This window comes from Psychrobacter sp. CX90, assembly GCF_057396305.2.
Genome location: NZ_CM182008.1, coordinates 2998916 through 3056586 on the forward strand (window position 1 = coordinate 2998916; position 57671 = coordinate 3056586).

The 57671-nt window shown below is 39.5% G+C and carries 49 protein-coding genes and 1 pseudogene (2 of these 50 running past the window's edge); 23 read left to right on the forward strand and 27 right to left on the reverse strand.

Annotated elements, in window-relative coordinates:
• Positions 1-3228, forward strand: partial view of a TonB-dependent hemoglobin/transferrin/lactoferrin family receptor gene (locus tag AC2SLN_RS11975; RefSeq protein ID WP_486549901.1) — the 3' portion only. 96 nt of this gene lie to the left of the window's left edge; 3228 of the gene's 3324 nt are visible here — the last part of the coding sequence; the start codon falls outside the window, past its left edge; the stop codon is at positions 3226-3228.
• Between the two features lie 310 nt (positions 3229-3538).
• Positions 3539-4151 (forward strand): annotated as a pseudogene (locus AC2SLN_RS11980) (transposase).
• A 125-nt stretch (positions 4152-4276) separates the two neighbouring features.
• Here the strand turns inward: AC2SLN_RS11980 and AC2SLN_RS11985 are convergent.
• From AC2SLN_RS11985 to AC2SLN_RS12025, 9 genes are all read right to left on the reverse strand, one after another.
• Positions 4277-5392, reverse strand: a complete 1116-nt coding sequence (locus tag AC2SLN_RS11985) for a TRAP transporter substrate-binding protein (RefSeq protein WP_486549899.1) — start codon at positions 5390-5392, stop codon at positions 4277-4279.
• Positions 5393-5921: 529 nt separating this feature from the next.
• A complete protein-coding gene (pcaF, locus tag AC2SLN_RS11990; RefSeq protein WP_486549897.1) occupies positions 5922-7115 on the reverse strand; it encodes a 3-oxoadipyl-CoA thiolase in 1194 nt (397 codons plus the stop codon).
• A 173-nt stretch (positions 7116-7288) separates the two neighbouring features.
• Positions 7289-8356: a 2Fe-2S iron-sulfur cluster-binding protein gene (locus AC2SLN_RS11995; RefSeq protein WP_486549895.1), complete on the reverse strand. Its 1068-nt coding sequence runs from the start codon at positions 8354-8356 to the stop codon at positions 7289-7291.
• 144 nt (positions 8357-8500) lie between these two features.
• Entirely contained in the window at positions 8501-8992 is a 492-nt protein-coding gene (gene paaD / locus AC2SLN_RS12000) for a 1,2-phenylacetyl-CoA epoxidase subunit PaaD (protein WP_486530602.1), read from the reverse strand.
• 15 nt (positions 8993-9007) lie between these two features.
• The gene (gene paaC, locus AC2SLN_RS12005; RefSeq protein ID WP_486549893.1) at positions 9008-9766 is read right to left on the reverse strand and encodes a 1,2-phenylacetyl-CoA epoxidase subunit PaaC; all 759 of its coding nucleotides are present in this window, start codon (positions 9764-9766) and stop codon (positions 9008-9010) included.
• 29 nt (positions 9767-9795) lie between these two features.
• Complete coding sequence (paaB, locus tag AC2SLN_RS12010) at positions 9796-10077, reverse strand: 1,2-phenylacetyl-CoA epoxidase subunit PaaB (protein WP_486530600.1); 282 nt, start codon at positions 10075-10077, stop codon at positions 9796-9798.
• 297 nt (positions 10078-10374) lie between these two features.
• Positions 10375-11313 carry a 1,2-phenylacetyl-CoA epoxidase subunit PaaA gene (gene paaA, locus AC2SLN_RS12015; protein ID WP_486549892.1) on the reverse strand — a complete coding sequence of 313 codons (939 nt, stop codon included), beginning with the start codon at positions 11311-11313 and terminating at the stop codon, positions 10375-10377.
• Between the two features lie 211 nt (positions 11314-11524).
• Complete coding sequence (locus AC2SLN_RS12020; RefSeq protein ID WP_486530598.1) at positions 11525-11998, reverse strand: PaaI family thioesterase; 474 nt, start codon at positions 11996-11998, stop codon at positions 11525-11527.
• Positions 11998-12798, reverse strand: coding sequence for an enoyl-CoA hydratase-related protein (locus AC2SLN_RS12025; RefSeq protein WP_486530597.1), 801 nt, complete (start codon positions 12796-12798; stop codon positions 11998-12000). Before AC2SLN_RS12025 ends, AC2SLN_RS12020 begins: the two co-directional genes overlap by 1 nt.
• Positions 12799-13428: 630 nt before the next feature.
• On the opposite strand from AC2SLN_RS12025, the gene paaN reads away from it, so the two are divergent.
• The 5 genes from paaN (at position 13429) to AC2SLN_RS12050 (ending at position 19828) form a co-directional block, all read left to right on the forward strand.
• On the forward strand, positions 13429-15114 hold the full coding sequence (gene paaN / locus AC2SLN_RS12030; RefSeq protein ID WP_486530596.1) for a phenylacetic acid degradation protein PaaN: 1686 nt from the start codon (positions 13429-13431) through the stop codon (positions 15112-15114).
• A gap of 316 nt (positions 15115-15430) precedes the next feature.
• Positions 15431-16975 carry a 3-hydroxyacyl-CoA dehydrogenase NAD-binding domain-containing protein gene (locus AC2SLN_RS12035; protein WP_486549891.1) on the forward strand — a complete coding sequence of 515 codons (1545 nt, stop codon included), beginning with the start codon at positions 15431-15433 and terminating at the stop codon, positions 16973-16975.
• Positions 16965-17492 carry a hotdog fold thioesterase gene (locus tag AC2SLN_RS12040; protein WP_486549890.1) on the forward strand — a complete coding sequence of 176 codons (528 nt, stop codon included), beginning with the start codon at positions 16965-16967 and terminating at the stop codon, positions 17490-17492. Before AC2SLN_RS12035 ends, AC2SLN_RS12040 begins: the two co-directional genes overlap by 11 nt.
• Positions 17493-17531: 39 nt before the next feature.
• Positions 17532-18818 (forward strand): phenylacetate--CoA ligase family protein, encoded by a 1287-nt coding sequence (locus tag AC2SLN_RS12045; protein WP_486549888.1) that lies wholly within the window; start codon positions 17532-17534, stop codon positions 18816-18818.
• A gap of 233 nt (positions 18819-19051) precedes the next feature.
• Positions 19052-19828, forward strand: a complete 777-nt coding sequence (locus AC2SLN_RS12050) for an enoyl-CoA hydratase/isomerase family protein (protein ID WP_486549887.1) — start codon at positions 19052-19054, stop codon at positions 19826-19828.
• Positions 19829-20053: 225 nt separating this feature from the next.
• Here AC2SLN_RS12050 and AC2SLN_RS12055 read toward each other — a convergent pair whose 3' ends face one another.
• Positions 20054-20314 carry a DUF1289 domain-containing protein gene (locus AC2SLN_RS12055; RefSeq protein WP_486549885.1) on the reverse strand — a complete coding sequence of 87 codons (261 nt, stop codon included), beginning with the start codon at positions 20312-20314 and terminating at the stop codon, positions 20054-20056.
• A gap of 345 nt (positions 20315-20659) precedes the next feature.
• On the opposite strand from AC2SLN_RS12055, the gene AC2SLN_RS12060 reads away from it, so the two are divergent.
• From AC2SLN_RS12060 to AC2SLN_RS12070, 3 genes are all read left to right on the forward strand, one after another.
• The gene (locus AC2SLN_RS12060) at positions 20660-21358 is read left to right on the forward strand and encodes a YqiA/YcfP family alpha/beta fold hydrolase (protein WP_486549884.1); all 699 of its coding nucleotides are present in this window, start codon (positions 20660-20662) and stop codon (positions 21356-21358) included.
• Positions 21359-21590: 232 nt separating this feature from the next.
• Positions 21591-23480 (forward strand): DNA topoisomerase IV subunit B, encoded by a 1890-nt coding sequence (gene parE, locus AC2SLN_RS12065; protein ID WP_486549883.1) that lies wholly within the window; start codon positions 21591-21593, stop codon positions 23478-23480.
• A gap of 66 nt (positions 23481-23546) precedes the next feature.
• Positions 23547-24206 carry a lysophospholipid acyltransferase family protein gene (locus AC2SLN_RS12070; protein WP_486549881.1) on the forward strand — a complete coding sequence of 220 codons (660 nt, stop codon included), beginning with the start codon at positions 23547-23549 and terminating at the stop codon, positions 24204-24206.
• A 120-nt stretch (positions 24207-24326) separates the two neighbouring features.
• On the opposite strand, the gene AC2SLN_RS12075 is transcribed toward AC2SLN_RS12070, so the two are convergent.
• Together AC2SLN_RS12075 and AC2SLN_RS12080 are read right to left on the reverse strand one after the other, a co-directional pair.
• A complete protein-coding gene (locus AC2SLN_RS12075; RefSeq protein ID WP_486549879.1) occupies positions 24327-25028 on the reverse strand; it encodes an SDR family NAD(P)-dependent oxidoreductase in 702 nt (233 codons plus the stop codon).
• 305 nt (positions 25029-25333) lie between these two features.
• Positions 25334-26884, reverse strand: a complete 1551-nt coding sequence (locus tag AC2SLN_RS12080; protein ID WP_486549877.1) for a mechanosensitive ion channel — start codon at positions 26882-26884, stop codon at positions 25334-25336.
• A gap of 800 nt (positions 26885-27684) precedes the next feature.
• On the opposite strand from AC2SLN_RS12080, the gene bamJ reads away from it, so the two are divergent.
• On the forward strand, positions 27685-28434 hold the full coding sequence (gene bamJ, locus AC2SLN_RS12085; RefSeq protein WP_486549875.1) for a BamJ family beta-barrel-assembly machinery protein: 750 nt from the start codon (positions 27685-27687) through the stop codon (positions 28432-28434).
• A gap of 267 nt (positions 28435-28701) precedes the next feature.
• On the opposite strand, the gene argA is transcribed toward bamJ, so the two are convergent.
• Positions 28702-30030 (reverse strand): amino-acid N-acetyltransferase, encoded by a 1329-nt coding sequence (gene argA / locus AC2SLN_RS12090; protein ID WP_486549873.1) that lies wholly within the window; start codon positions 30028-30030, stop codon positions 28702-28704.
• Positions 30031-30346: 316 nt separating this feature from the next.
• On the opposite strand from argA, the gene AC2SLN_RS12095 reads away from it, so the two are divergent.
• On the forward strand, positions 30347-30928 hold the full coding sequence (locus AC2SLN_RS12095; protein WP_486549871.1) for a hypothetical protein: 582 nt from the start codon (positions 30347-30349) through the stop codon (positions 30926-30928).
• Between the two features lie 393 nt (positions 30929-31321).
• Positions 31322-33058: a choice-of-anchor I family protein gene (locus tag AC2SLN_RS12100; protein ID WP_486549869.1), complete on the forward strand. Its 1737-nt coding sequence runs from the start codon at positions 31322-31324 to the stop codon at positions 33056-33058.
• Between the two features lie 373 nt (positions 33059-33431).
• Here the strand turns inward: AC2SLN_RS12100 and AC2SLN_RS12105 are convergent, their stop codons facing one another.
• Positions 33432-34325, reverse strand: a complete 894-nt coding sequence (locus tag AC2SLN_RS12105; RefSeq protein ID WP_486549868.1) for a CBS domain-containing protein — start codon at positions 34323-34325, stop codon at positions 33432-33434.
• 263 nt (positions 34326-34588) lie between these two features.
• Between AC2SLN_RS12105 and AC2SLN_RS12110 the strand changes: the two genes are divergently transcribed.
• Entirely contained in the window at positions 34589-35941 is a 1353-nt protein-coding gene (locus tag AC2SLN_RS12110; RefSeq protein ID WP_486549866.1) for an Lnb N-terminal periplasmic domain-containing protein, read from the forward strand.
• Positions 35942-35972: 31 nt separating this feature from the next.
• On the opposite strand, the gene AC2SLN_RS12115 is transcribed toward AC2SLN_RS12110, so the two are convergent.
• The 3 genes from AC2SLN_RS12115 to AC2SLN_RS12125 form a co-directional block, all read right to left on the reverse strand.
• Positions 35973-36680 carry a metal-dependent hydrolase gene (locus AC2SLN_RS12115; protein ID WP_486549864.1) on the reverse strand — a complete coding sequence of 236 codons (708 nt, stop codon included), beginning with the start codon at positions 36678-36680 and terminating at the stop codon, positions 35973-35975.
• A 295-nt stretch (positions 36681-36975) separates the two neighbouring features.
• A complete protein-coding gene (locus AC2SLN_RS12120) occupies positions 36976-37269 on the reverse strand; it encodes a 4a-hydroxytetrahydrobiopterin dehydratase (protein ID WP_486530578.1) in 294 nt (97 codons plus the stop codon).
• A 272-nt stretch (positions 37270-37541) separates the two neighbouring features.
• Positions 37542-37826 carry a GNAT family N-acetyltransferase gene (locus tag AC2SLN_RS12125; protein ID WP_486549862.1) on the reverse strand — a complete coding sequence of 95 codons (285 nt, stop codon included), beginning with the start codon at positions 37824-37826 and terminating at the stop codon, positions 37542-37544.
• 481 nt (positions 37827-38307) lie between these two features.
• Between AC2SLN_RS12125 and ettA the strand changes: the two genes are divergently transcribed.
• Positions 38308-39969 carry an energy-dependent translational throttle protein EttA gene (gene ettA / locus AC2SLN_RS12130; RefSeq protein ID WP_486549861.1) on the forward strand — a complete coding sequence of 554 codons (1662 nt, stop codon included), beginning with the start codon at positions 38308-38310 and terminating at the stop codon, positions 39967-39969.
• Positions 39970-40125: 156 nt separating this feature from the next.
• Here the strand turns inward: ettA and plsB are convergent, their stop codons facing one another.
• Complete coding sequence (gene plsB / locus AC2SLN_RS12135; RefSeq protein ID WP_486549859.1) at positions 40126-43005, reverse strand: glycerol-3-phosphate 1-O-acyltransferase PlsB; 2880 nt, start codon at positions 43003-43005, stop codon at positions 40126-40128.
• Positions 43006-43365: 360 nt separating this feature from the next.
• Between plsB and AC2SLN_RS12140 the strand changes: the two genes are divergently transcribed.
• Positions 43366-44259: an acyl-CoA thioesterase gene (locus tag AC2SLN_RS12140; protein WP_486530574.1), complete on the forward strand. Its 894-nt coding sequence runs from the start codon at positions 43366-43368 to the stop codon at positions 44257-44259.
• A 63-nt stretch (positions 44260-44322) separates the two neighbouring features.
• Here the strand turns inward: AC2SLN_RS12140 and AC2SLN_RS12145 are convergent, their stop codons facing one another.
• Together AC2SLN_RS12145 and AC2SLN_RS12150 are read right to left on the reverse strand one after the other, a co-directional pair.
• Entirely contained in the window at positions 44323-45063 is a 741-nt protein-coding gene (locus AC2SLN_RS12145; protein WP_486549857.1) for an SIMPL domain-containing protein, read from the reverse strand.
• Between the two features lie 240 nt (positions 45064-45303).
• Positions 45304-46584, reverse strand: coding sequence for a lytic murein transglycosylase (locus AC2SLN_RS12150; RefSeq protein ID WP_486549855.1), 1281 nt, complete (start codon positions 46582-46584; stop codon positions 45304-45306).
• A gap of 174 nt (positions 46585-46758) precedes the next feature.
• Here AC2SLN_RS12150 and AC2SLN_RS12155 point away from each other — a divergent pair, with 174 nt between their 5' ends.
• Together AC2SLN_RS12155 and AC2SLN_RS12160 are read left to right on the forward strand one after the other, a co-directional pair.
• Positions 46759-46968: a histidine phosphatase family protein gene (locus AC2SLN_RS12155; protein ID WP_486549854.1), complete on the forward strand. Its 210-nt coding sequence runs from the start codon at positions 46759-46761 to the stop codon at positions 46966-46968.
• Between the two features lie 16 nt (positions 46969-46984).
• Positions 46985-47620, forward strand: a complete 636-nt coding sequence (locus AC2SLN_RS12160) for a DUF3885 domain-containing protein (RefSeq protein ID WP_486549852.1) — start codon at positions 46985-46987, stop codon at positions 47618-47620.
• Here the strand turns inward: AC2SLN_RS12160 and AC2SLN_RS12165 are convergent.
• The 4 genes from AC2SLN_RS12165 to mutY form a co-directional block, all read right to left on the reverse strand.
• Positions 47611-47832, reverse strand: coding sequence for a hypothetical protein (locus AC2SLN_RS12165; RefSeq protein ID WP_495057338.1), 222 nt, complete (start codon positions 47830-47832; stop codon positions 47611-47613). The two genes, AC2SLN_RS12160 and AC2SLN_RS12165, sit on opposite strands and share 10 nt — an antisense overlap.
• 93 nt (positions 47833-47925) lie before the next feature.
• Entirely contained in the window at positions 47926-48078 is a 153-nt protein-coding gene (locus AC2SLN_RS12170; RefSeq protein WP_486549848.1) for a hypothetical protein, read from the reverse strand.
• 43 nt (positions 48079-48121) lie between these two features.
• The gene (locus AC2SLN_RS12175; protein WP_486549846.1) at positions 48122-48403 is read right to left on the reverse strand and encodes a DUF503 domain-containing protein; all 282 of its coding nucleotides are present in this window, start codon (positions 48401-48403) and stop codon (positions 48122-48124) included.
• 57 nt (positions 48404-48460) lie between these two features.
• Complete coding sequence (gene mutY, locus AC2SLN_RS12180) at positions 48461-49717, reverse strand: A/G-specific adenine glycosylase (protein WP_486549845.1); 1257 nt, start codon at positions 49715-49717, stop codon at positions 48461-48463.
• 180 nt (positions 49718-49897) lie between these two features.
• Here mutY and AC2SLN_RS12185 point away from each other — a divergent pair, with 180 nt between their 5' ends.
• On the forward strand, positions 49898-50446 hold the full coding sequence (locus AC2SLN_RS12185) for a DUF8453 domain-containing protein (protein WP_486549843.1): 549 nt from the start codon (positions 49898-49900) through the stop codon (positions 50444-50446).
• A 339-nt stretch (positions 50447-50785) separates the two neighbouring features.
• Here AC2SLN_RS12185 and ylqF read toward each other — a convergent pair whose 3' ends face one another.
• Entirely contained in the window at positions 50786-51772 is a 987-nt protein-coding gene (gene ylqF / locus AC2SLN_RS12190) for a ribosome biogenesis GTPase YlqF (RefSeq protein ID WP_486549842.1), read from the reverse strand.
• 316 nt (positions 51773-52088) lie between these two features.
• Between ylqF and AC2SLN_RS12195 the strand changes: the two genes are divergently transcribed.
• The 3 genes from AC2SLN_RS12195 (at position 52089) to AC2SLN_RS12205 (ending at position 54951) form a co-directional block, all read left to right on the forward strand.
• Entirely contained in the window at positions 52089-52742 is a 654-nt protein-coding gene (locus tag AC2SLN_RS12195) for a TetR family transcriptional regulator (RefSeq protein WP_495057339.1), read from the forward strand.
• 87 nt (positions 52743-52829) lie between these two features.
• Positions 52830-52955: a hypothetical protein gene (locus AC2SLN_RS12200; RefSeq protein ID WP_486549839.1), complete on the forward strand. Its 126-nt coding sequence runs from the start codon at positions 52830-52832 to the stop codon at positions 52953-52955.
• 4 nt (positions 52956-52959) lie between these two features.
• Positions 52960-54951: an oleate hydratase gene (locus AC2SLN_RS12205; protein WP_486549837.1), complete on the forward strand. Its 1992-nt coding sequence runs from the start codon at positions 52960-52962 to the stop codon at positions 54949-54951.
• A gap of 126 nt (positions 54952-55077) precedes the next feature.
• On the opposite strand, the gene AC2SLN_RS12210 is transcribed toward AC2SLN_RS12205, so the two are convergent.
• Entirely contained in the window at positions 55078-55818 is a 741-nt protein-coding gene (locus AC2SLN_RS12210; protein ID WP_486549835.1) for a dienelactone hydrolase family protein, read from the reverse strand.
• Positions 55819-56264: 446 nt separating this feature from the next.
• Here AC2SLN_RS12210 and AC2SLN_RS12215 point away from each other — a divergent pair, with 446 nt between their 5' ends.
• Positions 56265-56768, forward strand: coding sequence for a YcgN family cysteine cluster protein (locus AC2SLN_RS12215; RefSeq protein WP_486549833.1), 504 nt, complete (start codon positions 56265-56267; stop codon positions 56766-56768).
• Positions 56769-56972: 204 nt separating this feature from the next.
• Here the strand turns inward: AC2SLN_RS12215 and amtB are convergent, their stop codons facing one another.
• On the reverse strand, positions 56973-57671 hold the 3' portion of the coding sequence (gene amtB, locus AC2SLN_RS12220; protein WP_486530564.1) for an ammonium transporter AmtB. It continues 564 nt past the right edge of the window; only the last 699 of its 1263 coding nucleotides appear in the window; its start codon lies off the right edge, out of view; its stop codon occupies positions 56973-56975.

The window sequence follows — 57671 nt, forward strand, 5'->3', positions numbered from 1 at the left end:
CAAGGTAATAAGAAATTACATAAAAAATCTACAGAGCTTACCGGTCTTGGTAAAGAAGTTAAAAGCTCTAAAGATCTAGATAAAGAAATGGTAATGGGTATTCGTGATTTGACTCGTTATGACCCAGGTATTGATGTTGTTGAACAAGGACGGGGCGCTAGTAGTGGTTACTCTATAAGGGGCATGGATAAAAACCGGGTAGGTATATCCGTTGATGGCATACCTCAATTATCACATTACACAGTTGAGCGTTTTGGAAAATCTGCCGCTAATGATATCTTCAGTGGTGCAATCAACGAAATAGAATATGAAAACATCAAAAATATCGAAATTAGCAAAGGTGCAAGTTCTTCTGATTTTGGCAGTGGCTCTCTTGGTGGTAGTATCAGAATGCAGACCAAAGATGCACAAGATATTGTTAAATCAGGAAAAAACTGGGGGTTAGATGTCAAATCTGCTTATAGCAGTAAAAATAGCAATTTATTAAATTCTATTGCTTTTGCTGGTCGTCATAAAAATGCTGATTTTCTGCTAATTCATACCCAAAAAGATGGTAAAGAGACTAAAGTACATGAGGATGTTTTGGATGAATCATTCGATGTTGCACATTCTCAATATTACTTTGTTGGTCCCGCATATGATGAGGAAGGGAATGAAACAGGCAAGGATAATACAAAATATTTTACCATTCAAGATGAAAACGGTAATCAATCTGAAAAATTTATTGATGCACAATTTTTTCCTTCAAATTTTACTAGAAAAAAGATTAAGCTTGATCAACCAGAGCATTTAAAAACAGATGGATACTTAAAATGGTATCATGTCTGTGACCCACAATCTAAAGATTGTATAGGAGACAAATTAAAAAATAAAGTTCATGCTTATGAAGCTACTCCACAGCAATTAGGATGGCCATATTTGATTTATGAAAAAGAAGATAGTACTCCCTATACATATGAAAAAATTTTTGATAAAGACTTAACAACACGCGAAACTATTAGTGCTGAAAATTATACTGGCAAAGATAGTCCTACTCCTGATAAGTTGAATTATAATTCTAACTCTACATTAGCAAAATTTGGATATCAGTTTGATGATAATAAACGCATAGGTATTGTTTATGAAAACACAAAACAAAAATACAATATCAGAGATATGCACAAACCTGCTTATTGGAAACCAGATGAAGAATTTAAAAAACTCATTGGTCGTCGTGGCAAAGGTAATTATATAGCTCATTCTACTAATCCAGCTCATAACCTCATACTGCCACTGAGCGATCCAATATCATTGGCACGTGCTGAAGCAGATCCGAATGTACGCGTTAATGATCCAACCAATCCTATTATTAAAGTGTATGATTCAAACAAAAAGGACTATATAGATCATTTTTTATATGTAAATAAAAATACTTTGAAAGATGGTAAACGTATACCGTACTACAAAACCGAAGTAGTTGATGGCGTAGAAAAACTTGTTGCTGTTGATTATTATTGGAACGAAAAACTTATTGATATAGTACCAGGAAAACCAATTATTCTTGAAGAAGGATTTAAACCTAAAGAAGTAGGTCTCATTTCAAGTGACGTACATGGTACAAACTATCGTTATACTCGTTTAAGGCATATCGATGAAGTGCATAATAAAGAAAGGGCAGGCTTAACATGGCAACAAAAAGATTTAAAATTTTTTGATGATGTCAATTTCACTTATGACCTTCAGCGTATCAACACTAAAACAACAGAGCATATCCGTAACTGTTCTGAGTATCCGACTATAGATAAAAATTGCCGTGCAACAATGGATAAGCCATACTCATATTATGAAACACAAACTCATAACTATGATGAGCAACATCATATCTTTAAAGCTGATGCAAATACCACATTTAATACAGGGTCATGGAAACATAGGCTGAATATATTAGCAGGTCATGATCTTGCAGATGCTAAGGTACAACGGACAAACTATTATGCTGAAAATGCTGTTGTGAGAATGGAGAAAATAGGAGGTAAGGGCACAAAAGACAATCCTTATGTTTATGTAGTCGATAAAGCATCCACAGGCTTATATACCACCAACAACTGCAGCAATGATACAAGTGCATCAGTAGGCTGTAATTCATATGACTTAACCTCAAAAAATACCTTTATTGGATTTAATGATAAGATTAAAATCAATCCTTATTTAGACTTAGGCTTGGGTTTACGTCATGACCATCATAAAGTTGAGACCGATAGTGGATCAATCAATGCTGATTATAATAATCTTTCTTACAATGTTGGAGCAGTCATCAAACCAACAAAAAATATCTTTTTATCTTATCGCATGTCTAATGGTTTTCGTGTACCCACCTTTCATGAACAATTTGGCTATGAGGAAATAAGAAAGTTCCCTTATGCCAGCAGAAAGCTGTCTCCTGAAACAGTAATTAATCAAGAATATGGGCTTGGTGTGAAAGGCAATTATGGCTTACTTGAAATGAATTATTTTAACAATAAATATAAAGATCTTATTGTTGTGGGAAGATATGCAGGTTTTGATTCGGAAGATGAAGAGGCTAAGATCAATTATCGCAATTTGGAAAATGCCACTTTAGATGGTATCAATATTTATGGGCACTTAGATCTTAATAGTGTTTATAACAAGGTTCCAGATGGCTTATACTCTACCTTCCACTATAATAAACTAAAGGTAAAAGATCGTTATTTAAATACTCACGATAAAAAAGTAGAGATAGACGGTAAAATTTATGATGCTCAATTAGAGATATTGGGGTCTTCTTTTGAAGCTATTCAGCCTGCTAAGTTTACCTTTGGCTTAGGTTATGATAGTCCTGATGACAAATGGGGCTTGCAGGCAATGATGGTACATTCAAAAGCGAAAAAATACAGTGAGATACTCTCTAGTCGCAATACAAGTCGAGATTGTGTCGGTGAGTCCAAAAACGGCCTTTGTCTATCAGGAGAGTTCACAGAACCAGAAATACCCGTTGTTTATAATATACCCAAGGCATGGACAACCTATGATTTAATTGGTTACTACAAGCCAACAGATTATATGACAATTCGTGCAGGTGTATTTAATGTCTTTAATAAAAGATATACAACTTGGTCTGCTTTACGCCAAGTTTCCGAAAACTCTATTCATAAACCAGAAGGAAACAATTATAATTATTTAACTGCCCCAGGTCGCAACTTTTCACTTGCAGCAGAATTTAAGTTTTAATTAAAAGTTTTAATAAACAAAAAAGTCTATTAAAGCAGTGGCATAATAGTCATTTTTTTAAACCCTGAGTTTCATCATATCACCTAGATAAAATGACGATAAATATTAAAACGCGTTACTCATTATTATCAATGGGTTGCGCGTTTTTTTGTGAATGGAATAAAGTGTAGTGGTCAAGTATTTTTAGACAGTATTTAAGAGGTTTTGATTAAAACAACCTGAATTCGGGATAAGAAAAGAGTATAAAAAAAGAAGTCCAAAATTGCTAAAGTAGTTTACCAAGACAAACCTTGTAACAAGGACTTCTTACATGGACAACCTAATTAAACTTACTGCCATATTGACGATTTTTACCAAGCATTCAAACCTGAGTTTGAACGGCATCTTATCGAAAACGGCACAAAGCGATTAAGACCATGCAAGATAAGTGTACCAGAGATGATGATGACCATATTGGTACTGTTTCATCAATTGCGTTATCGGCAGTTTAAAGGTTTTTATTATCATCATATGCTAGGCATGATGAGACGCGAGTTTCCTAACCTGCCAAGCTATTCACGGTTTATTGAACTAGTACCAATAACGATTATGCCACTTTGTGTCTACCTTAAAGGATTGATGGGTACATGCACAGGACTGAGCTTCGTTGATGCCACCAATTTATCGGTGTGCCATAACAAACGAATCTATCGTCATAAAGTATTTGACGGCATTGCTGAGCGAGGCAAAACAAGTATGGGGTGGTTCTACGGGTTTAAGGTTTAAGCTTCATGCCATTATTAATCATAAGGGAGAGTTAAAGGTATCGTAGTTTGACAGGCTTTGCGACTAACTTATTAGCAGGATTAATTGCTTATGGTTGGTTTCCCTATAAGCCGACACTAAAGAATGTGTCAGCTTATGGACAGGTCGCTAAACTCTAAGGTGGCTTGAGGGTTTATCCCGAATTCAGGTTAACTAGAAGCGATAGGCACCTCTAGTTAGGCTGTTATTTATGATAGCGATTTAACACTCTTTAAAGTTTCAGTTTAAGAAAACCCCATTCTTTCTAACTTTTACAAGCGATACTGGCTTCTTTAGCCTTTTGATAAGTACCATCAGCATCTAGGCCTAGAGATCTAACATTGTCCAAGTATTTCTGTGTGCCGGCTTCTAATGGGACCTTCCAAGCTGGATCGTTCAAAGGATCTGGAATGTTTATGATGGTATCACCTTTAGCAATCGCTTCATCTAAATACTTCTTATCTTCTCTATCAAAAACTTGACCAGCTAGATCAGCCATGACCTTACCTGAGTTGTGATCAATAACCTTTTTAAGGTCATCAGATAGATTGTTATATGAGTCTTTATTCATAGTCACAAGTAACGCAGAGCTATAAAAAGGCATGTTCGTATGATTGTTGACAAGTTCAGTCAATCTGAAAGATCCTGTAGGACTCCAAGGAAGGCTCATACCGTCAATAACACCACGCTCTAATGAAGTATATAAATCTGGTGCAGGTAAGCCAACAGGTGATCCGCCCGCTGCTTCGATGATATCCCCAGCAATGGCAGAGGGACGACGAATACGTAGTCCTTTCATATCAGCTGGAGTACGAATAGGTTTGTCAATAGAGTGAATAACCCCTGGTCCAGCACCCATCATAAACAGTAAATGAGTATCTTCGTATTCACTTGAAACCAAGCCCTCATCATATAATTTTTGTAGCATACAGCTCATTTGACCTGCTGTGTTTGATAGACCAGGCAGTTCTGCAATTTGCGTTAATGGAAAGCGGCCAGCGGTGTAACCTTGAGCTTGAACACCGATATCTACAGTACCTTTTGTTGCGGCATCATAGGTAACGGCAGGTTTACTAAGGGTGGCTGAAGGGTATATTTCAACTTTAATCCTACCTTTAGATTCCTGTTCGACTTTTTTTGCCCATACATCAAATACATCCGTATGCATTGCTGCAGTAGCTGGCCAAAAATGTGAGAATCTTAGAGTTGTTACCTCTTTTGGATCAACATTTGAGGCCGTATCAGATTCAGATGTAGTATTAGTGCTCGTTGTATCAGTAGTAGTTGATGGCGTATTTTCTGGTTTGTCAGAGCATGCAGTGATACTCATTGCAGAAGCTATTAGTAGTGATATTAAACTTGTTTTGAAATTTAAAAACATTTTATTTCATCCTTGATGATAAATAATTCTAATCCCTAGAGTTTTTCTAACTGTCACAAATAGGCTAAAGCGCGGCATTAGCGTTATCCTAGAGATATTCCTTTATGGTACTTTTATATATCGTATTTCTATGACATTTATTAAGGCTAGCCTTATTTAAGTAAACTTAAATTTTTAGGCAAGAAGAGGGTAATATTTGCCTTACTTTTTATAAACTTATATTCTTATTTAAACTTATATCGAGCAACAGAAAATGTATTTCACTCTTGACCTTATAACTGAGTTTTGGCCACCTCGTTATAGAAATTAACAACTTCATAATTTGGTATAATCAAATGAATTTAAGCCAGTGACAGTAGCATCCAATTATCCACTTTTGTGGTACAACGCTACTTTCTTAGTTCCTTAGTTCCTTAGTTCCTTAGTTCCTTAGTTCCTTAGTTCATTTTGTTATACCTATTTTTCCTCCTTCCTCTTCTCTGTATTTAAAAATAATGAGTTCAAGATATGATTTTCTAAAAATTTAGCGCTATACGGCCTCGATTGCCATAGCAATACCTTGCCCAACTCCGATACACATAGTGATTAAAGCTTTACTACCCGCTTTTCCAGCAATATCAGTGACCGCACTACCCGCTATTCTAGCACCTGAAGCACCTAACGGGTGACCTAAGGCAATAGCCCCACCATTAGGATTAACCCTTGGATCATCTGGCTTGAGGCCGAAGTGATTAAGCACTGCTAAGCTTTGACTGGCAAAAGCTTCGTTTAGCTCTATGATGTCGAAATCATCCATCGTCAAACCTGTTCTCTTAAACAGTGTTTCCACGGCAGCGATAGGACCAATACCCATGACTCGAGGCTCAACACCACGAGAGGCTGTTGCAATAACTCTTACTTTTGGCTGTAAATTGTTTTTGTGACACGCATCTTCAGAGGCGAGTAGTAGAGCAACGGCACCATCATTAACGCCTGAGGCATTACCTGCTGTTACTGTACCACCCTCAAAAATAGGTTTTAGTTTTGCCAGCTTTTCAATAGTGGTATCGGGGCGTGGGTGTTCATCCTTATCTACAACAATCTCGCCTTTTTTGCGATCATGATAAACCACTGGTACTATTTCTAGGGCTAAACGTTCTGTGGCATTCGCTGCCTTCATTTGTGAGTGATAGGCAAACTCATCTTGTGCTTCACGAGAAATGTTATAGTCTTTAGCGACATTTTCAGCAGTTTGTGGCATGGAATCACTACCATATTGTGCTGCTAATTTTTTGTTTGTGAACCGCCAGCCAATAGTCGTGTCATATATTTCAGCATTACGATCGAAGGCTTTGGTGGGTTTGCTCATTACGAAAGGTGCTCTAGACATTGATTCAACGCCACCCGCTAATACGATATCGGCTTCATCAGCTTTAATAGTTCGTGCTGCTAAACCAATGCAATCAAGTCCAGAACCACATAATCTATTTAGAGTGGTACCAGGCACTTCCACAGGATAACCTGCTAATAAAAGCGCCATACGTGCAACATTTCTATTGTCTTCACCTGCTTGATTGGCTGCACCGAATAAGCAGTCATCAATCAATTTTGGGTCGAAGTCATTATTTTCACGAATCTGCTTCAATACTATGGCAGCAAGATCGTCGGGTCTAACAGACGACAAAGCTCCTCCATAACGACCAAATGGAGTGCGGCAATAATCTACAATATATACATTTTTCATGGTATCACTCGATATCTTATATTGATGGTATGTGATTGTTTCATGGCGCTGATTATAGAGGATAATACGACCACAATGACGGCAGATACAGTTGCATAATAACTATTTTAGAGCCATAAGTTCTTGATAATAAACAATCAGAAGTCAAGCTAGCAACGGCTTTAAAGCTTTAACTAGACATCAAAGTCTACAATGGCAGTTTCAGATTGAATATGAGCCTGACATGTTAATATATATCCATTATCAATTTCATCGTCTTCTAGACCATAACTAACATCCATAGTCGCAGAACCACTAACAAGCTTAGCCTTACAAGTTGCACAAACCCCGCCTTTACAAGCAAAAGGCACGCTAGCACCAGCTTCAATGGCAGCATCTAATACATTCAGTCCTTCAGGCACATCTACAAGCTGCTCGCGCCCACCAGAGATAACGGTTATTTGTTTCTCATTACCGTCTCTCACGACTGGACGTCGAACCGTTTGACTTGTTGGTGTACCAAATAATTCAAGGTGAATGGTTTTTTTATCAACCCCTTTATCAATTAGTGCAGATCTAAAACCCTCAATTATGGGCATAGGTCCACATAGATACGTGTGATCAAGCTCTTTAAGATTAACAAATGACGTGAGTAACTTATCAAAACGATCACCCTCTGGTCGAGAAGATAATAGCTCTAAGTCACGAGGTTCACGAGTCAAAACATTGACGACTGAGAGTCTATCCATATATTTATTTTTTAACGCTTCAATTTGTTCAAAAAACATAATGGTTTTTCGTTTGGCATTAATATATATGAAATCTATTTTTGTGTGTTCCGTATTCTCCAATAAGTAGGTCATCATAGATAGAATAGGAGTAACGCCACTACCAGCAGCGACAAAAAGATACTGATGGGCTTCTTGCATTATGGCGTCATCATCTAAAGGCAAACAAAAGTCGCCTTGAGGTGCCATAATTTCTATTGTGTCACCAACTTGGATGTTTTTGTTGACATGTTCAGAAAACACCCCCTCAGGCACATGTTTGATACCAACGCGAACAAAGCCATCACCTATCTGGCAAATAGAGTAGAATCTCTCTTCATCTTTATCTGCAATGCGTGTTTTTAGCTTTAGATGTTGACCAGGTTTAGCTTTAAACTGATTGGATAATTCTTGGGGGATATCAAATCTTAAGGTAACTGCGTCTTCAGTTTCAGGAAGCCTTTCATTTACTTTAAGAGGATAGTAAATTGACATAATTATTCCTTTAATATGAGTCAATAGCGTTATGTGTAGATGAACTTGATTTTAAAAACTTGATTTTAAAAAAAAGAGAGGCGTAAGGGCCAGATCGTTCATCACTAACAATAAGCTGTCTATATAAAATGAGATTAATTAATCCTAATGGCATTTAAAATATTCAAATGGTTCCAGACATTCCAAGCAACGATAAAGCGATTTACAAGCAGTAGACCCAAAAGCGCTAACTACCTTAAATTGATTACTCCCACAATTGGGGCAGCGCTTAGGTTCATTATTATGGTCTGAAGTTGGAGGAGCAATCCCATAAGCTTCTAACTTTTCCAGAGCTTCAGGACTGATCCATTCAGTAGTCCAAGCTGGTATCAATTGTTCTTTTAGATTTGGTTTTGGGTAGCCCGCTTCTATTAAAGCGTTACTGACCATTTTTTTAATAGCTTCGGTTGCTGGACACCCAATATAAGTTGGTGTTAGGGTAATGGTAATAGAGCCCTCTGCTTCATCTATACTGACATCTCTAATAATGCCCAATTCATCCAACGTTAATACGGGCACCTCTGGATCGGGTACAGCTGCCAGTATCTTTTTAATTTCATCAATATCTAGCATAGGGGTCAGCTGAATTTTTGACATAGTAGGATTTACCATTTACCATTTAGCATTTGGGAATTCACGGCGTAATGCCTGCATTTCTGCGAGCAATATACCCAGCTTTTCGGTATGTAGACCCTCAATTCCGCCACGGTGGTGATATATTTCTTGTGGTAAAGTAAGATTTGCTTCATTAAGAAGCTCAGTCACATCAGCACGCCACTGTTTTTTAATCTCATCCATAGCGCCAATAATACCCAATTTTTGAGCAGATTTAATAATATCATCTTCTTCAAATAGCTCATTGGTATAAGCCCAGCAGTCATCAAGTGCTGCTTGTATTCTGCGATGGCTTTCATCAGTCCCATTACCTAAGCGCACTAGCCATGAGCGTTGGTGAGTATAGTGATACCTTACTTCTTTTAATGATTTGATAGAAATATCTCTAAAACTGTCGACTTCGCTCTTTTGCATAGAATGGTAGAGATACTTAAAATAAGTACTCACAAAAAAACCACGTAAGCAAGTGTAGCCAAAGTCGCCATTTTCGAGTTCAGCTAATAAGTAATTGCTATACTCGCGTTCATTACGGAAATAGGCTAACTGATCCTCATCTCTTTTCTGTTCATCATTTTGACTGGCAACACTTAGCCAAGCCATAGCTTGACCCAAGGTATCTAAGCCGATATTAGCCAATGCTAATTCTTCTTCAAGTGTTGGTGCTTTACCTACCCATTCACAATATCGCTGTGCCAATACAAGGGTTGTATCGCCTAGTCTTAGTGAATAATCAAAGTACGTTTTTTCAGGGTTCATAATGGTATCCATTGTTAAGTTTTCGTCAATTACATGTGGCCTACTTCGTCTGGTATTTTATAAAAGGTAGGATGACGATAAATCTTATCAACAGAAGGTTCAATAAATTTTTCTTGGTCTGCATAGTCTAAAGAAGTGATATCTTTTGATTTCACAACCCATATCGAGGTACCTTCATTACGACGAGTATATAAGTCACGGGCGTTTTGTAATGCCATTTCATCGTCTGTGGCATGTAGTGAACCAACGTGTTGATGAGATAACCCAGCTTTAGCTCTTATAAATACTTCATATAACTCGGACTGGCTCATTGCTAACTCCTTTAGCTATTATGTAGGGAGGGGATTTGTAGGGTTCTTAATCACATTAGGCTAAAGTCAAATTAAAATTCTGATGTGATCAATAGGCCTTTACTTTAATGAATATAATTAGTCAGTAATATTAAAAAATGATGCTATAGGATAAGATCCATAGCATCCACAAAGCCTTGGGCGTCAAAGCTAAGTGGTGTATTAGGCTCAGAACCTATAAGTAAATATTAACGACGCTTAATTCATCAGCATCAAATAATTAATACGACTTAGAAGATAGAAGGTTTAAGCAAAGGGCTAAGCAGCTTTTTTAGCATTTTGCTTTTCTTCATAAGCTAGGGCAGCGTCAACAGCCCATTGACCATCTTCTTGAGCTTTACGGCGTGCGTCCATTCTTGCTTTATTACAAGGGCCAAAGCCGCTAACAACTTGCTTAAACTCTTTCCAATCAATCTCGCCATGTTCATAATGACCTGTTTGTTTATTATATTTCAAGTCAGGATCGGGTATAGTCAGGCCTAAATAATCGGCTTGAGGTACAGTTATATCTATGAATTTCTGACGTAGCTCGTCATTCCCAAACCTTTTGATTTTCCACTGCATTGATTGTTCACCATTTGCAGAGTCACTATCATGAGGTCCAAACATCATCAATGCAGGCCACCAGAAACGATTCATGGAATCTTGAACCATCGCTTTTTGTTCAGGATCGCCGCTTTGTACCATTTCAGTGAGTAACTCATAGCCTTGACGTTGATGAAAAGACTCCTCTTTACAAATACGAACCATGGCACGTGCATAAGGGCCATATGAGGTTCGCTGTAAAGCAACTTGGTTAACAATAGCGGCGCCATCTACTAGCCAGCCAATCATGCCCATATCAGCCCAGCTTAAGGTCGGGTAGTTAAAGATAGATGAATATTTCATTTTTCCTTCAAGCATGGCATCAATTGTCGCCTGTCTATCTGCTCCCAAAGTTTCAGCAGCACAATAAAGGTACAGACCGTGACCCGCTTCATCCTGAATCTTAGCCATTAAGATAGATTTACGGCGTAATGAAGGAGCGCGAGTCAACCAGTTTGCTTCAGGTAACATACCGACAATTTCAGAATGAGCATGCTGTGAGATTTGGCGGATAAGGTTTTTCCGGTAAGCTTCTGGCATCCAATCTCTTGGCTCAATTTTTACTTCACGTTCAATTTTGTCTTCGAACTTACTCATTTCAGCTGTTGTCATGACGTACTCCTATTTGACTGATTACCTATCTAATTCAATAACTAGACGGTAATTACGAGTTAATTCATAAGCTAAAATAATGAATTTGAAACATTATGCTGCTTATGTATTAAATTCTTGATTCTAAATAATACTTTTGATTCTAAATAATCTTTAATGACATACTAATTTAAATTCTATAAATAAAATTCAATTAATTTAATAAGGTGGTCTAAGTATAGATGTAGCAAATGGTAGTTAAGGCACTTAATTTGCTTTCACTATCATATATTTCTACCTGCCCCCTAATGACTTTACTGCCCGCTCGTATAACTTTCGCTTCTATCGTAACTTTTTTGCTATCTTTACCATTATTTTCTATTCTAATAGGTCTTAAAAATTCAGTAGTTGAATTTAATGTGACAAACTCTTTTTCTTGGCCGACTTGAGCAATGACTGGAAAGATTAATAAGGTATCTGCTAATGCCATAATCGCTTGACCAGATAGCAATTTTATTGAATCGGGCCCTGGAATTTTCCGATATAAGTTTGGATTATGAGCCAGTTCGAAACGTGCTTTTTCTTCATTAAGCTCAACGACCTCTAAAGAGAAGTTATCTAATACCCATTGGGGTAAAACGTCATCTACTTGTTTTTCAAAAATATGACCATACTTGGCAAAAATCTCAGAATTAGCAGTAATCATTACTCTACATCACCCTTAAAGAACTTAGCAGGTCTCTTTTCTAAAAATGCTGTAACGCCCTCTTTATAATCATCGCTAAAGCCTGCTTCTCTTTGATATGTCGCTTCAAGTTTGAGTTGCTCATCAAGAGTATTGCTTGTCGCTTGATTCAAAGCATCAATAGTTAATTTGATGCCAAGTGCAGGTCCATAAACTAATGATCTGGCAAGCTTGAGGGCTTCTTCGCTTAAGCTCTCAGCATCATAAACCTTCCAGACCAGTCCGTAATTTAACGCCTCTTCAGCAGTTAAAGTTGCATTGGTTAGCACCAATGCTTTAGCACGACCGAGACCAAGTAAATTAACTAACTGCCACGTTAAGCCCGAGTCTGGAACCAAGCCAATCTTACCAAATGCCATGGCAAATTTACTTTTATCCGAACATAAAACGATGTCACACGCTAAAGCTATACCGATTCCTGCCCCTGCAGCCACACCATTCACCGATGCAATAATTGGCTTGCCTAGATTTTTCAGACGGTTGATTAAGGGGTTATAAAACTCAGTGATAGTTTGACCTAAATCATAAGTTTGAACACGAGGGTCTCTGTTACCTAAGTCTTGCCCAGCACAAAAAGCTTTACCCGCACCGGTAATAATGACAGCCCGGACATTGTCATTCGAGGCCACCTGATCGAGGGCGGAGGCAAGGGCAAGATGCATCTCTTCATTAAAAGAATTGAATTGTTTAGGACGGTTTAAAGTGATTGTCGCAATGCCGTCACAATAGGAGAGTTGAATAGTTTCTGATTCAATATTCATTATATTTTCAATCCTTTGAGTGTGGTGGGTAATACACGATTTTTAAATCCTGTTAAATAATCCATTACTTATATACTAGTATACTAGTTAAATTAATGAGAATTAACAAGGGGGAAAAAATCAAGCCACTAATAAAACTTTAGATATTTATAATATTTTATGGACATAGAATGACACGTTTATATTTTGTTAAGTATTGAGTTTTTAAGTGAATTTTATATTAGATTTGAGGTTTCAAAATCAATAAAAATTTTAATACAAACGGCATATCTGGAGTATAAGAAAAACTGTATTAATTAAGTAAATAAACACTTTATTCACATACTGTTTAATTAAACTAAATAATATTAATGTAAATTATCAATAAAATTATGGTCCTATATAAAATAAAGTCAGTGAGTTATTACAAGCCTTTCATATTTTAGGCACTTATCTTTAAACCTTATAGCGCATAATTTTACTATGAGTAGACAGCTCATTCATTGCAACATAATAAATTATGTAGTATGTTTTTTGAGCCAAGAATAACCTACGCTTAGGAAGCGCTTAGCACGTGTTGGTTATAGAAGTGATAAATAATGAGACTAACAACTAATATAAATAATGGATATTCACAAGGAGCAATAACAAATGTCAGAGCTATACAGTAAGCACAAGGAAACACTATTAAAAGCCCAAGAGGTCATAAAAACTCGCGAAGAATGGGCGGCTTTTCCAGAAATGCCCAGTGAAAAGTATCATGGTGAAGGTGCAAAACAAAAAGGCGAAGATGACTTTAATGCCTTACTAGGTAGCAAATACGAGTTTAAAGTGCCTATGCAGGATGCAAAGTATGTTGAGTGCCGCTCAACGTCTCCCTACGGCATTGATATGACTCTTGAATACCCTAAGCTTGAAAAAGAGATTTTATTATCGCGTTCTGCTGATGCCCAAAAAGAATGGCGAAAACTAGACTATCAAACGCGTCTTGGTATTTGTATGGAGATGCTAGACCGGTTGTTTCAAAAATCTTTATTAATGGTGCATAGTATCATGCATACGACAGGTCAACCTTATATGATGTCTTTTCAAGCAGGTAGCCCGCATGCTTTAGAGCGTGGTCTTGAAACTCTTGCTTATACTGCAACAGCTATTGAATCGACTTCTCCTACAACCAAGTGGGATAAAGTAACGGGCAAAGATAAAGAGGGTAACTTAATTTCCGTTAAGATGGATAAATCTTTTAAACCACGTGGTAAAGGTATTGGGGTGGTAATCGGTTGTGCGACATTCCCAACTTGGAATGGTTATCCCGGTCTTTTTGCAACTTTAGCGACTGGCAACAGTGCTATTGTTAAACCTTCAGATAGCGCCATTTTACCATTAGCAATCACTGTAGACGTGATGCGTGAAGTGCTACAAGAACAAAATGTCAATCCAGATGTTGTTCAACTTGCTATCTCTAATGGAGATAGAGCTTATACACAAGAAATTATTAAAGATAAGCGCATTAAGATGGTGGATTTCACTGGTGGAACGGCATTTGGTAATTGGCTTCAAGAGAACACTAATGGGGTTCAGTTGTACCTAGAGCAAGCTGGGCTTAACAACATTTTAATTGAGTCGACGGATAACTTTAGAGCGATGACCAGTAATATTGCTTTCTCATTATCGTTGTATTCTGGACAAATGTGTACAGCACCACAAAACATCTATATTCCTAAAGATGGTATTGAAACTGCAGATGGACATAAGAGCTTTGATGACGTTGCTAGTGGTATCGCTACTGGCATTGAGAAGCTATTGGGCGATGATAGACGTGCCTTTGCTTTAATGGGCGCATTGAATAGCGATGATGTCAATAAACGGGTTAATGAAAGTGCTCAAAGTGGTAAAACCTTTGTTCTCGGTATGGAAAAAGCAAACTTTGAGGCCTTCCCAAATGCTAAAACGGCCAAGCCACAACTTATTAAAGTGGGTCAAGATGATGCTGTCATTTATGAAGAGCAGTTTGGACCAATTGCCTATGTTATTGCCATTGATGATGCTCAAAGTGGTCTAGAGTTAGTGTGCGACAGTATTGAAGAACACGGGGCTATGACGACTGCTCTGTACAGTGTTCATGATGAATTCAAAAATAAGGCTATGGATGATATTGCGGATGCTGGCTCGCCGTTGTCTGTTAATCTAACTGGGGGTGTTTATGTTAACCAGTCGAGTGCATATTCAGACTTCCATGGTTCAGGTGTTAACCCTGCTGCCAATGTTTGCTTAACCGATTTAGGCTTTGTGGCACCGCGCTTTGGTTGGGTCACGGTACGTGAACAAACAAACTAATCTAACTCATGAATATTGACAGCCATTTCTAAACAATTATCAGTAAAAACCATGAGTAAAAGAGAACATTGAAATAGAAATTAAAGATAACTTAGGAGTTTTTAGATAGTCCTGATTATTTTCATCTGAGATAGTATGAACATAATTAGGACGAAATCTATAATTAATACGGACTTTAGCCCTAAATTTTATTTAGAAAAAGTGTCTCTTGCCTCCTAGTTTTATGGTTATTTTTATAGCGTATATACCGTAAATTACTAATAATTTATGCCAATAAATCTTCAAAATTTTCTCTTATACTTAACAAGGATGTTATATGAGTGATAAAGCACTTACCGTCGGTGTTATCGGCGCAGGTACAATGGGTCAGGGTATAGCTCAGCTAGCTCTCCAAGCAGGTCATAGCGTTATTCTAGTTGACCAGTCAAAGTCACAATTAGACAGTGCCAAAGCGTCACTTGATGCCTTATTTGCTAAATTTGTTTCTAAATCAAAAATCTCTCAGCAAGATAAAGACAGCTGGCTTAGCTCATTAACCCTAAGTAACAAAAATGATGCCTTGGCTAATGCTAAATTGGTTATTGAAGCTATTGTTGAAAAAATAGAAATCAAACAAGCCGTGTTTATGGAGCTTGAGTCAATTGTCAGTGACGATACTGTTTTAGCAACGAACACCTCTTCATTATCAGTAACAGAAATCGCTTCCTGTTTGGAAAAACCGCAACGATTTATTGGTTTACACTTCTTTAACCCACCTGGCATCATGCCGTTAGTCGAAGTGATTGAGGCACTACAAACCAGTCCTCAAACCACTCAATCTTGTATCGACTTAATGCAAGGTTGGGGCAAGACCCCCGTACGTTGTAAAAACACCCCTGGCTTTATCGTCAACCGAGTTGCTCGTCCATTTTATGTGGAGAGTTTTCGGCTCATTGAAGAGCAAATAACGACGCCAGCTCAACTTGACGCCAGTATTCGCAGTGCAGGGTTTAAAATGGGGCCTTGTGAGCTAACTGATTTCATAGGTCAAGATGTGAACTATGCGGTTAGCTGCTCACTATTCAATAGTTTGTTCTATCCTGCTCATTTACGTCCAAGTTATGTTCAAGGCAGCTTAGTAGAAGCCGGATTTCTGGGCCGGAAAAGCGGTAAAGGATTCTACGATTATAGCGAGGAAAATTCTTCAAATCAGCAAGACAAGAGCGGGGGATCTTCTTTATCACAGAATAATAATTATGCCTCTTTCGTAAGTTATGGCAGCCATTCGTGGGTGGATGAGCAAAAGCAAAGCCTATTAGACATGACTACTGACACATCCCCATCCCCCTCTGTGGCTATAGAGGTATCAAATCCCGAATGTTTGATCGGTGTACTAGAAAATAAGGTACATTTATATGCCTCTGATGGCCGCTTGGCTTCAGACTGGGAAGCTGAGCTCAATGTGCCGGTTATGTTGGCAGATATTAAGCATCCCGATAAAAAGTCTGCTACCGTTGCCATAGCTGCTGGTCCTAAAGCCAAAAAAGCCATGGCAAACCGTCTGCCAATGCCTTTAGGCAATATAGACTGGTCTTTAGTAGAGGACACACCTGGATTAATCAACTTGCGTGTCATCAGTATGATTATCAATGAGGCTGCACTATGCGCCACTCAAGGTATTGCTTCTCCTGAAGGCATCGATAGCGCGCTCAAAGGAGGTGTTAACTATCCTTTAGGCGCTTTTGAATGGCTAAATTTCATTGGCAAAGATGTGGTGGTTAATACGTTAACCACGCTGCGCCGACTATATGGTAGCGGTTGTTATACCGTACCTCGTCTTTTGCTACAGTCAAAAGAGGAGGAGGGGAGTCATGTCAAGTGACAGCGTGAGACAAAGTAGTTTGTTTATAAAAAAACCGTCTGTTGCGAACGATAATAGTAAGAACGCAACTGACTCTGATGCAACCCACTCTCCTGCAAACAAAATGGCATTTGATATTGCCGAAAAAATGCTGAATAACTGTGATTTCTCTTCTCATTTGGGCATTGAGCTTGTCGATGCGAAGGTTAACTATTCTGTTTGCAAAATGGTAGTAAAACCCGTTCATACCAATGGTCATGACACCTGTCATGGCGGGGCAATATTTAGTTTAGCGGATACGACGTTTGCGCATTTATGTAATGCTAGCAATCAAATTACAGTTGGACATATCTGCACGATTGCTTACTGGAAACCAGCGCATATTGGTGATGAGTTATATGCGTATGCCTATGAGTCTGGCGTATATGGTCGTTCAGGGTCATATCGAGTTGAAATAACTCGTGGTAAACAGGGTGAAATAGTGGCTGAATTTCAAGGGTTTAGCCGATCATTAAAAGGTCAGAGTCATTTTACATGATTCTAATGACTACTATTATATTTTAAAAAGGAATTTAAAATGAGTTTAGACTACTTTAACCGTATTGAAGTTGCTTCCCGTGACGAGATATCTGCTTTACAACTTAAACGTTTAAAGAATATTGTTAAACACGCCTATGAAAATAACGCATTCTGGAAGAACCATATGGCGAATTCAGATGTTCATCCAGAAGATATTAAATCTTTAGATGACCTCGCTAAGTTCCCTTTTATGGTTAAGAATGACTTTAGAGATAACTATCCCTTAAAGTTACTTTGTGTTGATCGAGGTGATGTGGTTAGATTGCATGGCTCGTCTGGAACGACTGGTAAGCCTACGATTGTTGCTTATACTAAAAATGATATCGAAATGTGGTCAGAAGCGGTGGCCCGATCTCTAGTCATAGCGGGAGTCACTCCCACCGATACGGTGCAAATTGCCTATGGCTATGGTTTATTTACTGGCGGTATGGGCGCCCATTATGGTGCCGAAAAGCTTGGATCTATGGTTATCCCCATTTCAGGTGGTATGACCAACCGTCAGATTCAAATTATTGAGGAACTTAAGCCTGAGGCTATGATGGTAACCCCGTCGTATATGGTTAATATAGCCGAAGCTATGGGAAAATTAGGGGTTGATCCTCGTAAGACCAGTATGCGCGTCGGTATATTTGGTGCAGAGCCTTGGACCAATGAGATGCGTGAACATATCGAAGAGTTGTTTGATATAGATGCTGTCGATATTTATGGGTTGTCTGAGGTTGTAGGGCCCGGTGTTGCTCAAGAAGCTGTTGCTAGTAAGGGTGGACTTACTATTTGGGAAGATTTATTCTATCCTGAAATTATTAATCCCGAAACTGGCGAAGTACTCCCTGATGGAGAGCAAGGCGAGTTAGTTATTACGACACTTGCGAAGGAAGCTATGCCTGTTATTCGTTATCGTACAGGTGATATTACTCGGATTATTCCTGGCGATGTACGTTCAATGCGTCGTATTGAAAAAATTACCGCACGTAATGACGACATGATTATCTTGCGTGGGGTTAATATTTATCCTTCGTTACTAGAAGAGCAGATTATGAAAGTTGCTGGTTTGTCTTCAAACTATCTCATTGAGCGTTATCGTATGGGCGCTATGGATCAATTGCGTATACGTGTCGAGCCTGTGGACGAAGATCAGGATGCTTCACGCTTAAAAAATGAACTTATCTATAAGATTAAGTCAACAATTGGGGCGACGGTTGATGTAAATATTGAGCCGTTAGGTGTATTACCTCGCTCTGAAGGTAAAGCAAAACGTGTGGTTGACTTACGCCGAAATCGATGAACTAACTTGCTATGATTGTTTTTTTGCAAGACAAGTCTGTGCTGCTATGAATTGCTATCCAATGATTTAAAAAGGCTTAGAGGTTACCTCATAAGCCTTTTTAAATAAGCCCTTTTAACTTTCGTTAATGTGGCCTATAGCACAAATGATTTTAATCAATAAGGACAAAACACACAACCCTCGGCATCTTAAGCCATTTTAATGAATACTCTAATGTGATGAAGAAGGTAGTTATGGAAGACAAGGATTTTTTAAAAGTTAAAGATTGTGGCAATCATATTTTTCAATTGGGACTTAATCGTCCTGAACGCAAAAATGCACTCAACACAGCGCTTGTGGTGCACTTAGCTGAAACCATTGAGTCACTAATATCAGATGAGTCAGCCAGAGTCATTATTATTCATGGATTAAATGGAGACTTTGCTGCTGGTGCAGATATTGATGAAATCGCAACCTTAACACCTAAACAAGCTCTACTGGATGCGAGAGTCAGCGCTTGGAGACGTATTAGGCAATGCCCCATTCCTTTGATAGCGGCAGTAGAAGGTTATTGCTTGGGGGGAGGTATGGAGCTTTTACTTTCGTGTGATTTTGCGTTAGCCCATAAAGAAGCTAAATTTGGCTTGCCTGAAGTTAAGCTAGGATTGATGCCAGGCGCTGGCGGCACTCAGATATTACCACGGCTCATTGGTAAGAATCGAGCCGCGAGAATGATATATAGCGGCGATATTATGTCAGCCTCAACTATGGTCGAATGGGGTGTGGTAACGGAGCTATGTGATGATAATGTGTTAGATATGGCTTTATCAATTGCTAAAAAAATAGCACGCAATGCTCCTTTTGCTATCAGTCAAGCTAAGCGATCACTGAATAACTCGGTGGAGATGGGTCTAGAGTCGGCTATGAACTATGAGCGTCAGACTTTTTCTATTTTAGCCTCGACAGAGGATAAGGTAGAAGGTATTGCTGCCTTTAAAGAGAAAAGGCATGCAAAGTTTTTAGGTAGATAGATGCAATTAACCTAATCTGGATAGTTAGTTATTTTACGACATGGTTTATTTATAATATTGAATCTACTATTGATTTCTGCTTAGAAATCAGCCTTTGTAGTAGGGTTAGTATACTGGCAACAAAGGTAATAACCGTTTAAGTCATTGATAGTTATTCATAAGCACAAATCAGATGGGGAGAGTGTTAAAAAACGCTTATTTTGCAGTCAGTTCACTTGAACGGATTCAAAATAACTCTCCCATTTCCCAATTTTCTTCAAAATCTAAATCCATTTGATCTTTTTGGCGCATGCGCATTTGTTCAACCCTTTTTTTTCGGCCAACAATAAGTCTTAAAACCTCTCGCTTTTCCTCATTGCTCATCTTTAGCCATAACTGTCTTTCCGTACGATGACGTAGGCATCCAAAACAATAGCCCTTTTTATTGCTTTGACAGACGCCAATGCATGGGTTTTCAATCTCGAAGAGTTCAATTTGATTAGGCATAGGGAGAATAAGGGGTCATAATTTGATTGATTTTATCATGTTTTTTTTCATGATAACCTTACTCAGTGTGTTTGTTAAGATATAGTTGCATGCATTGAAAGCGCCTACAGTCACAGCAATTTAAACACCCTACAACGAATCCGAGGGTAAGCTATAAAGTAGTATGGCTAGTGAGGGTAATACTGCTAGTAAGGGTTCCAATGTAGTAGTTTAACATTGGACGGACTATATATTGTCAATCTCCATAAATATCCTTAATGCTATAATCAGGATACTCTCTGGGAACCAAGGCCTTGTAGCGAACCTAGAACACCTTGGCTATAGATATTGATATAGGAATATACCATGAAAATTATATACATCCATGGGTTGGACAGCTCTGCTCAGTCCGTTAAAGGACAGTTGCTAGAGCAGTTTTGCAAAAGTTATTACCCTAATGTTGATGTGTTACGCCCTGATTTAAACGTAGCCCCCGCAAAGGTGTTGAAAAAATTATGCAATTATGTGAAAGATAGAGAAGGTAAAGGCACCTTGTTTATGGGCAGTTCACTGGGTGGCTATTTTGCCAGTTTAATTAGTAATAAGACTGGAACTCCGGCAGTATTATTGAACCCTAGCACCCAACCCCACCTAAGTTTAAAAAGATTTATAGATAGTCATGAGCTGCGTTTAGATTCAGATTTAGGTTCATTTGCAGAGCCTGATTTTGATCCTGATAGAAAGTCAAAGTCAGATAATAAAAATGCCCATACTGTTATTTATCAGACCTCTGGTGGCTGGGATATGACTTATGCAGATATACAATGGTTCAATGAGCATAAGCTTGACAGCATGATGTATCCTGAAAAAGTGCTTGTGGTTATTAAAGAAAATGATGAGTTACTCAACTCAAAAATTGCCATTGATTTTTATAGCGGGCAAGGCGCTAAGGTCATCGTACAAAAAGGGGGAGACCATCGCATGACGGATTTTGCAGAACAGCTTCCTTTAATCTTCGAGCATTTAGCGCCGCTAATGAACAATGAGGGTTTGATAAATAGATAATTCAAACGACACTGTGTGTCGTAATCTAAAATTCAATCCCAATAATAGTAACCAGATTGGGTATAATAAACGCTCAAATAGAACGCAGACCCAGTTATGTTGGTTAACAGATAAATAGATAAGACTAATCCGAGTAAAATCTATCGACTAGTGATACCGTCAGATACTTAGAGCGAGTTTGAAAGCAAAGCTGCATCTCAGCTCGCGGAGTATAGGCCTAAGGATAATAATAGTGAGTCAGTACACCACCCAAAATCTCGAAGTCTTAGAAGGGCTTGAACCAGTTCGTCGTCGTCCAGGTATGTATACCGATACGACAAGACCCAACCATCTTGCACAAGAGGTCATTGATAACTCTGTTGATGAGGCACTTGCAGGTTATGCAAAATCAATTAAAGTGCAACTTTATGAAGATGGATCGTTGTCTGTTGAAGATGATGGTCGTGGGATGCCTACAGATATCCATCCGGAGTTTGGTCAAACTGGTATTGAGTTGATTCTAACTCGTCTACATGCAGGAGGTAAGTTTACAACGGATAACTATCAAGTTTCTGGTGGACTTCATGGTGTTGGTATATCTGTTGTGAATGCACTTTCAAAGCGTGTAGAAGTCACTGTCTGGCGGGACGGATCTCAATTTGATATTACTTTTGAAAATGGTGCCCCAACAACTGATTTAGTAGAGTCTGTCAGTTCAAATAAGCGCAAAAGGGGTACCAAAGTAAGGTTTTGGGTAGATGGGTCTTTTTTTGATTCGCCCAATTTTAGTGTTAAACAGTTAAAACATAACTTAAAAGCGAAGGCTGTCCTGTCGGCGGGATTGTCCATTGAGTTTGTTGATGATATTAATAATGATAAAGTAATTTGGCAATTTTCTGATGGGGTTGTGGAATATTTAAATGAGCAGCTTGATGGTTTAGAAACCTTGCCCCCAGAGCCATTTTATTATACTTATGACGCTAAAAAAGGGGAGCGAGCAGGCGTTACTTTTGCCTTGTCTTGGCTGCCTGAGGGTGGCACGCCCATCCAAGAAAGTTATGTCAATCTTATCCCGACTGCACAAGGTGGTACGCATGTTAATGGGTTTCGCACTGGTATTTTAGAGGCGTTACGTGAGTTTTGTGATATTCATAACTTATTGCCTCGCAATGTCAAACTTACAGGTGAGGATGTTTGGGATGGGGTTAATTACATTCTTTCACTAAAGTTTAGTGAGCCTCAATTTTCTGGGCAAACTAAAGAGCGATTGTCTAGTAGAGAAGCCGCCGCTGCTGTGCAGGCTCAAGCCAAAGATGCGTTTAGCCTATGGTTAAACCAGAATGCAGAATTGGGCACACAGATTGCGGAAATGGCGATATCGAAAGCAGGTAGACGACTTAAGTCTTCTAAAAAAGTAGCACGTAAAAAAATCACTCAAGGTCCTGCACTCCCTGGAAAATTAGCGGATTGTCGAGGCGGCGTCCGAGATGGCGCAGAGCTGTTTTTGGTTGAAGGCGATTCAGCTGGCGGAAGTGCTAAACAAGCTCGAGATCGCCATTTTCAGGCAATATTGCCATTACGGGGTAAGATTTTAAATACTTGGGAAGTATCACCCGATACGGTACTTTCGAGTCGTGAAATTCATGATATAGCGATTGCAATTGGTGTTGATCCAGTTTCAGATGATTTGTCCGAACTGCGCTATGATAAAATTTGTATCTTAGCGGATGCCGACTCAGATGGGTTGCACATTGCCACCCTTATTTGTGCGCTATTCGTCAAACACTTTCCAGCCATTGTGGACGCAGGTCACTTATTTGTAGCGATGCCACCACTTTATCGTATTGATATTGGCAAAGAAGTGCACTATGCTCTTGATGAGAGTGAGCTTGAACATATTTTAGCGAATATAACAGGCAATAAAAAAGCCCAAATCACTCGATTTAAAGGCTTGGGCGAAATGAGCGCTGAGCAGTTACGTGAAACAACGATGAGCCCTGATACGCGCAGGCTAGTACAACTAGATATGGATGATATGCAGCTCACCAATAGTATGATGGATATGTTACTTGCTAAGAAGCGTGCTTCAGACCGTAAGTCATGGCTTGAAAGGAAAGGCGATTTGGCCGAAATTATGGTGTGATTATCAAGCTTTCATCATTAAATTTAGGGTTGTATAGAGTAAAATGAACCGTGGGAATAAAGGGTGATGCCTAAGCTATCAGACGCTACAGTATTTAATAGAAGACAAGTAATAACCTATAAATCTATCGGAGAGAAGGTTCCTCGACGTGGCGGGATAATAGCACCCCCTATTGGACGATTTATTTTTAAGTTAATGGGCTGGAAAGTAGTAGGAACTATTCCTAATGTGCCAAAGGCTGTATTAATTTGTCTGCCGCACACATCAAATTTTGATGGTGTTTACACCATTCCGCTGGTTTTAGGGCTTGATCTTGACATCAAGCTTTTAGGCAAAGAGAGCTTGTTTAAATATCCGGTTCTCTCCACGTTTTTTAAATGGGCAGGTATTATCGCAATAAATCGAGGTAAGCAAGGTACTGTTTTACAAGCCAGTATTGATCGTTTTAACTCTAGTGAGGCGTTGTATTTAGGCTTAGCGCCTGAAGGAACGAGAGAGTATACTGATAAATGGAAAACTGGTTTCTACTACATTGCTGAAGGAGCGAATGTTCCTATTATTCCTGTGGCTATGGACTATAAGACGAAAGAAGTACGGTTTATGTCCCCTTTAGAACCAACTGGCAATATAGATGCGGATTTAGCTAAAATAGTAGAACAGTATAAAGGAGTTGTACCAAAACATCCTGAAAGGCTGTCAAAGCCTTTGCAGGATATAAACTCTTAGGATATAGATAAGACAGCTAAAGCAAGCTAAAACCTGATTAAAATATTTTATGAAAAAATGCTTGCTCAAGTAGGGTCTTTCAGACGTAAAAATGCTTTTTCCAGCAATCTTAAGGTTGATTTACAGCGTTGAGTGGTTAATACTCACGCCACCATCCACAGGCAAAGTCACACCAGTAATTATATCTGCATCTTCACTGGCTAAGAAAGTTACAGCCGCAGCGATATCCTCAGAATTCGCCAATCTGCCTAATGGGCTTCGAGCTAAAAACCTTTGGATTTTATCGTCCGCACTCGGATCATGGGAACGCATATCCTCAAGGGTCACGCTTGGGCTAACCGCATTTACCCGAACACCGTACGCCCCATTTTCCCTCGCTAAAGACTGGGTTAGGTTGGATACGCTATGAATAGCTTCATTATAAGTAGCCATATTCCAGTCATTTATCATACTTGATAGTGAGGGAACGTTGACAATAGTTCCTTTTGACTTAATAAGCTCTGGTAGAGTTACTTGACAGACGTCAAAATTACTATTCAAGTTAACTAGTACATCAATTTTTTCATATTTTTTAATCACATGTTCGACTAAAGCTTGAAGCTGGCTTATCTCGTTAATATCACATGTGATTGTCAGATGGGGCTCAGCATGTATCCAAGTCGTATCAACAGGAAGTTGTTCTGCTGTATTTTCCATAAAGTCTCTATCTAGACCTACTAAAATCACAATCGCCCCTTCAAAGGCAAATCTTAAGGCAGTTGCGTGTCCAATTGCAGAATCCGCTCCTGCAATAATGACTATTTTATCTTTGAATCGTTTCATAGGTAATATCCTTGTGAGTGCTTAGCTATAAATATAGTTCATTATCTCTGATTTTGACAATAGCAGATTTTGATAATAATAGAGGGTATGACAATGATAAGCGGTAAAAATTACGTAAACTTTCATAGACCTTTCATAGACATTGGCAGATTCGTATAGGTATACACTTATTAAGGCCTATAATCTATTAGGTATATAAAATTGACCTACTAAAAAAGGCAGCCCTAAGGCTACCTTTTTGAAGTTAGCTAAATGTATCGCTTTAAAACGGACACACTGAGCAAACAGCCAATTATAGAGTTCAGTTATAAGTTGTTATCAGAGTTAAACGTGTCATCGGAAGGTAATGTACCTGATGTTGACAGTGGTAACGTTTCTTCAGATTTAACAACTGGTTTCTTTTCTTCAGCATCGCATTTATCTTGCATTTTGCGCAAGAAACGAGCGGCAGCTTCTTGGCCACCAAGACCAAAGGATAGAGCAAAAGCAACCGCAACCGCACCCAATGTAAGGCCAAAAGCAAGGTTAACAATTGAATCAGCAATACCCATTGCTTTAAGGCCCATTGCAAGTACTAGACCCATGATAAGGACACGTACAATATTTGCTAGGAATTGAGAGCCTTTATCAGAGCGTTCAACCACACCTGCAATAATATTAGCTAGCCAGAAACCAATGAACAGAATAATCGCACCTAAAATAATGTCTGCACCAAAGGCTATAAACATAGTAATAATGGCACTGATCTGTTCAAAACCTAATAAATCAGCCGCAAGAATAGCAGCGAACAACATGGCAAAGAAAATAATAGCATAGCCCACAAGGTCTGATACTTTAGTAGTACCCAATGCGCTTTGTAAGCCAACTTTAGCAGGCAAGGCATTAACAGTTGTGTTCTCTAATAATCCCTTAATCACGTTAGCTACCATCTTCATGATAAAGTAGGTAATGATTAATATAGCGGCTGCCGTAAATATATTAGGCAGTGCATTCATAATCTTGTTCAGCATATTGGTAGCTGGACGAGAAATGACTTCAATATTTAGGGTGTCTAATGAGATAATTGTCGTTGGGATAATGATCATTAAGAACGCAAGCGAGCCTGCAATATTAGGTAGGCTATTTTCACGGTTGTTACTAATGCCTGCTTTTTCTGCAAATCCCTGAAGGTTTAAGCTGGCGACCATATTGGTAACAATACCACGAATGATTTTAGCAACTATGAGGCCGACAAAGAAGACAACACCAGCCATAAAGATATTAGGTAAGAAACTAATCGCTTTATTTAGCATGTTGGTTAGAGGAGCAAATAACCCATCTAACTCTAATTTGCCCAATACCATCACTAAAACAAATAATAAGATTACCCAGTAAACCATATCAGCGATAGTACCACTCATTGGCTGAACGCCAGCTTCCGCGCTTAACTTTTCATCAAGTGATGTTTTTGATAAAGCAGCATTAATTGCTGTACGAGCAATAGTCGCTACTACCCAACCAATCACACCGACTATTACAGCACCAATCAAAGTGGGTATAAACGACAGTACACCGTCAATCATGTTGGCAAACGGTGCAGATATAGCATTTAAGCTCAACATGCTCAATGCCCCAGATATGGCCATTAAGAAAACAAACCAAAATACCACTTTTGAAATGATATTTTCGATGTCGTATGTTTTACCCGTTGATGAGTTCATACGTTGGTTTAGATTCATACGAGAAAGAAGGTTACGAACAACACCGCCTAAAGCCATTGCAACTAACCAACCAATAACGAAAACAAGTACGGCGGCAATAATTGAACCTATTGGCCCACCAAGATTGTTATTAAACCAAACAAACATGTTGTCCATGTTGTTTCTCCTGTAATAAGTACATGTAATGAGTACAAAAAATTGATGATTAAAATCCGGGTAATAAGAAATTCAAGTTCTAGATTGAAGATAAACCTGTAAACAACTACTTTTATAATAACAAATTGAAGCAATAAACTAGAAATATTCTTTCTTGTACATCTATAGTTTTTATCAGTGATAACCTCTGTGATTTAAATAGTTAAGTTGGCCTTCTATAGCACAGGCTGGTTTAAATCCTATCACTTAATATTTAAATTGGCAGTACCAATCAATCTAAAATCAATCTAAATAAGTATCAATGGCATTGATAATGACTAGTACCCGAGTAACAGATAGTTTATAACGACACTCTAGCGGATTAATTCCCAATAATAAACACCTAAACATTAATTATTGCTTAATAAGTGTATATAGTTGTTACATTAGCTTAAATTTTTAACAAAATATATACATTAAATTTAACAGTTAACCTACTGTAGTGGTTATCTAATATCTATTTTGGTACTATCAACTATCGAGTCATTATAAATTTATGTATGTGAACTATTATATTTCTGAACTATTATAAGTGTAAGTAGTATTTATTAATTTTTTATTAATATGCTTAACTATTGAGTGTGATCTAAAACTATCTACCGCGTTTTAAGAGAATTATTTAGTGTACTTACCAGACAATCATTTATTATTAATTATGTTTACTGCAAACTTGTAATAATCACTAGATTATTCAATGAATACAATCAATTTACGATAGTTGATTTAAATTACCTTATTTTAATTAAAAAGAGATTTTGTACATGAAAAAATTCATAGCCCCTAAAGTTCTTTCAGTTGCTTTAATAAGCGTTTTAGCAGTTGGTTGTGCTAATAATGGTAATAAAGCTGAGAAAGCGGGTTCAGTGTCCACGGTTAACGAACAAAGTAGTGAGCTTGAAAAAGTCGGCTATAGCATTGGCTATATGATGGCTAAAGGCAATAAAGACATAGTTGATGACCTTAACCTTGATACTTTTGAACTGGGATTTCGTGATGCTTATGCTGATAAAGAAGCCGCACTGACTGAAGAACAAATGCAAGAAGTGGTTACTACTTACCAAGAAAAGAAACAAATTGAGATGATGGAGAAGATGCAAGAAAAAGCGGCTGCTAATAAAGAGGAAGGTCAAAAGTTTCTCGCTGAAAATGCTAAAAAGGAAGGGGTTAAAACCACAGAGTCTGGTTTACAGTACAAAGTCATTAAAGCAGGTACCGGTAAAGCAGTTAGTGAAAACGATATGGTAAAAGTTAACTACGAGGGTAAGCTTATTGATGGTACTGTTTTTGATAGCTCATATGAACGTGAAGAGCCAGCTATATTTGCAGTTCAACAAATGATACCTGGATTTGCTGAGGGCTTGGGTTTAATGAAAGAAGGCGGGGAGTATGAACTTTATATCCCTTCTGATTTAGCCTATGGTGAAACAGGCAATCCTGCTATTGATCCGAACAGTACGTTGATTTTTAAAGTAGAGATGTTGGAAGTTAATCCTGAAATGCCAAAACAGTAAGTTAATGGCTAAGTCATAAATTAAGATTAGCATCTTGTTCTCAAAACTGCCTGATTTTAGAAAGGGTTGATTTACTTTGTTTCTCTATCTATTTTATTTTGTTAAGGGTAGTCACTTTAAGATATTTCATTACAAAGTATGGATGTAGAATCATTAAAGCCACATTAGTAAATTCGGGTTAGTAAAGTTCAGAATTGAGAAAGTTAGTATTAAAAAAGCCCTGCATTTAGCGATGCAAGGCTTTTTTTATTAAGAATGGGGTAAGTGTCAAAGATTTTTTCTGAAAACTTTTGAGTTTCGCCCATTGTGATATGCGGTACGGCGAGGCTCTGGTAAAGTATCGGCTGAGACCTCTTCGAACCCTTGCTCAATAAACCAATGTGAGGTGCGTGTGGTTAATGCAAAAAGAGTGTGACGGCCATGACTGCGGGCTTGTTGTTCTAAAAAAGCCAGTAAATCTGCGCCACGGCTACCATTTCGGTAGTCAGGATGTATGGCTATTGAGGCTACCTCTGCAGAGTCATTATCTAGAGGGTACAATGCAGCACATCCTAATACCATACCATCCCGCTCAATGACACTATAGCTATCTATTTCCTGCTCTAGACGTTCTTGTGAACGTTGTACTAATATACCTTGTTGCTCAAGCGGGCTAAGTAGCTCAATAAGTCCAATGATATCATCGATAGTTGCACGCCGAATTTCTTCATATGGGTCGTGACTAATTAATGTCCCTGAACCATCTCGTGTAAATAGCTCTTCAAGCAAGGCGCCATCTTTAGCATAGGATATGATGTGAGTACGATGAATGCCTTGGCGACACGCCTGACTTGCACAGTGTAAAAAATAGTATATTTCACGATCTAAATCACGGTCGCGCAAGAAGCGATCTACCTCATTTGGTATCATGGCGTGCAGTAGGCGACCTTCTTCATTAATGCCATCCTCACTGCCTAAGAATATGAGTTTATCTGCATTTAAAGCAACAGCGGCATTTAAAGCAACGTCTTCGCCTAATAGATTAAATACTTCGCCGGTTGCAGAGTAACCCATAGAGCCTAAGATGACCATATGGTTATGCAATAGGTTGTTTCTTATTGCTTCTACATCGATTGAGCGGACTTCCCCTGTCATTTGATAATCGACACCGTCTCGAACACCGTAAGGTCTTGCGGTAACAAAGTTACCAGATACGGCATCAATACGTGACCCGTACATAGGCGAATTGGCAAGCCCCATAGAAAGCTGAGCTTCGATTTGAAGGCGAATAGCGCCGACTGCCTCTAAAATACAAGGCAGTGCCTCGCGAGGGGTAACTCGAATGTCGTTATGAAGCGGAGATTCTAAGTTTAGCCCTTGTTTTTCGAGGTTTTTCTGAATTTGAGGCCGCGCTCCATGTACCAGTACCAGTTTAATCCCTAAACTATGCAGTAGTGCAAAGTCGTGAATTAAATTTTTGAAATTAGGATGGTTGACAGCTTCGCCGCCAAACATGATAACAAATGTTTTGCCTCGATGGGTATTAATATAGGGAGCAGAGTTGCGAAACCAATGAACATAGTCAGTTGTAGTTTGTGGCATAGCAGTATCAATCATATAAACATCAAATTAGGCTTTAAGAAGAGAAAGTAACGCTTTTACGATAGCAAAAAATGCCATGTTGAGCTATCTTTATTTTACCAGTAAAGACAGTTAAACGGACTTAATACAGATAATTTATTAATTTTATTGCATACTATGAACCAATATTTCATATTTATTCTTCGCAAATGTGATTATTATGAATAATTGTATGGTTAACCATTTTTAAGTGGCTTATTAGAAAATAGTTTGACTATAGTTCATTTGCACAACTTGAAACGCGTAGATAAAATTTATTGATCATTTTAAATATAATAAGGAATAAAGCTTTATGAAAGCATTAGATGTCTTTAGCACGTCAAAGGTTGCTTCTAAATTAACAGGTCGGGCATTAATGGTGCTGGCATGTGGTGTCAGTATGAGTGCACAGGCAATATTGCCAACTCCAGAACCAGAATTAGACAATCCAACAAGCGCCAGTAATGCACAGATGGTGGAAGATGGTACCAGATCCGAGGCAACAAATGTTTCGACAAAAACGGTAGCTGCGTTAGTCAGTACAGATGCTCAAGGCAACCCAACATTGATGCCAATTGATTCAAGTACACGTCTACGTCAGGGTAATGTCATTGAATATCATACCTATATTACCAATACCAGTGCGGATCGTATGCGCTCTATGACGGTCACAATGAGCATCCCTGATCAGGTTAAACTGCTAGGCGATATCTCACCTAAGAATGCTTTTGCCAGTATTGATGGTAATACGTTTAGTCGTACACCGTTACGTACCCGTATAAATGGTCAAGTACAAGATTTACCACTGGAATACTATAAACATTTACGCTGGACACTTGAAGGACTAGGTATTAATGAAACAGCCGTCGTTAAATATCGTACGGTAGTCCGTTAGTTAGTAATTTAGTTAGATTAATGCGATGCTTTTAAAGCCCCTGTAATAGTGTTTATGAATGGAATAAAAAAGGGGCTAAAGTAAGCGAATGCAAGCGTACTTTGACACTGTATTAATCTATTGTTTAATGCCCTAATATTTGTATTAAATCTTTTTTACTAAGCCCATTTTTACTAAGCCCACTGTCTCTATTAAGATAGTGGGCTTTTGTATGATATTAATTTAAGTGATGGGTTGAACCCGCTAAGTTTGACGACTATAAGCTTTGTACTATTAAGCTTTTCGTAAATAGTTACTAAATAGACTAATGTCATTAAGGTTTAACAAAGTTTAGATAGTCTGACCAGATATTTTGTGTTCATTCATGCTAATTTCAATTCAAAAGGCCAATCCATGAGAAACTGCTCAGTATCCAACCCGAGTGATAAAACACGACGTCATAAACTGATGAAGTCTACGCTGCTTTTAGGTTTTGTCTCTTCAGTAATGGTTTTATCTGCCTGCGGTAGTGACTCAAACACGGTAGTTGATGTGAATGACAATCCAAGACCAGATGTTACTGCGCCTACCAACTATAAAAGTGTGACCTTTACCAAAACTGGTAGTTATATTCATGGGGCTTTTGATAAGTCTGCCGCAGAAATTACCGCTTTTCATCCCCCCAGTAAACATGGGTTTGTGGTTAACGCACAGAATGGAAAAGTCGATGTGCTTGATTTATCAGATATAACGACACCAACACTTATCCAGTCATTGGATGTATCAGACGCTGGTAATACAGTGAACAGTGTGGCGGTATATGGTGATGTAATGGCAATTGCGGTGCAAGCAGATGTGAAAACAGACAATGGCTATGTGGTCATTTATGATGCCAATACGTTAAAACGCTTAAACAGTCTGAAAGTGGGTGCATTGCCAGATATGCTTACTTTCACGCCAGATGGTAATTATCTAATAGTGGCTAATGAAGGTGAGCCTGATGACGATTATGTGGTAGATGCCGAAGGTTCTATTAGTGTTATTAACATCATGGATATCAACAACCCAATTGTTAAAACTGCCACATTTACAGACTTCAATAGCCAAAAACAATCGCTGCTTGATGCAGGCGTACGTATTTTTGGTAAAAAAGCCGATGGTACGTTGAGTACAGTCGCTGAAGACTTAGAGCCAGAGTATATTGCTGTCGATAGCGACAGCAAAACCGCTTATGTGAGTTTGCAAGAAAATAATGCCATAGCGGTTGTGGATATTGTAAGCGCTACCGTCGCATCCATTGAGCCGTTAGGTGCAAAAGATCATTCGATTCAAGGTAATGCGCTGGATGTAAGTAATAAAGATGATGCAATTAACATTACCACATGGCCGATAATGGGAATGTATATGCCTGATTCGATAGCCACTTATGCTATCAATGGTAAAAACTATCTCATCACCGCCAATGAAGGTGATGCCCGCGAATGGGGTAATTTTGGAGAGGAAATAGGCTTTAATGATGTCAAGGTTGATCCTGCTAAATTTAATGTGATGGCTTGTCACAACTTGGAATGTGGCGATAAAAAAGCTTTAGGTAAAATCAAATTCTCAGCATCTATGGGCGATAGCAATGGTGATGGTGTTTATGAGAACCTATATAGTTTTGGTGCACGTTCATTTAGTATTTGGGATACTGATGACTTAAGTACGCCTGTCTACGATAGCGGCAGCTTTATGGCAATGTACACCGCTGATAAGTATCCCGATAACTTTAACGCAAGTAATGATAAAAATAGCTTTGATAACCGTAGTGATAATAAAGGTGTCGAACCAGAAGGTGTTACAGTGGGTCAGGTTGGTTCACAGACCATTGCTTTCATAGGGCTTGAGCGTATTTCTAGCGTGATGGCCTTTGATGTCACTGACCCAACTGATGTTAAGTTTTTAGGTGAGGTAAATACACGCACGTTTGATGATGACAAGCTTGCTGCTGCAAAAGAGGGAGTATTAGCGGCTGATGTAGATGGCGATTTAGGTCCAGAAGGGTTAACATTCATCTCAGCGGATAACTCGCCATCTGGTAAGCCATTATTATTGGTGGGGTTTGAGGTTAGCGGAAGTTCAGTCGTATTTGAGCTAGACTTTTCTGAGTAATGGATTGAACCTTAAGAAGGTCGGTAATGAGTATGACCCGTAAACTTATTTCGTAATTGCTGTTGCGTCAGGCCAATGTTAGATTATGATGGTGTTACCATTGTCTTGCTAACCTACTACTTTATAACGAGCCTGCGCTCGGTTTCCTTATCGTCAGTTTAAATTGGTTTGGCCATATTTAGTACTGACAGTTTGACGCCGAGAATGTTTGACGATACTCTTGTGTATCTTCGTCAAACATTCTCATGAAGGGTTAAGTTGTCATAAGTTATTAGAGTCGCCATAAGCTTTTAGATAAAGGGTAATACCGAATAATCAACGACACCCATACCATATAGCCTAATCATAAACGTATAATAAGGCTACCTTATGCCTACTTATCGTGGGGTATGGCTGTATTAACAGGCGTTAACTCTAGCACCTTAATAAACCTACCTTCTACATCTATGATAGAGATGAGCCAACCATCAATAGTGACGGTTTCTCCCTCTAAATCTCCCCCAACATCGCCAAGCGCCTGCATCACAAGTCCACCCATGGTATCTACGTCAGTATCATCAAACGGGGTGTTTAGCTCTTCGTTGCAATCTTCAATGAGTGTAGATGCCTGAACGACCCATGTATTAGCCTTTTCTTCATGAGGAACAATATTATTTAAGTCACTGTCTTCCACAATGTCGTCGTGTTCATCAACAATGTCGCCCACAATCTCCTCAAGCAAATCCTCCATGGTTACCACACCGACCATATTGCCAAAGTCATCAACGACCACGGCCATGTGTACTTGGGTACGTTGTAGTGAACGGAGTAAGGTGTCTGAGCGGGCGGTCTCACTAATATATAAAGGTTGGCGCACTATGGATTTTAAACGGAATGAGTTAATAGTGTCTTGACCTTGGCGGATTAAATTAACCAAAAGAGGTAGAAGGTCTTTTGCCAGTAAAATCCCAATAACGGCATCGTCATCTTGGCTATCAAAAACAGGATATCGTGAATGGCTAGTTTCTAAAATCATATCCATGATATCAGCCAAGCTATCGTTCTCATGCACCCCTTCTACTTGGGGGCGTGGCGTCATAATCTCACGCACAGGGGTGGCAGGCAGGTCTAATACACCTTCAAGCATATCGACAGTATCAGGCTCTAGAAATTTATGAGAATCCTGCACTAATTTAATCAGCTCATCGCGAGTTTCGGGAGCGGTATTTAGCCAGCGCTTTAATCCGCGCATTGACCAACTGGCTGTACTGGAATTGTCATCAGACATGGGAAAGTCATTAACCTCGTATTGTTACCAAAATTATTTTCACTTTATCCCAAGGCGGTTTTATATTCAACGGTTAAGCAGAATATTTTTTATCGTCAGTGTGAGATATCGTTATACAGGCTGTAGCTAGGGTATTATTTGCTTGCTATAGGCTGGTTTTAGCATATTAATAGGTGTGAAATTTTCAATGTTATAACAAATAATTTGTTATATTCACAAGGATTGATGGCTATTTAGTTTTAAATGCTGCACAAAAGGTCTCTATGTTAAAAAATTTAAAAAACTCACAAAGCCCCTCAAAAGGTAGGTTAAGGAGGTTAAAAATTACGCTACTCTCCCCATCCCGCCACAATAAAGTATTAGACAGTTCTCTAAAACAACAGTCTACACTGAAGGCAATAACCGCCTATATCATAAAAACCTTCATATTCCTTAGCTTGTTACTATCAGCATTGTGGCTTGGTTTTATCATATGGTTTCATTTTGCTGATTATCCCTTGTTTAAAGTGATATTTGGTACAGTTGCTTTCTCAACTGCAGCCATCACATTATTGGGTTTTATGCGCCGACACCCCTATTGGGTTCGTGTATTACTTGGCTATGCTGCCTTATGGCTGGCCGTGGCAACTTGGTTTGTGCTATTGCCTGCTAAGCAGGACAGAATGTGGCAGCCGCAAGTTGCTCGCGCATTAAGCGTAACTCGAGATGATACCAATCCCGATATTGTCACACTACACAATGTGCGAGACTTTAGTTGGAAACGCACCGACGGCGTTAATGTGAGTGTGCAAAGCGAGATACCTAGCTACAAAAAACTTGCAGATGATGCACAGGGTATTGAGGTAGTAGAAGAGCGCTGGCATAGTCGAACGATTGATATGAGTAAGCTTAGTGGTTTGGATGTGATTAACTCATATTGGATGGGCCCAGAAGTTGCACATACTTTGATAAGTTTTCGGTTTATTGATGAGCGTCCGCTTACTTTTTCAGTGGAGATACGCAAAGAAAATGGAGAGTCTTTTTCAGCGTTAGCTGGATTTTTTCGTCAGTTTGAAATGAGCCTTATCGCCGCAGAGGAGCGGGATATCTTATATACACGCTCGAATGTGCGTGGTGAGCACGTATATATTTTTCCGATTCGTGGTGTGACAATTAATGAAGTGCGAGGCTTATTTGAGTCTTACTTAAACAGAGCAGAGACACTGCAACGTCAGCCACAATGGTACAACACCTTGACCAGTAACTGTACCAACGTGGTGTTTGAAATGGCGAGACAAGTAAGCGGAGGACGCTTGCCTATAGATTATCGTATATGGATGTCTGGCTATTTGCCCAACTATCTTTTTGATATGGGTTTTTTGTCCAATAGCGATCAAGAGACAAATGAGAGCAATGAGTTAAAAGATAATTATTTGACAGAGCACTGGACGGTGGAAGAGTGGTATCAACACGCCTATATTAATCCGAAAGTAGCCGAGTTAAGTTTTGCCGAAAACAATACTTCTTATGTATATTCACAATTAATCCGCCAGAATCTTCCCGTGCCAATATTTAGCACTTTCGTCAGTAAATCACATGATAGGAGGGAAACCAATCTCAGCGCTGGTAGACAATAAGCACTCACAACGACTCTATTAATGAGATAAATTAGCCTACTAATAGGGCGGGAAATAACGCCTCTTTTAATAACCACCATGTGATGGGATCAGTTAGCTTGCGCCAAAAAGGGTCAAATGGTGGTGATACTGTTATAAATAGAACCAATATGGCGTACAAGCCTAGATAGTGAAAACGCTGGCTGTCCTTATAAAATTTAAAGGCAGTGCCAGAAGAACGTTTCAGACGTCTGTTTAATAAATCGACACTGTAAGCTTCATCCAGTCCTAAATGAACTAAAGTACCAATCATTAAGAATAAACCATAAAGCCAGCTGACAATAGAAGAGCTCTCCAAAAAATAATAGTTAACGCACACTAGGGCCAATGCCATTACAGCCATGTAGGGGACAGAATGAATAATACCTCGGTGGGTCGTTAGACGGGTAAATATGTAAAAAACACCATAGCGAATTAAGGCATAGCTTGCTATCCACAATACCAACATAGACATTAAAGACAGTGAACTTCGCCATTGAATAGTCAAGGTAAAAGCTAAGGCAAGTGACATCAAGTCAAAGCCTATGTTGATAGGTGTTGAATTATCGGAATCAATATCGGGAAGTAGCCCACCAGCAGTGCCAGCCAGCACGCATAGCAAAAATTCGTTAGCGTTGACCAGTCCTGCTTTATAAGCCACTAATCCTAAAACCCCACTGATAGCAAAGCCACCCGTGAGGTGTGTGTTGAAATTTGCCACAACTATTTTACCTGTTTATATTTAATCGCATTGATTTTTGCGATTCGAAGCATACTACAGGCTTAGGTGCTTAACAACTTTCCGTAACGGCAAGTTATACCTTTTTTAAAAATATAATAGGAGGGGTAAACTCTATGAGCCATAGTCGTAGCCATAATTCATTTATCAGACCCACCTTGGTATTTGTAGGGCTTACTCTGGTTTTTCTGACTACTTAAGTTTTTGGATTTAGTAGTAGGTTGTGTGTTTGTAAAGGCAGACTTAATAAGGTTTAAATATCTATGGATCTAAATATCTAAACATCTCTGGGTTTAAATATGTGTTCCATTCGTTTGGCTAAGCGAATATCATGGCTGCTAATACCACTCACATCATGTGTGGTTAGTCGCACGTGTACTTTATTGTATACGTTAGTCCACTCAGGATGGTGCTCTATCTCCTCAGCATGAAAAGCAACTTGAGTCATAAAGCTAATGGCTTCTACAAAACTCCCAAACTCATAAGTTTTGATAATGTACTGGCCATCCTTTGTCCAGCCTGGCAACTCGTCTAATTGTAGGGCAACTTGAGCGTCAGTAAGATGACTCATAAACTCTCCTAATAGATAAAAATATTTAGAATGGGGTATTGCGATTTTACCAAAAAATAAATTAGCAGTATCAAACTCACTGAGCCAACTATTTGTGGCGAGGGTATAGTCAGCGAACTACTAAACGGTTACGGCGTTAACCTCGTTAAGCCTACTCCAGTAGTACTTGCACTCGGTTGCCTTGTAACCATTTTAGACTTCTTTGACTATAGCTTCTAGGGCTTGAACTTAGGGCTTGAACTCGTTTTTTGCTATTTTAATTTTTGGATGTGCTATGAATGCACTAAATCTTGGTACTCGGGATGGCGCTTAATATAAGACTCTACAAAGGAGCAGGCTGGGATTACCTTTTTGTTTTCCGCTTGAGCAAAATCTAAAGCATGCTTAACCAGTGCGGAACCAACGCCTTTACCGCCAAGTTCTTTTGGAACAATAGTGTGGTCGTATACTAAAGTGTCCCCTTGGTCCTGATAGCTGATGTAACCCGTGTGCCCGTCTATAGTAGTTTCAAATCGCTTTGCATCAGTGTTGTGGGTAATGTTAACGTGTTCTTTCATGTGCAGATTCCTTTATATATTATAATCAATGACTGGTCAGAGTATTAAGCAATAAACCTATACCAGTCAATTAATACTCATATTATCTACACTTAACACTCATTTATGTGTTTGATTTTTACGTGTTATGGTATTAATTTGTACTACTTTATCACAAAGATATGATAGGAATGAGGGTGTTTGTTTTATTGCTATCGCATTTTCTTTTATAGTCCAATCGTTATCACTATGGATCCCATAGCTTATCCAGATTATCTCGCCGCTTATTCAGAACCAGTACAGTTTTATGCTAGCAGTGTAGTGGGTCTAATCTGTGATTGTTAGGCAGCTCGTATTAACGTATTAATTGGAAATAAGCTATCAAGTGGAGATGATAAGATGAGGCTAAGTATGCGATAATGCAGCCATCATTTGTTTTTAATTTTATAACTGCAAATAGTACAGAAAATCTGGCTACTGAAACTAGAATAATGGAGTCTTAATGGCGCAATATATCTACACGATGAACAACGTGTCAAAACTTGTTCCACCTAAGCGTGAAATTCTAAAAAATATTAATCTTTCTTTCTTCCCTGGTGCCAAAATTGGTGTGCTGGGTATAAATGGTGCAGGTAAATCCACCTTACTGCGCATTATGGCGGGAGTAGATACCGATTACAGCGGTGAAGCCCGTGCCCAGCCGGGTACTAAGATTGGCTATTTACCGCAAGAGCCCCAGCTTGATAATAGCAAAGATGTGCGCGGTAATGTAGAAGATGGCATGCGTGAGGCACTTGATGCGCTTGCTCGCCTTGATGAAATTTATGCAGAATATGCTGCGCCTGATGCGGACTTCGACAAGTTAGCCGAAGAACAAGGCAAAATGGAAGACATTATTCAGGCATGGGACGCACATAATCTAAATACTAAGCTAGAGAAAGCGGCTGATGCACTACGTCTACCACCTTGGGATGCTGATGTTAGCAAACTTTCTGGTGGAGAGAAACGCCGTGTGGCACTGTGTCGTCTATTGCTATCTCGACCAGATATGCTACTGCTTGACGAGCCAACCAACCATTTGGATGCAGAGTCAGTAGCGTGGCTTGAGCAGTTCTTACAAAATTACAGCGGTACTATCGTCGCCATTACTCATGATAGATACTTCTTAGATAATGTTGCTGAGTGGATATTAGAGCTTGATCGTGGTCATGGTTATCCGTATGAAGGTAACTATACACAGTGGCTAGAACAGAAAAACAAACGCTTAGAAGAGCAGCAAAAGCAAGAGGAGTCGTTTGCTAAAGCGCTTAAAAGAGAGCTTGATTGGATTCGTAAAAACCAAAAAGGTCAGCAAGCTAAGTCTAAATCGCGTGTGCAACGCTTTGAGGAGCTTAACTCAAAAGAGTTCCAAGAACGTAACGAAACGGCTGAAATTTATATTCCACCTGGCCCTCGTTTAGGTAATAAAGTGATTGAGGTTAATGATATCTCAAAATCTTTTGATGGACGTCTGCTTTATGAAAACTTAAGCTTTAATGTACCGCCTGCGGCTATCGTTGGTATTATTGGACCAAATGGTGCAGGTAAAACCACATTATTTAATATGATGACGGGTAAGGATGAGCCAGATACAGGGTCGGTTGAGCTTGGCGAGAGTGTCAGTGTGGCTTATGTTGGTCAGGTACGTGACAATTTAGATGATAGCAAAACCGTGTGGGAGGAAGTATCAGACGGCTTAGATATCATTAAAGTGGGTGATTATGAAACGCCAAGCCGTGCGTATATTGGTCGTTTTAACTTTAAGGGACAAGACCAGCAGAAGCTAGTTGGCAACTTGTCTGGTGGTGAACGTAACCGTTTGCAGCTTGCCAAAACTTTAAAGCAGGGTGCTAACGTTATCTTACTCGATGAGCCATCAAACGATTTGGATGTAGAGACGCTACGTGCGCTTGAGGATGCGATTCAAGTGTTCCCAGGCTCGGTGTTGGTTGTGTCACATGACCGCTGGTTCCTTGATCGTATTGCGACCCATATCCTCGCCTTCGAGCCAGAAGGTCCAGTTTGGTATGACGGCAATTACTCTGAGTATGAGACGTACCGTAAGAAAACCTTAGGCGATGATGCCGGTCCTAAAAGGATGAAATATAAGAAAATTGCGACTTAATTTATCGAGTAGTATTAAAAACGGCATAACCTTCGAGTTATGCCGTGTTTTATTTAAGGTTTAATTTAAATAACATTCAACGATATCCAACACCACAACTTACGATTGTTATATAGGGTCTACTTTAACCCTGTTTGTGTAGTTTTGCTCTACTACCTATGCTGTATTAGCTTTGTTTTTACGGCTAAACTTACTCTGCTTTTTGTTGTTAATTTCATTAATCGCATGTTCAATCTCGTCCTCATCGAGCGTAGCGACATGTTGCAATACCTGCATCACATCAGGGCTCAGCACATAGTTTGAAAAGCGAGCGATGTTGTTAATACGCTCATCAAATATCAGGGTGTCTGTATCTTCATCCTTGCTTGCATAACCAAATCGTTCCAACGCACCGATAAAGCTGCTGAATAAAGCGCGGTCAAAAAAATCTGGGATGTCATCGGCATATAAAACAGACAAACGCTGACCCAGCAAATGACATAAATCTATTACCTGGTCTGCCGTTAGATTGCCTGACCCTTGCTGTGCTAAAAGGGCTAACGTCATAAAGTATCGCTCAAGGCTTTGTGATACCGGAGCTGCCAACATAGTCAGTTGTTGATAGTTTTCACTGTTAGCTTCTGGCGTACCAAGCACATCGTTACCCAAATCAATGATTATGTCTTGTTTAATAAGACTGTCTAGCTGTTTGGTAATTAAGTCTGGTACATTGCGTGCTGCATAATATAAGAAGAGTTCGCCCTGTAAAAATGGGTACATTTGAGTAACGATACTGTCTAACTGTCTACGTTCGATACGGCCATTACGAACAATAAGGGCTGCTAAAAATGAAGACATAATGAACACATGCAAAATATTATTGCGAAAGTAGCTTAAAATTGCCGTTTGTTTAGGCAACACCTTGATCATATCGCCTAAAATATGGGGTGTGCGTTCAATAAGCTTTAATTTTATACCATAGTCAATAATAGCTTGCGGTAGCATATCGGTAATAATGGTGTCTTGATCATAAGGCACATCATTAGCAAGTCGTTGACATAGGGCAATTTGCTCACGGCATCTGTCTTCATCTAATGCCGCTTTAGGGGTAGATAACAGTACCAGTGACAATAGTGAAATGGGATTGACCACCGCAGCTTTGTTGATATGCTGCATGATTTTAACACTCAGGTTATTAATCATGGCTGTGGATTTGTCATCAAGCGTGGTGTCATTGCGGTCAGCAGGTAGAGAGTTTGGCTCTACATCAAACTTCTTCATGAAATCTTCCATATGCAGCGGCGTACCAAAGCTGACATGTACATGACCAAAAATACGCTCAATTTTTCGGCTAATTTTCAGTAGACCTAATAAAGATTCAGATTCTTTCGGCTTACCTTTTAGTTCGCCAATATATGTGCCACCTTCCATGATGCGCTCATAGCCAATATAGGTTGGGATAAATACCATGGGTCTGTTAGATTGACGCAGTTGGCTATGTACTGTCATGGCAAGCATACCAAGCTTAGGGGGAAGCAAGCGGCCTGATCGTGAGCGTCCGCCTTCAATAAAATACTCAATAGGGGTATTACGCTGAATCAAAGTATGAACATATTCACGTAACACTGCTTTATAAAGGTGGTTATCTTTAAAACTACGGCGGATATAGAAAGCGACTGCACTACGTAGCAATGGGCCAATTATAGGCACATCCAGATTTTTACCTGCTGCCACGTAGGGTAGGCTCAGTCCCCGCTTAAAAATGACATATGTTAATAATAAGTAATCAACATGACTGCGGTGGCAAGGCACGTAAACCAGCTCATGATCAGCTGCTAACTCACGCACTCGATCAAAATGATGGACTTCAACGCCATCGTAAAGCTGAGTCCATAACCACGTTAAAAATCGGTCGAAAAAACGAATAACAGAGTAGGAGTAGTCGTTCACTATCTCATTAGCATAACCACGAGCTAGCGTTTGTGCTTTACTGGTACTGATACCAGTGGATTCAGCTTCAACTTTACAGGCTTGTTTAATGGCAGGAGAGTAAATAAGCTTATCCACTAGATTACGCCTATCAGACAGGTCGGGCCCTAACATGCTTTTGCGCTTGTTGTCCAAATAGGCACTTAGCTTATATTGAACCAGTATCGATAAACTATAATTGGCTTCAGCAGCGGTCATCAATGCCGTTGAGGAGGCACTCTGTTCTTGGAGGTTAAGTTTGGCTTGGTATAGGATATCGTCTTCATCTTCTGATGACAGCATCATTGATGGGCTGTCACTAGACGTATGGTTTCCTAACGCATCACTGAAGGCTTTATCAGTGAGCTCATTTGCTGAAGTGTTTGCTTGGTTAGTCAGCGAGTCAATAATGTCATGCAAAGATTGAGGGGGATGAAACTCGACAAATGTATCTCGCCCCATTATGCCAATATTAAACAACTGTTTAGCTATAGAAGGCTCTTCCCAGTTATCTGCCATTAACAATTTAAATAATGAGTCTTCATTTTCTGGTGCACGCCCCCATAGTATAGACACTGGTACTACATTTATTTTTGGCGCATTATTCTGTCGGCATGCATTGACGAGCCTAGCAAGTCGTGGTGATACTTTACGATCGCCGGCATGAGGATGGTTTAAGAAGATAATAGCCGCATTCTCATCCACCTGATGTACCGAGTCTTCAACACCAACCAATGCCGGTGGGAAGCCGTACTCACGAGTCTGTAAGTCTACGAGTATACTATTGGATCGGGAATAATCTCTTAATACATAAAAGGTCAACGCATTATTGCTAGTATCAAGCGTTGGTAGCTCGCCTAGTAACTTAGGCTTAACAGCCACATCTAAAGTTTTGCCAGATATCTTGCGATAAAGCTGATTTACTGAGCGTCCAGAACGAGAAATAGTATTGCTAGTAGCCGCTGCTTGCTCTTTTAAACTTTGCGCAGCGTGCCGTGACGCTGATTTAGCCTCACGATGCTTTTTTTGTTTTTCCCGTTGATTTTTAAGACGGTTTTTTAAAGATTGTTTTAAACGAGATGGTAACATGATAAGTGGTTAAACCTATTAAAATTGATACCTCTATATTGCCATAAATTTATATAAAACGATACATTGATACGCGGATATAAACATAAGAGTCGACAATAGTAGTTTGAATATTATCTATTACTAAAGAGGGCAGCAGTGTTAGCATAGACTACGTAGAGTATTAAATAAATAATGCGTTTTGCGGTCTGCTTGGTAAGGCAACTTATAGGGCACTTTATAAATAATTTCATTGAAATATTTGACACTGTGTTTATATAAAAAGCTAAGGCTTAATGCAAAAAACATCTAAAAATGTATAATGAGACCTTTTTATAGCATTTCATTATATTCAGACTGCTAACCCTATCGGAGAGCCAAATGCCTGATTTTCATACACTTGTAGACCAGTTGTTAGAAACTGTAAAACTGACTGAAATTAAGCCAGATGTGTTTGAAGGTATGAGCCGTGATTATGTGGGCAGTCGTATTTTTGGGGGGCAGGTTTTAGCTCAGGCTATCATGGCAGCAGCACATACTTTACAGGAAGATAAGCCCTGCCATTCATTACATGGCTATTTCTTGCGAGGCGGTAGTATCAACCAGCCTGTTATCTACCAAGTTAGACGGCTACGTGACGGTCTTAGTTTATCCGCTAGGGAAGTGATTGCCGTGCAAAATAAAGAAGATGCGGATGGTCGTTTGGTTGAGCAGGTTGTATTTTCTATGATTGCCTCTTTTGCGCCCATGGAAGGTGGGCTTGACTATCAAGAAGATATGCCAGCCTACCCCCCACCAGAAGATTTGGAGTCTGAGCAAGTATTGAAAGAGCATTATGTGGGTAATGTGCCCGCAGGCTTACGAGAGCGTTTTATGCGGCCTCGCCATGTTGAAATTAAACCTGTGAAACCACGTGATCCCGTTCATCCAGAGCCAATGACGCCAAAGCAAGCAAACTGGTTGCGCATACCAAAGCTAGGGCCGCAACCGGTTGCTATTCAGCAAGCGCTCTTGGCACTATCTTCAGATTATTATTTAGTGGGAACAGGGCTAATGCCGCATGGTATAAGCTTTATGACCAAAGGTCTTCAAGCGGCCAGCATTGACCATTCGATGCATTTTCATCGTCCTTTTGATATCAATGACTGGCTACTTTATGACATGTGGAGCGATACAACATCGCACGCTAAAGGGTTAAACCATGGTCAATTCTGGCAAAATGGCAACTTGGTTGCCACGGTGCAACAAGAAGGTTTAATGAGGCTCAAAGGTTAAACTTTAAGCAGAGCATTTCAAAACCATAGCATTTTAAAGCAGCATCTCTGTCTACTTAACCCGCTATTTAACCAGTTCAATCGCGCCTTCTGCGACCATCTCAATTCTCTGCTCGCCGCCTGCCAGTGGGGCAGCAGCCTCATTGGTTGCTGCTGAATCTGCAGAGGTAAACATGGCATTGCCATAATAAGGTTGCGACGGTACATTTGTATTACTTTTAATAGATAAGTTAACCAGTTCGTAGCGTGATGCGCCCCATGAGTTTTGGGCTACCTCTGCGCGCTGTTTAAAGCTATCTGTTACTTGTGTAATAAGCTGATTTTCAACGTCTTGGCGCTGCTTATCTGAAACACTAAAGTTTATATGAGCTACCTGTAAGCCTGCATCTTGAAGTACCCCAATCAGCTCGCTGGCGGCAGAAAAATCGGTACTACTCAACCTAAGTTCACTACGCATTGACCATGAGGTAATTTTGTTGGTTTTGTAATTGTAGTTAGGGTTTGTGTGTTGGCTGGCGGTTGAGAGTTTAACGTTTGGGTAGGCTTTGGCGGTTTCTAGCGCTGACTTAATCAACGGATTAATTTGCTGAGTTAGGCTTTTTGGATTGGCGGCCGATTTTTCAATAAATAACAAGGCTTCTATTTCATCATTATCAACACGCTGAACAGCATTGGCCTGAAGGTTAATGCGATCATAACTTTCAGGTTTACCATCTACAGAGTTATTAGGCATATTGCAGGCAGTCAAGCCAATAGCTATCAAGGAGACAAGTAGCGCTTTAGGGAGTATTGATTTTAAAATCATTGGTTTTCCTTATTGATCTTAAGAAAATGAGCAATATTGACCTTAAGAAAATGAGCAATTATTAAATGGTTGAGTCGATTATCGAATCTATCAAAAAACAGCACCCTATAGTCCCTATCTGATTGATAACATATGATAAGTTTGTGGTCGCAAGCCCTAGTTTTATTACTATTACTAATAGGATTACTTAGGGTGCGACATCGGTGTTAATCGATCAAGTGCATAAACAAAACTGAGCTTTCACCACACCAATGACGAGGCACTACGTTGAGTGATAAAACCATCAGGCGTTTGCCCGTTATCAGCTTGCCAACGTGCAAACGCTCTACGGGTGTTTGATCCCAAAATACCATCAATACCATTGGTATTGTACCCTGCACTGGTCAAGCGTTGCTGTAAGGTTTTAACTTGTACGGTAGATAGAGGCTGTTCATAGCGTGGCCAAGATTTTTGAATACCCCCTTGACCCGAAATAGCACGACCCAATAAGCTTACCCCCAACGCATAGTTTGACGAGTTGTTATACACCTTAATCACATCAAAGTTAGGGCTTAGCAGTAAAGCAGGGCCGTCTTTACCCGCTGGTAACCATAGCTCAAGCGGTGTGCTATCATCTATGTGTATACCATTGATAGGCGTTACTCCCATTGCACGCCACTGTGCCGCAGGTTGTTTCGTATTCACATAAGAAAAATCTAGTGATGGCGGCAAGGTAACTTCATAAAAAGGCTCAAGCCCCCGCACCCAACCAGAGTTGCTTAAATAATTGGCTGTTGAGCTGAGTGCATCCTCAGTTGTCCAAGGACTACGGTGCCCATCGCCATTGCCATCCACACCTTCGGTTAGCCAAGTGGCAGGGATAAACTGAGTTTGTCCCATACCGCCCGCCCATGAGCCGTTTAATTGGGAAGGGTATACATCACCACGTTGTAGCAACGTCAGTAAGGATAGCAATTGGTCTTCAGCAAACCCACGGCGGCGGCCATCATAGGCTAAGCTGGCAAGTGAGCTTGGGATATAGCTGCTGCCCGTTACCGCGCCATAAGAGGACTCCATACCCCAAATGGCCGCAATAATTTCGGCGTCGACCCCATATTGTGACTCAAGCCTAGTCAATAAGCTGCGCTGCTCAGCAAACTTGTTCTTACCAGTCCTAACCCGGCCGCTGGATACAGCCGAGTCAGCATAGTCCCACGGCATTTTTGCAAACTCTGGCTGGCGAGAGTCCAGTGAAATGGCTTGACTGTTTAAGCTAACCGTATCCATCAAACGTTGCACATCATAAGCATTATGGCCCTCAGCGATGGCACGTTTGGTAAAGTCTGATTTCCATTCGGAGAAGCTGTCATAAGTGGCATTAGGGACAGGCTGGGGCTTAGGTGGGGTTACTTTTGGCGGCTGCGGTTTTACCACAATCACTGGCGTAGGTTTTGTTTGTACTGGTTTTTGTTGTACTGGAGCCTGAGCACAGCCTACAAACACCAGTGCAGGCGCAATAAATAAACTAATTTTCTTTAACATAAACAGAAGTCTCACATTGTCTTGGTTTTAATTCTGAGGCGGTATAATAAGCACATATTGCCTATAAAAAAGTTGGTAAAAGCACTGTATCAACAAATACACATAAAGTCGATAATACAACAACGTTCTTACGTTATTTTTAAATGCAATAATAGATTGACAGCGAATTACCTAATGAAATCTATTTTTATCTCTCATCATGTGCGAAGTATGGCTAATACTGGCGTAGAATCTATGCCTAATAAAACCATTCCCCTAACCGATTTAGGCATAAAGCAGTCGCAACGGTTACTTGAAAGCTGGCTAACACTTACCGACAAAGGTCAAATGCCCAAACCAGGAAAGATTTATTGCTCGGGGATGCTACGTACAAAGGTGGTATAAACAATTTAGGATTTATATGTTAAAAAGCTCATTTACCATTAGAAATCAAGTCTATAAAGAGTTTGGTAAGAAAGCTTTTAGACATGGCTTGTTTTATTTATATGAAAAATCGTTGCGTTTTGAGTTGTCAACTGGCGGTTCATTTATCGAGCAGTTTCATCAAGCATTGTCTAAAGGTATTGAGATATTAGATGCCTTATTTAATGAGCAAGATGAGGTATATGCTTGTATTAGTTTCTATGGTAAAACAGGATTATTGGCAAATTTATCAGTTTTTAAACAATTAAAAGAATTAGATATTGAGATTGACAAGCACTCATGTGAAATATGGCAAGAAAAATGCCCAAAAGACGAGGACTTTCCAGAGACAGATTATTTCAGAACATTTATTATTATTCCTGTTAGTCGTACTGAAGTTTTTAAATTATTATGGTCAGCTATCGCCAGTGACTTTAATATTCATCCAAAAGTTAACGCAAAAATTTATTTTTTTAACCTTAAATTAGCCGTTTTAGCTCATCCATATGATGATAGAGGCATGGATATTATTGGAGAGAATTTTGAGCTAAAACGACGCTTTTTTAATATGTTTAATCATTATCTGCTAGATTATGACCGTGACACTATGAATAGTAGTTTTAATTATATATAGTTTTCAGTAAACTCTGAGACTGCTCTCTCTGGTGTATCTTTAGGTAATTCTTTAGCTATTCTCTTACTGGGTAGATAGGAAATATCAAACGTTGCACGAGGTCGCCAATTGTCTATGAGTTTTCTTTCTTTATCGTTTTCAACATAATCAGTAAGAAATTGTTCAGCAGTATGTTTGCCATCTAAATCAAATATTTTAATAGCTTTTTCCATAATATCTATATTCATTGACTCATAGGCTAACCATCCCAAATCTGCAAAGCGTTCATTAAAATTGTCTGGTATGTCAAATATTTTAGCTTGTTTCTAAATCTCATTAAACTGCTTAAACAGTGGTTCTGTTTTTGGAAGGATTTTCTTTATGATTGGAGATAGCTTTGTAATGGCATCAAATGACTCAATTTGATTTGATATCTTAGAAATTGATGGGTTGTCTTTAATTTTTTTAGGCTTATCCATAAATGACCTTTTGAATTTATATTTGAGACTCACTGCAATTAGCTTAAATAAATTCCTTCTCAATATTCATAATCCGGCCATCAACAATGCTTTGTATCTTGTCTTCAATTTGAGCGCATAACGATTCAACCTCACGTTTAGAGGTTTGCACAACCACAAACGTCCATTCACTGGCGTCATGTCGGTCACGCTCGCCACTTTCGCAGACGGCAATAGCAGGATTTTTACCAAAGCGCTGATGTAGTCCACCCACCCGAGTACGCTTTTCTTTCAATGACCCACATCCGGGTAGGGATAAAGTTATCGTTAGGATAGCGATGTGCATATTATTCTCCGTATTCAATCGACCTTTAATCAAGCTGTAATTGACCTAAAAAAAGTCTTAACCAACTACTTCCAAGACCTTCAGCATCGCCTTCGGTAATCCCAGCGTTGCTTTTGCCTCATCTGCTGACAACCAAACCAAGTTAATATCCGCTTTTTCAAGGTGCTGTGTTAACGCTCTCGATTGTTTGTTATCCAAAATAAGCTGTTTAGGTTGTAAATACCAATGAAAATGGGTCAAAGTATGTTTAATAGGGGAGTCGTCTAATAACCCATCACTAATTGAGATGGGATTTAAGCTATTATCTGCTATCCATTTATCAACCACTTGTTCTGCAAGCGTGTTTTCACTTTCAAAAGCACTGTCTTCATCCGAGGTGGAAACCACATTTTTTCCAAGTGTCTTTTTATCAAACTGCAACGGCAATACCCATAATCCGCCCCAAATACCACTATCAGGACGTTGTAGCCAAAGTATTTCGTTTTTAGGATTGATAATAACCAACGCATTGCTAAATTTGCTCGGTTTGGGTTTCTTTTTGGCTTTTACTGGATAGTCCATTTCACGACCTTGAGCATGGGCGATGCAATCCTCGTTAATAGGACACAATTCACAATTAGGGTTGCGACGCGTACATAAGGTCGCTCCCATATCCATCATGGCTTGTGCAAAGTGTCCACTATCCTCTGTGGGTGTCAATCGCTCTGCCAATGCCCACAACTCCTTGGTAGTAGCCGACTTCATGATATCGCCATCATTACCTGCCCAGCGAGTCATCACTCGTTTGACGTTACCATCACAAATCACCCCGTAGCCATGCAGTCCCATTGCTACGATAGCGCCTGCTGTAGATGGGCCGACGCCAGAGATAGCTTCCCAACCCTCTAGGGTTGTTGGATACTCACCTGTCTTTTTAATAATCTCGGCCAGTTGCTTGGCCCCTTTGTGCAAGTTGCGAGCACGGGCGTAGTAACCCATACCTGCCCAATGTTCGGCAATGACATCCCATTCGGCATTGGCTAAGTCCTGCACCGTTGGAAATGAGGTCATAAACCGCTCAAAGTAGGGAATAACAGTCGTGACTTGGGTTTGCTGTAGCATCACTTCTGATAACCAAACGATATAAGGGTTTGGTTTGTCGGTTTTGTGCTGTTGCCACGGTAGGTCATGGCGACCGTTTTTATCGAACCAGTTAAGAATACGGGGAGCAAAGCTGTCGAGTTCGGAGGTAGTGTGGTTAAAGGTTTGAGTTTCGGAATGGGTTTCAGTTTGGGTTTCAGTTTTAGTTTTTGGGTTAGCGGTTGGCTGGGTCATAGGATAAGGCATTGTATTAGTTAGTATAGCGTTTTATATGAGGGTTTTAAAAAGGGATTTCTATTACCGAATGTAGTCAAAGACTGAACTATATAACTAAATCAAATATACTTTTAGGAATTGAAATAAGTCATAATTCACGTACCCCTTATCAATATAAGTAATATTAAAAGGTAATATATGGACTATAATTTTTTCCTAACACTAGTCTTAGTCGTGACTACCATTATTTATGCATATTTAACTTATAAAATTTCTAAAAGTAATAAAGCTACAGTAGACATTTTGAAAGAACAAAATGAAGCCATGTCTCGTCCATATATAGTTATAGAGCCTTTTGTTCGTCCGAATACTCCTATTATATACTTAAGAATCAAGAATACGGGTAAAACATCTGCTAGAAATTTAAAGCTTACCCTTGATAAAGACTTCTATCAGTTTGATGATATAAATAAGAATTTGAAAAATTTCCCAGTTTTTGATTCTGAAATTGACAGTTTCGCTCCTGATCAGGAATTATTATTTGCTTTAGCTCAAGGATTCCGTATTTTTGGTGAATCTGAAAATTTGCTGCCTTTGCAGTTTGAGATTATTGCTCAATATGAAACGAGTGTTAGAAAAATTACTGAGAAAATCAAAATCGATTTAAGAGTATTCGAGTTTAGTGAAGGATATAAAGATCCCTTAGTTGAGGAACTGAGTAAGATAAGGGAACAGTTGAAGAAATAGCCTCAGAATATAGATATGCTATTTGTAACGATTACTGATTAGTTTTTAAAAGTGATAGTGTGGGCAACTAACGTTTTATATTAGAACATTCAAATCACGCTAAGTACTAGCAAGAACACAATATTACCGCTAGCCCTGATAGGAGCGGTATCCTGCTGGTCTGGGCGAGTTGCAGGGGCTAGATTTTGAGGTAGTATCGAGGCAACAGTAATGACTCAAATCGTGTCACTGCCTCGCCTAGGCTGGCAGATACAAGCGTATAGCAGGAATAGCTACTAAGTTCTAATAAACAGTAGATTAAAGCCTCAGCATTCGTTGCAAATGTTTTAACTCAAAAACCTACTTGCGATTCTTCTTAGCACGCTTACGACGAAGCTTTTTCTCTTCAATCTTAGCCAATCTTTTCAGCTCAGCTTCTTCTCGTATCCGCTCTACCAGTTTGTCTTCTTCTTCCCGCATGGCAGGGGTTTCCAAGGTAATGCGACCCAATGTGCCACTGCGTAATTCATTAACCAAAATCTCAGACATACGGTAAGTATCCACCACACCGCCTTTTTTGAGCAACCCTCTATTACGACCCGCCACTTCGAAGAATTCCCAGTCGGTTTGCGGTAAATCTTCTATTTTATAACGTTCTTTTAACAGGTTTGGGTACGCTTGAATCAAATATTCAGCGGTATAACTCGCCACATCCGAAAAGTCAAAAGCAGTGTCTTTAATGCCACCAGTGGCAGCAAGGCGAAAGCCAGAATTGGGATTCTCAATCTTGGGCCATAGCATACCGGGGGTGTCGTAGAGCATGATGTCGTCATCAATTTTAATCAGTTGCTGTGACTTGGTAACCGCTGGCTCGTCACCTGTTCTGGCGATACTGCGTCCTGCTAGGCTATTGATAAGCGTGGATTTTCCGACGTTCGGTATGCCCATAATCAATACTTTGATTTGCCTGCCTGTGCCGGCTTTGTTAGGCATGAGCTGTTTGCAAATCTGAATGATACGTTTAACGTCAGAAGATTTATTTTCATCGCAGGCAATGGCTTTGGTACCTTCGGTTTTTTCTAAGTCAGCAATCCACGCCTGTGTTACGTTAGGGTCAGCAAGATCGGCTTTGTTTAGTATTTTGATAACGGGTTTGTCACCTCGTATCTTATCTTTATATAAGCTAGCGACCATAGGGTTTTCGCTACTAAATGGGATGCGTGCGTCGATTACCTCGATGACCACATCCATATCGGGCATGATTTCTTTGATTTCGTTACGCGCTTTGTTCATGTGCCCAGGGAACCACTGAATGCTATTGGGCTGATTGATATTATATTGGGTCATTACTAAATTGGCCTTTCGTTTCGCTTAAGTTGTAATCGGTAGTATTGGCTCTAGTTTACCTTATCTGTGGATTTTTATGGCAGTGCTTTTGGTTCTTATTTTCTTTGATGCTTATTTGCAAGTATTAGTATGTAAACTTATATGCTTATAAATAGAAGGTGATAAAACAATGGGGCATTGAGGATCTATGAATTGTTATTAACCTGTCTATAATGTGATATAGATATGAGAAAGAAATATTTACAAAATTAAATATTACATTTGTTAAATATAGTTGCATTAAATTAACCAGTAGTTCAATATAAAGGTTGTAGATATGATTAACACTTTACAAAAAAAACCAGAGCAACGTGCCAAACAACAACGTGCCATACAGACTAAGCGAAAGATTTTAAAAGCTGCACTTTTGGAATTTGGGTCGGCAGGATTTGATGGCGTTTCAACCAGAGCTATAGCCAATAGAGCAGGCGTAAATCATACCCTCATTGCGCATCATTTTGGTTCTAAAGAGGAGCTTTGGAAAGTAGTTGCAGAGCAGTCGTTCGAAATATATACAAAGCAGAGCTTTGGACGGCGTGAGGCGTTACAAGGCATAGAGCCTGTGGTAATGATACGGGAGTTGTTAAAAGACTTTATTAAGTTTTGTGCCAATTATCCAGAGATATATCGTTTTTTGATACAAGCTAATCAAGGTGATTCAGAGTTATTAAATTGGGTGGCGGATAACCTCTTACGCTCTACTTATGATGAAGAATTGGATATCATCCGTCAGGCGCAAAAGCTTGGTGTGATGCCACAAGGAGATAGCCTACATATACGTTATTTGTTGATTGGGGCAGCAACCTCTATTTTTACATTTGCTCCTCAATTTGCAAGGTTATCAGGCAGAGATCCCTATTCAGATGAATGCATTGAGCAGCATGTGAATTATGTGATGTCGATTTTTACGACAAGCACCATAGAACCATGAGTGCTTAATAAGCGATAAACAATAAATCTGCTCAATTTAGGGTGTAGTCAAAACTTTTTAATATCATAAAGGTTAAGGCGTTTTACTATGAGCACAATTATTTTTGGGGGTGTCAATCATTCTGTCAGATTTTGGTGTATTCCGCTATTAGTGGGTATTATTTTTATTGCCACTGAAATTTGTACCCTAGTACTATTACCAACAAGAGGATAAGCACATGAACAGTAATAATAAAACCACTGATAAGAAATTCCCCCACCAGCCAGATGCTAATAGCACTTATTTACATAATTCTCCCGAAAAGACGTTACCTTTTGCCGATAAAATTGGCAACTATCAACGCAATATAGGCAGACCAAATGAGGCATATAAAGACAGCAACGTTTATATCGTTGGTGGCGGTATTGCAGGGCTATCAAGTGCTTATTATTTTATCCGAGATGGTAAAGTACCCGCTGAAAACATCACTTTTTTAGAGCAACTTGATGTTTCTGGTGGCTCAATGGATGGTTCTGGTAATAGCGAGCAGGGTTACATTATTCGTGGTGGTCGTGAGATGGAGTTTACCTATGAGAATTTTTGGGACATATTCCAAGATATCCCTGCGGTAGAAATGCCAGAGCCTTATAGTATTCTTGATGAATACCGACTCGTGAATGATGATGATCCAAACTATTCTATCGCTCGTCTAATGCATAATCAGGGTAAGGTAAAAGATTTTAGCCAATTTGGTTTAAGTAAAAAAGACCAGCTTGCGCTAATTCGTTTGTTATTAAAACGTAAAGAAGAACTGGATAATGTGAGGGTTTGCGACTATTTCAGTGAAAGCTTTTTAAGCAGTAACTTTTGGGCATTTTGGCGTACCATGTTTGCGTTTGAAAACTGGCACAGCTTGCTGGAATGTAAATTATATATGCACCGTTTTTTACATGATTTAGACGGTTTGCATGATATGTCAGCTTTGGTGTTCCCTAAATACAACCAATATGATGGTTTTATTGCGCCATTACGTAATTATTTGCAAAAACAAGGCGTGAAGTTTGAGTACAACACCTTAGTGACTGATCTAGAGATTGAGTTTGACAGTGCTGACGACTATACCTCAAATAAAACGGTAAAGGCGATTGTTATTCAGAAAATGGATAGTCAAAAAGCTGACAGTGAAAAAGCAGATGACGACACAGCAAGGGAAACTTCGACCATACAAATTACTGATAAGGACTTTGTGATTGTCACAACTGGCTCGATGACTGAAGATACACGCTACGGCGATGGCAATACAGCGCCAACCTTAGACTTTACGCCTGATAATATGGGGCAATCAGCGGGTTGGACACTTTGGAATAATTTGGCTAAAAAATCAAAAGTATTTGGTAATCCTGCTAAGTTCAACGGTAATGTGGATGAGTCTGCGTGGATGTCTGCAACCTTGACCTGTAAGCCTTCGGCATTGGTTGAGAAGTTGAAAACCGTTTCGGTAAACGACCCATATTCAGGTAAAACTGCCACTGGTGGTATTATTACCTTTACCGATTCTAATTGGGTAATGAGCTTTACCTGTAATCGTCAGCCACATTTCCCCAACCAGCCGAAAGATACCGTGGTGCTTTGGGTATATAGCTTATTAATGGATACAGAGGGTAACTACGTTAAAAAAGTCATGCCTGCCTGTACAGGGAATGAGATTTTAACCGAACTTTGCTATCACTTAGGTGTCATTGATGAGTTAGATGATGTGCTGGCAAATACCATTGTTAGAACCGCTTATATGCCCTATATTACTTCGCAGTTTATGCCACGTGCACAGGGTGACCGTCCTGAAATTGTACCGCAAGGATGCACAAACTTAGGATTGGTGGGTCAGTTTGTTGAAACGCATAATGATGTGGTATTTACTGTAGAAAGCTCGGTGCGTACAGGACGTGTAGCAGTGTATGAGCTACTTGATGTCAAAAAACAAGTGCCTGATATTGACCCTTCACAGTATGATATTCGCCATTTATTACGTGCTGCCAATACTTTAAATGATGGCAAAGGCTTTATTGGTGAAGGTATATTACGCAAGTTATTGACAGGCACTTACTATGAGCATATTTTACCACCTGTCAAAACTAAAAATGATGAGCAAAAGATGCGAGATGAAATGACGAAAAACGACTCATTTATTACCCAGCAGTGGGAGGCAATTAAAGGAATTTGGCATAAATAGCTCTACCAAATTTGACGATTGCTATGTTGAGTAATAGGCTTTAAATAAAAAAACGCACATTTTTGTGCGTTTTAATCATAGGGTAAAATTTTAAATTAAAAAGATATAACCTAAAATAAAAATAGATTATTTCAACTTCTCACGCATAAACTTAATCATTTTGTTCCAGCTTTGTTTGGCAGCGGCTTCGTTATACCCTAAGTCTATGCCGTTGTCTGCTGCTCGTTTATCTGCTTCAGGGTTACTAAAGCCATGTTTCGCGTTATCATAGATATCGACAGTGTAGGTCACATCGGCATTGTCTAGCTCTGCCTTTAAGTTATCAATAGCCTCCATAGAAACCATACTGTCGTCTTTACCATGCGCCACTAACACGTCTGCTTTAAACTTACCTTTTTCAGCGGGATATATAGGAGCTGGGTTACCGTGGAAACTAGCCACTGCTTTGATTGGCATACCCACACGGGCCATATCTAAAGCTATTTTGCCGCCAAAACAAAAACCCACTACCCCTAAGCGATCACGGTCAACTTCCATTTGATCGCCAAAGTCATTTAAAATAAGCTCACAGCGTGACATCAGCATGTCTTGATCTTCGAGCATTTGGCTCATCCACTCGTTGGCTTGAGCTGCATCAGCAGTGAGCTTTCCTTCGCCATAGACGTCCATCGTTATCGCTGCAAAGCCAGCTTTAGCCAAACGTTCAGTGACCTCGCGTGGGTATTCAACAACGCCCCACCATTCTGGTGCGACTAAAATACCTGGCGCTGGATTGTGCTCATCAGCACCTTCAGGCAAAGCAATGTAGCTAATTAGTTCCATACCGTCAGAGGTAGTTGAGGTAATTTCGTATGTTTTTATACTCATAATTTTTCCTTTAGCGTTATAATGTTTTAGTAAGTGTGATTTATTTAAGTGCTATTTATTTACGTGATTTTCTATACAGCCTTTAAATGCGACTATACCGCACTTAAATGTGACTTTATGCAAGCAACGATCTATATATCGTCGTCTTTCTATAAATTCACGACGCAGTTAACCTAGTTTTTTGTCCTGCTTCTCCAAGCCAGCTCTTATCTGTACTTGGTTACCTTATTGTAGTGAAATTATATTAGAGCGACTATATTGACTCTTTATTTAAATAAGAGTCATAACATAGCTATTTATAACATAGCAAAGTTAAATGATAAATTCGATTGCAAAATGTTATGAGTACGTATGGAATGAGAATTTCATAGAGTGAGAACGTCAATGAAAACAATGCAATTGGGTTATGAGAGTTAACTTAAATTTAAACTATGGAATGCAGCACTGTGAACACCAATACATTTACGAATGAGTTACCTGCAAAACAGTTACGTCCAAATTTTTGGCAACAGTATGCTTTGAATGAGCTGACCGAGGCTGAATGGGAAGCATTGTGTGATGGGTGCGGCGCTTGTTGCCTAGAAAAATTCTTAGATGTTGATGAAGAGCCATCTGATGTGGCTTATACCAATGTGGCTTGCCGCCTGCTGGATTGTAATACAGGGTATTGCTCAAACTATGTAAACCGTCACCAGTTTGTACCTAGCTGTGTGTCATTGACGCCTGAGAATGTAGGTAACATGATGTGGCTACCGAGCAACTGCGCCTACAAGCGCTTATATATAGGAGAAAGCCTGCCAAATTGGCATTTATTGATAACTGGCAATATTGAGCAAACAAAACAAGGCATGCGCGACGCTGGAGTCGGGGTGGCTGGGCGGTGTGTGAGTGAAGTTGGTGTGGCTGAAGAAGAGCTAGAAGATAGAATTATTCAGTGGGTAAATGCTTAGAGGTAACACTCATAACATAGTTGGTAAACTTATAAATAGCTACGGTATAAACCGTGCTTAGCCTAAAATGGTCGTACTTTCACTTGGTTGGCTTGAATTGATTTTAAAGTTCTTTGCCTATAATTTGACTATAAAAAGGAGCCTGAGTGGCTCCTTTTATAGTCGTGAGTTAAGGTTTAGAAACGAGTTTACCAAGACACCTGATTAGTTGACAAATTCAGGATAGGCTTCTTGGCCACATTCTGATAAATCCCCACCTTCGTATTCTTCTTCTTCTGAGATTCTAATGCCCATCACTGCTTTGATAATACCCCAAACAATTAGACTGGTTACGAATACCCAGACAAATATAACGGCTGCACCACCAAGTTGTCCTAAAAAAGTCGCATCAGAATTTGTAATTGGTACAATTAATAGACCAAATAGACCGACCACACCATGAACGGATATCGCACCTACTGGATCATCAATTTTTAGTTTATCTAAAGATATGATTGAACAAACGACAATTAAGCCAGCAATAAGCCCAAACACAGTAGCTAATAATGGTGTTGGGGTATCTGGTCCTGCGGTAATGGCAACGAGGCCGGCTAAAGCACCATTTAATAGCATGGTTAAATCTGCTTTACCAAAGACGAGGCGTGCAAGAACTAGGGCACCAATCGCACCTCCAGCAGCTGCGGCATTGGTGTTTAGGAACACCATAGCAACAGCATTGGCACTAGCGATATCGCCAAGCTTCAATACGGAACCACCGTTAAAGCCAAACCAACCCATCCACAAAATAAGGGTACCCAAGGCAGCAAGAGGTAAGTTCGCTCCTGGAATGGCACGAATTTCACCATTTTTACCATATTTTCCTTTACGAGCCCCAAGGAGTAATACGCCCGCTAATGCAGCAGC

Coding starts and splice junctions, on each gene's coding strand:
- AC2SLN_RS11985 (WP_486549899.1), bottom strand. CDS start 5,392: ATGTTTTTAAATTTCAAAACAAGTTTAATATCACTACTAATAGCTTCT.
- pcaF (WP_486549897.1), bottom strand. CDS start 7,115: ATGAAAAATGTATATATTGTAGATTATTGCCGCACTCCATTTGGTCGT.
- AC2SLN_RS11995 (WP_486549895.1), bottom strand. CDS start 8,356: ATGTCAATTTACTATCCTCTTAAAGTAAATGAAAGGCTTCCTGAAACT.
- paaD (WP_486530602.1), bottom strand. CDS start 8,992: ATGTCAAAAATTCAGCTGACCCCTATGCTAGATATTGATGAAATTAAA.
- paaC (WP_486549893.1), bottom strand. CDS start 9,766: ATGAACCCTGAAAAAACGTACTTTGATTATTCACTAAGACTAGGCGAT.
- paaB (WP_486530600.1), bottom strand. CDS start 10,077: ATGAGCCAGTCCGAGTTATATGAAGTATTTATAAGAGCTAAAGCTGGG.
- paaA (WP_486549892.1), bottom strand. CDS start 11,313: ATGACAACAGCTGAAATGAGTAAGTTCGAAGACAAAATTGAACGTGAA.
- AC2SLN_RS12020 (WP_486530598.1), bottom strand. CDS start 11,998: ATGATTACTGCTAATTCTGAGATTTTTGCCAAGTATGGTCATATTTTT.
- AC2SLN_RS12025 (WP_486530597.1), bottom strand. CDS start 12,798: ATGAATATTGAATCAGAAACTATTCAACTCTCCTATTGTGACGGCATT.
- paaN (WP_486530596.1), top strand. CDS start 13,429: ATGTCAGAGCTATACAGTAAGCACAAGGAAACACTATTAAAAGCCCAA.
- AC2SLN_RS12035 (WP_486549891.1), top strand. CDS start 15,431: ATGAGTGATAAAGCACTTACCGTCGGTGTTATCGGCGCAGGTACAATG.
- AC2SLN_RS12040 (WP_486549890.1), top strand. CDS start 16,965: ATGTCAAGTGACAGCGTGAGACAAAGTAGTTTGTTTATAAAAAAACCG.
- AC2SLN_RS12045 (WP_486549888.1), top strand. CDS start 17,532: ATGAGTTTAGACTACTTTAACCGTATTGAAGTTGCTTCCCGTGACGAG.
- AC2SLN_RS12050 (WP_486549887.1), top strand. CDS start 19,052: ATGGAAGACAAGGATTTTTTAAAAGTTAAAGATTGTGGCAATCATATT.
- AC2SLN_RS12055 (WP_486549885.1), bottom strand. CDS start 20,314: ATGCCTAATCAAATTGAACTCTTCGAGATTGAAAACCCATGCATTGGC.
- AC2SLN_RS12060 (WP_486549884.1), top strand. CDS start 20,660: ATGAAAATTATATACATCCATGGGTTGGACAGCTCTGCTCAGTCCGTT.
- AC2SLN_RS12070 (WP_486549881.1), top strand. CDS start 23,547: ATGCCTAAGCTATCAGACGCTACAGTATTTAATAGAAGACAAGTAATA.
- AC2SLN_RS12075 (WP_486549879.1), bottom strand. CDS start 25,028: ATGAAACGATTCAAAGATAAAATAGTCATTATTGCAGGAGCGGATTCT.
- AC2SLN_RS12080 (WP_486549877.1), bottom strand. CDS start 26,884: ATGGACAACATGTTTGTTTGGTTTAATAACAATCTTGGTGGGCCAATA.
- bamJ (WP_486549875.1), top strand. CDS start 27,685: ATGAAAAAATTCATAGCCCCTAAAGTTCTTTCAGTTGCTTTAATAAGC.
- argA (WP_486549873.1), bottom strand. CDS start 30,030: ATGATTGATACTGCTATGCCACAAACTACAACTGACTATGTTCATTGG.
- AC2SLN_RS12095 (WP_486549871.1), top strand. CDS start 30,347: ATGAAAGCATTAGATGTCTTTAGCACGTCAAAGGTTGCTTCTAAATTA.
- AC2SLN_RS12100 (WP_486549869.1), top strand. CDS start 31,322: ATGAGAAACTGCTCAGTATCCAACCCGAGTGATAAAACACGACGTCAT.
- AC2SLN_RS12105 (WP_486549868.1), bottom strand. CDS start 34,325: ATGTCTGATGACAATTCCAGTACAGCCAGTTGGTCAATGCGCGGATTA.
- AC2SLN_RS12110 (WP_486549866.1), top strand. CDS start 34,589: ATGTTAAAAAATTTAAAAAACTCACAAAGCCCCTCAAAAGGTAGGTTA.
- AC2SLN_RS12120 (WP_486530578.1), bottom strand. CDS start 37,269: ATGAGTCATCTTACTGACGCTCAAGTTGCCCTACAATTAGACGAGTTG.
- AC2SLN_RS12125 (WP_486549862.1), bottom strand. CDS start 37,826: ATGAAAGAACACGTTAACATTACCCACAACACTGATGCAAAGCGATTT.
- ettA (WP_486549861.1), top strand. CDS start 38,308: ATGGCGCAATATATCTACACGATGAACAACGTGTCAAAACTTGTTCCA.
- plsB (WP_486549859.1), bottom strand. CDS start 43,005: ATGTTACCATCTCGTTTAAAACAATCTTTAAAAAACCGTCTTAAAAAT.
- AC2SLN_RS12140 (WP_486530574.1), top strand. CDS start 43,366: ATGCCTGATTTTCATACACTTGTAGACCAGTTGTTAGAAACTGTAAAA.
- AC2SLN_RS12145 (WP_486549857.1), bottom strand. CDS start 45,063: ATGATTTTAAAATCAATACTCCCTAAAGCGCTACTTGTCTCCTTGATA.
- AC2SLN_RS12150 (WP_486549855.1), bottom strand. CDS start 46,584: ATGTTAAAGAAAATTAGTTTATTTATTGCGCCTGCACTGGTGTTTGTA.
- AC2SLN_RS12155 (WP_486549854.1), top strand. CDS start 46,759: ATGAAATCTATTTTTATCTCTCATCATGTGCGAAGTATGGCTAATACT.
- AC2SLN_RS12160 (WP_486549852.1), top strand. CDS start 46,985: ATGTTAAAAAGCTCATTTACCATTAGAAATCAAGTCTATAAAGAGTTT.
- AC2SLN_RS12165 (WP_495057338.1), bottom strand. CDS start 47,832: ATGGAAAAAGCTATTAAAATATTTGATTTAGATGGCAAACATACTGCT.
- AC2SLN_RS12170 (WP_486549848.1), bottom strand. CDS start 48,078: ATGGATAAGCCTAAAAAAATTAAAGACAACCCATCAATTTCTAAGATA.
- AC2SLN_RS12175 (WP_486549846.1), bottom strand. CDS start 48,403: ATGCACATCGCTATCCTAACGATAACTTTATCCCTACCCGGATGTGGG.
- mutY (WP_486549845.1), bottom strand. CDS start 49,717: ATGACCCAGCCAACCGCTAACCCAAAAACTAAAACTGAAACCCAAACT.
- AC2SLN_RS12185 (WP_486549843.1), top strand. CDS start 49,898: ATGGACTATAATTTTTTCCTAACACTAGTCTTAGTCGTGACTACCATT.
- ylqF (WP_486549842.1), bottom strand. CDS start 51,772: ATGACCCAATATAATATCAATCAGCCCAATAGCATTCAGTGGTTCCCT.
- AC2SLN_RS12195 (WP_495057339.1), top strand. CDS start 52,089: ATGATTAACACTTTACAAAAAAAACCAGAGCAACGTGCCAAACAACAA.
- AC2SLN_RS12200 (WP_486549839.1), top strand. CDS start 52,830: ATGAGCACAATTATTTTTGGGGGTGTCAATCATTCTGTCAGATTTTGG.
- AC2SLN_RS12205 (WP_486549837.1), top strand. CDS start 52,960: ATGAACAGTAATAATAAAACCACTGATAAGAAATTCCCCCACCAGCCA.
- AC2SLN_RS12210 (WP_486549835.1), bottom strand. CDS start 55,818: ATGAGTATAAAAACATACGAAATTACCTCAACTACCTCTGACGGTATG.